Source organism: Pseudomonas sp. MF5691 (assembly GCF_016405645.1).
Lineage (GTDB): Bacteria > Pseudomonadota > Gammaproteobacteria > Pseudomonadales > Pseudomonadaceae > Aquipseudomonas > Aquipseudomonas shahriarae.
This window is the reverse complement of the sequence record NZ_JAEKDC010000019.1, coordinates 51,732-96,481: the sequence shown is the minus strand read 5'-3', so window position 1 is coordinate 96,481 and position 44,750 is coordinate 51,732. Positions and strand designations below refer to the sequence as shown.

General features: G+C 61.3%; 43 protein-coding genes and 1 tRNA gene (1 of these 44 only partly in view). 21 read left to right on the top strand and 23 right to left on the bottom strand.

Annotated features, from left to right (window positions below; all coding sequences use genetic code 11):
• Nucleotides 1-341: 341 nt before the first annotated feature.
• A complete protein-coding gene (locus tag JFT44_RS22630) occupies nt 342-809 on the bottom strand; it encodes a GNAT family N-acetyltransferase (RefSeq protein ID WP_057439736.1) in 468 nt (155 codons plus the stop codon).
• A gap of 224 nt (nt 810-1,033) precedes the next feature.
• Between JFT44_RS22630 and JFT44_RS22625 the strand changes: the two genes are divergently transcribed.
• Nucleotides 1,034-2,284, top strand: a complete 1,251-nt coding sequence (locus tag JFT44_RS22625) for a ribonucleotide-diphosphate reductase subunit beta (protein ID WP_170045163.1) — start codon at nt 1,034-1,036, stop codon at nt 2,282-2,284.
• A 52-nt stretch (nt 2,285-2,336) separates the two neighbouring features.
• Here the strand turns inward: JFT44_RS22625 and JFT44_RS22620 are convergent, their stop codons facing one another.
• Together JFT44_RS22620 and JFT44_RS22615 are read right to left on the bottom strand one after the other, a co-directional pair.
• A complete protein-coding gene (locus tag JFT44_RS22620; RefSeq protein ID WP_057441906.1) occupies nt 2,337-2,636 on the bottom strand; it encodes a putative quinol monooxygenase in 300 nt (99 codons plus the stop codon).
• An 83-nt stretch (nt 2,637-2,719) separates the two neighbouring features.
• Nucleotides 2,720-3,730, bottom strand: a complete 1,011-nt coding sequence (locus JFT44_RS22615) for a zinc-binding alcohol dehydrogenase family protein (RefSeq protein WP_057959540.1) — start codon at nt 3,728-3,730, stop codon at nt 2,720-2,722.
• A 112-nt stretch (nt 3,731-3,842) separates the two neighbouring features.
• Between JFT44_RS22615 and JFT44_RS22610 the strand changes: the two genes are divergently transcribed.
• Together JFT44_RS22610 and JFT44_RS22605 are read left to right on the top strand one after the other, a co-directional pair.
• Complete coding sequence (locus JFT44_RS22610; protein ID WP_115128078.1) at nt 3,843-4,733, top strand: LysR substrate-binding domain-containing protein; 891 nt, start codon at nt 3,843-3,845, stop codon at nt 4,731-4,733.
• Nucleotides 4,734-4,769: 36 nt separating this feature from the next.
• A complete protein-coding gene (locus tag JFT44_RS22605) occupies nt 4,770-5,258 on the top strand; it encodes a DUF1289 domain-containing protein (protein ID WP_057441896.1) in 489 nt (162 codons plus the stop codon).
• A gap of 148 nt (nt 5,259-5,406) precedes the next feature.
• Here JFT44_RS22605 and mdeB read toward each other — a convergent pair whose 3' ends face one another.
• Nucleotides 5,407-8,085: an alpha-ketoglutarate dehydrogenase gene (gene mdeB, locus JFT44_RS22600; protein ID WP_198831198.1), complete on the bottom strand. Its 2,679-nt coding sequence runs from the start codon at nt 8,083-8,085 to the stop codon at nt 5,407-5,409.
• A gap of 192 nt (nt 8,086-8,277) precedes the next feature.
• Here mdeB and JFT44_RS22595 point away from each other — a divergent pair, with 192 nt between their 5' ends.
• Nucleotides 8,278-9,216, top strand: coding sequence for a class I SAM-dependent methyltransferase (locus JFT44_RS22595; RefSeq protein ID WP_057959537.1), 939 nt, complete (start codon nt 8,278-8,280; stop codon nt 9,214-9,216).
• A gap of 150 nt (nt 9,217-9,366) precedes the next feature.
• Nucleotides 9,367-10,089, top strand: a complete 723-nt coding sequence (gene pcsA / locus JFT44_RS22590; protein ID WP_057441892.1) for a phosphatidylcholine synthase — start codon at nt 9,367-9,369, stop codon at nt 10,087-10,089.
• Nucleotides 10,090-10,147: 58 nt separating this feature from the next.
• Here the strand turns inward: pcsA and JFT44_RS22585 are convergent, their stop codons facing one another.
• Nucleotides 10,148-10,933, bottom strand: coding sequence for a sulfite exporter TauE/SafE family protein (locus JFT44_RS22585; protein ID WP_057441891.1), 786 nt, complete (start codon nt 10,931-10,933; stop codon nt 10,148-10,150).
• A gap of 203 nt (nt 10,934-11,136) precedes the next feature.
• Between JFT44_RS22585 and JFT44_RS22580 the strand changes: the two genes are divergently transcribed.
• The 6 genes from JFT44_RS22580 (at nt 11,137) to JFT44_RS22555 (ending at nt 15,413) form a co-directional block, all read left to right on the top strand.
• Nucleotides 11,137-11,658 carry a DUF3455 domain-containing protein gene (locus JFT44_RS22580; protein WP_057959536.1) on the top strand — a complete coding sequence of 174 codons (522 nt, stop codon included), beginning with the start codon at nt 11,137-11,139 and terminating at the stop codon, nt 11,656-11,658.
• Nucleotides 11,659-11,749: 91 nt separating this feature from the next.
• Complete coding sequence (locus JFT44_RS22575) at nt 11,750-12,289, top strand: sigma-70 family RNA polymerase sigma factor (RefSeq protein WP_057959535.1); 540 nt, start codon at nt 11,750-11,752, stop codon at nt 12,287-12,289.
• Nucleotides 12,286-12,978: an anti-sigma factor domain-containing protein gene (locus tag JFT44_RS22570; protein WP_057959534.1), complete on the top strand. Its 693-nt coding sequence runs from the start codon at nt 12,286-12,288 to the stop codon at nt 12,976-12,978. The genes JFT44_RS22575 and JFT44_RS22570 overlap by 4 nt, the downstream gene beginning before the upstream one ends.
• 84 nt (nt 12,979-13,062) lie before the next feature.
• Entirely contained in the window at nt 13,063-13,620 is a 558-nt protein-coding gene (locus JFT44_RS22565) for a UPF0149 family protein (protein WP_057441885.1), read from the top strand.
• 102 nt (nt 13,621-13,722) lie between these two features.
• Nucleotides 13,723-14,979: a 3-phosphoshikimate 1-carboxyvinyltransferase gene (gene aroA / locus JFT44_RS22560; protein ID WP_186626177.1), complete on the top strand. Its 1,257-nt coding sequence runs from the start codon at nt 13,723-13,725 to the stop codon at nt 14,977-14,979.
• Between the two features lie 32 nt (nt 14,980-15,011).
• Nucleotides 15,012-15,413, top strand: a complete 402-nt coding sequence (locus JFT44_RS22555) for a hypothetical protein (RefSeq protein ID WP_057959531.1) — start codon at nt 15,012-15,014, stop codon at nt 15,411-15,413.
• A gap of 41 nt (nt 15,414-15,454) precedes the next feature.
• On the opposite strand, the gene JFT44_RS22550 is transcribed toward JFT44_RS22555, so the two are convergent.
• Nucleotides 15,455-16,135 (bottom strand): GNAT family N-acetyltransferase, encoded by a 681-nt coding sequence (locus JFT44_RS22550; protein ID WP_198831197.1) that lies wholly within the window; start codon nt 16,133-16,135, stop codon nt 15,455-15,457.
• A 27-nt stretch (nt 16,136-16,162) separates the two neighbouring features.
• Entirely contained in the window at nt 16,163-17,068 is a 906-nt protein-coding gene (locus JFT44_RS22545) for a LysR family transcriptional regulator (protein WP_057441905.1), read from the bottom strand.
• Nucleotides 17,069-17,187: 119 nt separating this feature from the next.
• Here JFT44_RS22545 and JFT44_RS22540 point away from each other — a divergent pair, with 119 nt between their 5' ends.
• From JFT44_RS22540 to JFT44_RS22515, 6 genes are all read left to right on the top strand, one after another.
• Complete coding sequence (locus tag JFT44_RS22540) at nt 17,188-18,408, top strand: MFS transporter (protein WP_057959529.1); 1,221 nt, start codon at nt 17,188-17,190, stop codon at nt 18,406-18,408.
• A gap of 54 nt (nt 18,409-18,462) precedes the next feature.
• Nucleotides 18,463-19,173, top strand: coding sequence for a FadR/GntR family transcriptional regulator (locus JFT44_RS22535; protein WP_057959528.1), 711 nt, complete (start codon nt 18,463-18,465; stop codon nt 19,171-19,173).
• Nucleotides 19,174-19,282: 109 nt separating this feature from the next.
• Nucleotides 19,283-20,476 (top strand): L-2-hydroxyglutarate oxidase, encoded by a 1,194-nt coding sequence (gene lhgO / locus JFT44_RS22530; RefSeq protein WP_128593569.1) that lies wholly within the window; start codon nt 19,283-19,285, stop codon nt 20,474-20,476.
• A 173-nt stretch (nt 20,477-20,649) separates the two neighbouring features.
• Complete coding sequence (locus JFT44_RS22525; protein WP_169990555.1) at nt 20,650-21,978, top strand: MFS transporter; 1,329 nt, start codon at nt 20,650-20,652, stop codon at nt 21,976-21,978.
• An 80-nt stretch (nt 21,979-22,058) separates the two neighbouring features.
• A complete protein-coding gene (locus JFT44_RS22520; RefSeq protein ID WP_198792765.1) occupies nt 22,059-22,910 on the top strand; it encodes a CAP domain-containing protein in 852 nt (283 codons plus the stop codon).
• Between the two features lie 27 nt (nt 22,911-22,937).
• Nucleotides 22,938-25,124: a response regulator gene (locus JFT44_RS22515; RefSeq protein WP_057959525.1), complete on the top strand. Its 2,187-nt coding sequence runs from the start codon at nt 22,938-22,940 to the stop codon at nt 25,122-25,124.
• Nucleotides 25,125-25,127: 3 nt separating this feature from the next.
• Here the strand turns inward: JFT44_RS22515 and JFT44_RS22510 are convergent, their stop codons facing one another.
• From JFT44_RS22510 to JFT44_RS22490, 5 genes are all read right to left on the bottom strand, one after another.
• The gene (locus JFT44_RS22510; protein WP_057959524.1) at nt 25,128-26,255 is read right to left on the bottom strand and encodes a GGDEF domain-containing protein; all 1,128 of its coding nucleotides are present in this window, start codon (nt 26,253-26,255) and stop codon (nt 25,128-25,130) included.
• Between the two features lie 191 nt (nt 26,256-26,446).
• A complete protein-coding gene (locus tag JFT44_RS22505; RefSeq protein ID WP_057441870.1) occupies nt 26,447-27,010 on the bottom strand; it encodes a nucleotidyltransferase family protein in 564 nt (187 codons plus the stop codon).
• A gap of 54 nt (nt 27,011-27,064) precedes the next feature.
• Entirely contained in the window at nt 27,065-27,544 is a 480-nt protein-coding gene (locus JFT44_RS22500; RefSeq protein WP_057441868.1) for a VOC family protein, read from the bottom strand.
• A gap of 71 nt (nt 27,545-27,615) precedes the next feature.
• A complete protein-coding gene (locus JFT44_RS22495) occupies nt 27,616-28,830 on the bottom strand; it encodes an EAL domain-containing protein (protein WP_057959523.1) in 1,215 nt (404 codons plus the stop codon).
• A gap of 168 nt (nt 28,831-28,998) precedes the next feature.
• A complete protein-coding gene (locus JFT44_RS22490; protein ID WP_057959522.1) occupies nt 28,999-31,053 on the bottom strand; it encodes a TonB-dependent receptor in 2,055 nt (684 codons plus the stop codon).
• Between the two features lie 252 nt (nt 31,054-31,305).
• Between JFT44_RS22490 and JFT44_RS22485 the strand changes: the two genes are divergently transcribed.
• The 4 genes from JFT44_RS22485 to JFT44_RS22470 all read left to right on the top strand — a co-directional run bounded on the left by JFT44_RS22485 (nt 31,306) and on the right by JFT44_RS22470 (nt 34,162).
• A complete protein-coding gene (locus JFT44_RS22485; RefSeq protein WP_186626182.1) occupies nt 31,306-32,526 on the top strand; it encodes a multidrug effflux MFS transporter in 1,221 nt (406 codons plus the stop codon).
• Nucleotides 32,527-32,541: 15 nt separating this feature from the next.
• Nucleotides 32,542-33,153 carry a TetR/AcrR family transcriptional regulator gene (locus JFT44_RS22480; protein WP_057959520.1) on the top strand — a complete coding sequence of 204 codons (612 nt, stop codon included), beginning with the start codon at nt 32,542-32,544 and terminating at the stop codon, nt 33,151-33,153.
• Between the two features lie 361 nt (nt 33,154-33,514).
• Nucleotides 33,515-33,601: transfer RNA gene (locus tag JFT44_RS22475), tRNA-Leu, on the top strand.
• 207 nt (nt 33,602-33,808) lie between these two features.
• A complete protein-coding gene (locus tag JFT44_RS22470) occupies nt 33,809-34,162 on the top strand; it encodes a hypothetical protein (RefSeq protein ID WP_198831196.1) in 354 nt (117 codons plus the stop codon).
• Here the strand turns inward: JFT44_RS22470 and JFT44_RS22465 are convergent.
• From JFT44_RS22465 to JFT44_RS22415, 11 genes are all read right to left on the bottom strand, one after another.
• Nucleotides 34,110-34,661 (bottom strand): lysis system i-spanin subunit Rz, encoded by a 552-nt coding sequence (locus JFT44_RS22465; protein WP_198831195.1) that lies wholly within the window; start codon nt 34,659-34,661, stop codon nt 34,110-34,112. The two genes, JFT44_RS22470 and JFT44_RS22465, sit on opposite strands and share 53 nt — an antisense overlap.
• The gene (locus tag JFT44_RS22460) at nt 34,658-35,191 is read right to left on the bottom strand and encodes a glycoside hydrolase family 19 protein (protein ID WP_198831194.1); all 534 of its coding nucleotides are present in this window, start codon (nt 35,189-35,191) and stop codon (nt 34,658-34,660) included. Before JFT44_RS22460 ends, JFT44_RS22465 begins: the two co-directional genes overlap by 4 nt.
• Before the next feature lie 63 nt (nt 35,192-35,254).
• Nucleotides 35,255-35,620 (bottom strand): phage tail protein, encoded by a 366-nt coding sequence (locus JFT44_RS22455; protein ID WP_198831193.1) that lies wholly within the window; start codon nt 35,618-35,620, stop codon nt 35,255-35,257.
• Nucleotides 35,621-35,622: 2 nt separating this feature from the next.
• Entirely contained in the window at nt 35,623-36,345 is a 723-nt protein-coding gene (locus JFT44_RS22450) for a phage tail protein (RefSeq protein WP_198831192.1), read from the bottom strand.
• Nucleotides 36,346-36,398: 53 nt separating this feature from the next.
• Nucleotides 36,399-37,262 carry a hypothetical protein gene (locus JFT44_RS22445; protein ID WP_233098408.1) on the bottom strand — a complete coding sequence of 288 codons (864 nt, stop codon included), beginning with the start codon at nt 37,260-37,262 and terminating at the stop codon, nt 36,399-36,401.
• A gap of 309 nt (nt 37,263-37,571) precedes the next feature.
• Complete coding sequence (locus JFT44_RS22440; protein ID WP_198831191.1) at nt 37,572-41,432, bottom strand: DUF1983 domain-containing protein; 3,861 nt, start codon at nt 41,430-41,432, stop codon at nt 37,572-37,574.
• Nucleotides 41,433-41,489: 57 nt separating this feature from the next.
• Nucleotides 41,490-42,068: a tail assembly protein gene (locus JFT44_RS22435; RefSeq protein ID WP_198831190.1), complete on the bottom strand. Its 579-nt coding sequence runs from the start codon at nt 42,066-42,068 to the stop codon at nt 41,490-41,492.
• The gene (locus tag JFT44_RS22430; RefSeq protein WP_198831189.1) at nt 42,065-42,820 is read right to left on the bottom strand and encodes a C40 family peptidase; all 756 of its coding nucleotides are present in this window, start codon (nt 42,818-42,820) and stop codon (nt 42,065-42,067) included. Before JFT44_RS22430 ends, JFT44_RS22435 begins: the two co-directional genes overlap by 4 nt.
• Nucleotides 42,821-42,823: 3 nt before the next feature.
• Complete coding sequence (locus JFT44_RS22425; protein WP_198831188.1) at nt 42,824-43,573, bottom strand: phage minor tail protein L; 750 nt, start codon at nt 43,571-43,573, stop codon at nt 42,824-42,826.
• Between the two features lie 10 nt (nt 43,574-43,583).
• Nucleotides 43,584-43,922, bottom strand: coding sequence for a phage tail protein (locus JFT44_RS22420; RefSeq protein WP_198831187.1), 339 nt, complete (start codon nt 43,920-43,922; stop codon nt 43,584-43,586).
• Nucleotides 43,923-43,924: 2 nt separating this feature from the next.
• Nucleotides 43,925-44,750: the 3' portion of a phage tail tape measure protein gene (locus JFT44_RS22415; protein ID WP_198831186.1), read on the bottom strand. Its footprint extends 2,105 nt past the window's final position; only the last 826 of its 2,931 coding nucleotides appear in the window; its start codon lies off the right edge, out of view; its stop codon occupies nt 43,925-43,927.

Here is a 44,750-nt window from a genome sequence, read left to right as displayed (position 1 = left end):
GCTCTTTGACGTCTACTTCTGCCACCATTTCCTACGAACGATCGACGTGAGCAAACCGGACTATGGTTCATAATGTGTCAACTATGTCCCCGCACATGTGTCCACTATGTGTCCGGTCCGTACAGGGCTCTTTTCCAAAAGTGACCCGCTGTAAAAGCGGAACCCTAAGTGGCCGTGACCGCAGCAACGGATATGTACCCAACCCCACCCCTGAAGAACCCCACATTACTGATAGCGAACGTTGCACACACTGGCCTTTGCCTGGATCACAACTCCCGTCTTCCAGAGCAGACGCAGGCAGTCTTGCAGGACCAGCAAGAAGCAACTGGTAGAGCACCGAACTACAAAGCCCGCTCCATCTTGATGATCTCAATGGACACCGGGCTATTGCCCCGGCTGAATGTTCCCTCGCCAATCTTGCGGAAGCCATGCGAGGCATAGAATTTTTCGGCGGTCAGGGTCGCCTCCAGATAGGCCCTGTCATGCCCAGCTGCGGCGATCCGCTGCAAAGCCTCGGCCAGCAGACGCGCACCAAGCCCCTGCCCGGCTGCCTCTCCACGAATAAACAACTTGCTGACTTCATGGCCGTCGATCTCCACGAAGCCCTGGAGCCTGTCGTTGCAAGCCAACCACAGGTTGCCCGCGTCGATGGCCGAGCGGTAGGTCTCAGGTGAGCGACCGTCGAGCCACATGGCGATCTGCTCGGGACCGTAGTCGGCATTGCACAGGTTTTCGACGGAGTTTTTATGCACCAGGAAGATGCTCTCGGCGTCTTCTGGGGTCGCTGGGCGGATCAGTAGATTTTTCATTCCCTTGAGATTCCGAGTGTGGCCAGTAAACCCAGGCGTTATAGCCGATCTTGCGCCGGGCAGCGACCGAAGACCGCACATGTTGTGCGTTGACCAACTTTCCGACACACCATATAGTGTGCCCACCCAGGCAGCCGACCACTACATAGTGTGCGAAGCCGGTAATCATCGAGTTTTCTGGACGGTTTCATACGCCGCCAGAACAGACCAGGAAGGAGTATTTCATGCTGAGTTGGGACGAAGTCGACAACGAAGACACCGGTGCAGCGGTCATCCGTGGCACCAACGCCGGCCACGCCACCGAAGCCAACATGGACCGCCTCGACGGTGCCGGCGCTGCCGCCGCCATCGAAGCCCGCGCCGTCACCGCCAACGACTCCGCCGCCATCGTGCGCGCCAAGGCTGCCCTGGACAAACTCGACGTCGCCGAAGGCCTCGCCGAACTCGAAGGCGCTTCCGCCCGTGTCGCCGTTGACGAAAAGCGCATGATCAACTGCCGCGCCGACCTCAACCAACTCGTACCCTTCAAGTACGACTGGGCCTGGCAGAAATACCTCGACGGCTGCGCCAACCACTGGATGCCGCAAGAGGTCAACATGACCGCCGACATCGCCCTGTGGAAAAACCCCGAAGGCCTGACCGACGACGAACGTCGCATCGTCATGCGCAACCTGGGCTTCTTCTCCACCGCCGATTCCCTGGTCGCGAACAACCTGGTGCTGGCCGTGTACCGCCTGATCACCAACCCGGAGTGCCGCCAGTACATCCTGCGCCAGGCCTTCGAAGAGGCGATCCACACCCACGCCTACCAGTACTGCATCGAATCGCTGGCCATGGATGAAGGCGAGATCTTCAACATGTACCACGAGATCCCATCGGTCGCCAAAAAGGCAGCCTGGGGCCTGAAGTACACCCGTTCGATCTCCGATCCGAAGTTCGAAACCGGCACCGTCGACACCGACAAAGAGCTGCTGCGCAACCTGGTCGCCTACTACTGCGTGCTGGAAGGCATCTTCTTCTACTGCGGTTTCACCCAGATCCTGTCCATGGGCCGCCGCAACAAAATGACCGGCGTGGCCGAGCAGTTCCAGTACATCCTGCGCGATGAGTCGATGCACCTGAACTTCGGCATCGACGTGATCAACCAGATCAAAATCGAAAACCCACACCTGTGGGATGCCGACATGAAGGAAGAAGCGACCCAGATGATCCTGCAAGGGACCCAGCTGGAGATCGAATACGCACGCGACACCATGCCGCGCGGCGTGTTGGGCATGAACGCGGCGATGATGGAGGACTACCTCAAGTTCATCGCCAACCGTCGCCTGTCGCAGATCGGCTTGAAGGAAGAATACCCAGGGACCACTAACCCGTTCCCGTGGATGAGCGAGATCATGGACTTGAAGAAAGAGAAGAACTTCTTTGAGACCCGAGTGATCGAGTATCAGACCGGTGGGGCGTTGAGCTGGGATTGATCCAACGCTATCGCCGGCTTGCCGGCGATAGCGATCTATCAGGCGCCACGCATCAGTTCGAGACTTGCTCAAGAAAGATCAGTTTCAGGGGTTCCTGGAGCAAGTCATCCGCCGTGGCGGCAAAGCGCTGGAAGTACGGCATTGCAAAATGCGCATCGAGGGCCGCCTGGTTTTTGAACGCTTCACGCATATAGAACGTGCCCGGCTCATCACGCAGTTCGAACAACACGTAATCCAGGTTGCCAGGCTCGGTGCGGGTTGGCTCGACCAAGGCCAGCAGGCCTGCCTTGAGTGCTTGTTCCTGGCCTGGCTTGGCCTTGAGTACGGCGATGGATATCAAAGGTTTGGTCATGCTGGCGACTCCGTTGGTAGGTTGGCTGGCACATGCAGCGAGCATCATACACAGCGATAAGCCCATGGCTTTGATCAGGGTGGTCATTGGAAATCCTCAAGCACAATCTTGCCCCGCGCCTTGCCGCTTTCGACCAGGGCATGGGCGCTGCGCATATTGGCCGCGTTGATCGCACCGAAATGTGCGCCCAGGGTGGTGTGCAACACGCCCTGGTCGATCAGTTGTGCAACCCGGTTGAGCAGGTGGTGTTGCTGGATCATATCCACCGTTTCAAACAACGAGCGGGTGAACATCAGTTCCCAGTGCAAGGACAAGGATTTGAGCTTGAGCGGCATCACATCCAGGCTGGCGGGATCGTCGATCAACCCCAGCCGCCCTTGTGGGCGCAGCACTTCGACCAGTTGCGGCAGGTACTCCTCGGTATGCGTGAGGCTGGCGACATGGCTGACCGCGTCAATCCCCAACGCTTGGAGCTGGGCCAGCATCGGCCGGCGATGGTCGATCACATGATGGGCCCCCATGCGCTGGACCCACCCAATGGTTTCCGGGCGCGAAGCCGTGCCGATCACCGTCATGTTGGTGAGTTGACGGGCCAGTTGCACCAGGATCGAACCCACGCCGCCGCCAGCCCCCACCACCAGCAGCACATCGCCCTCGCCGCCGCCTTCGGTCACGCCCAGGCGGTCGAACAGCAGCTCCCAGGCGGTGATCGAGGTCAGCGGCAAGGCGGCGGCGTGCGCCGCATCCAGTGTGCGCGGACGATGGCCGACGATGCGCTCATCAACCACCTGGAACTCGCTGTAGCTGCCGGAGCGGATCAGGGAGCCGGCGTAGTACACCGCGTCGCCCGGTTTGAACAGGGTCACGTCGGCGCCCACCTGGCGCACGATGCCCGCCGCGTCCCAGCCGAGGATTTTCGGCTCCTTGGCAAAGGTGCCGGAACGCACCTTGGTATCGACCGGGTTGACCGCCACGGCCTGCACTTCCACCAGCAGGTCCCGAGGGCCCGGCTGGGGGGCTTCGATATTCACATCAATCAGCGAGCGCGGGTCGTCGATGGGCAGGCCATGCTCGGTAAAGGTAATTGCTTTCATGGGAACTCACGAGTGATGAGGGGCGATGGCCCTCGATGGCTTGCATCTTTACCGTTCCCAGGGAGAAGAAAAATCGACAAAATGCAGCAACACTTTCATTGTTGGAGTGAAAATGATCCGCATCGATGATCTCGGGCTGTTTCTGCGCAGCGCCGCCCTGGGCAGTTTCACCGCCGCAGCCGTGGAGGCCAACCTGTTGCCGGGCCAGGTCGCGGCGGCGATCAAGCGCCTGGAGCGGGAGCTGGAGGTACGCCTGTTTACCCGCACCACCCGCAGCCTGCGCCTGAGCGCCGAGGGCGAACAGTACCTACCCACCGCCCGTGGCGTGCTGGAGCAATTGGAGCTGGGCCGCGAACGCTTGCGCGGCGATGACGCGCCACTGCGTGGCACCTTGCAGATCGCCGCGCCGTCGGACCTGGGGCGCAATATCCTGCTGCCGATGCTCACCGAGTTTCGCCGCCAGCATCCTGAGTTGAGCTTGCGCTTTCTGGTGTCGGACCAGGTCACCAACCTGTTTCGCGACCCGGTGGACGTGGCCCTGCGTTATGGCTGGAACGAGGACGCCAATTACATCGCCCTGCCCCTGGCACCCTGGAACCGCCGGGTGCTGGTGGCATCACCGGACTACGTGACGCGCCACGGCACACCGACATCCGTCGACGACCTGACCCGCCACCCGTGCCTGCTCTATCTGCAAAACGGCCGCCTGCATGACCGCTGGGAGCTAGGCGAAAAGACCGTGCAAGTCACCGGCCCCTTGTTCAGTGACGACGCCGATGTGGTGCGGCGCTGGGCCGTCGCCGGTGAAGGCATCGCCTACAAGACCTGGCTGGATGTGTATGCCGATGTGCAGGCCCAGCGCCTGGTGGTGCTGTTGCCGGAGATTCCCGGGGATGTGTACCCCTTGAGCTTCGCCTGCCCCCATCGCGGGCAGATGTCGCGGGCGGTCACCCAGTTGTATCAGTGGTTGAACCAGCAGTTCAGCGCTCTGCAGCGCCTTTGAACCCTTTTGTAGTGGATTAGGAAAGACACGGTTTTTATGCCCAATCAAACCATCAAGACGCCCTGCGTCGGCCTGTGTTCCACCGTGTATGGCGACCTGGTGTGCCGTGGCTGCAAGCGCTATCACCATGAAGTCATTCAGTGGAATGGCTACAGCGCCGAGGAAAAACAAGCGGTCTGGCTGCGCCTTGAGCAGTTGCTGGTGCAGGTCATGACCAGCAAGCTGGAGGTGTTTGACCCGGCGCGCCTGCGCCAGCAACTGGAAGAGCGCAAGATCCGTTTTATGCCGCACCAGTCGCCTTATTGCTGGGCTTATCAGCTGATTGCCCGGGGCGCGCGGGTGATTTCCAGGCTGGATGCGTATGGTTTGGCGTTGCTGCCGGAGTTTCGCGAGCGGCACCTGGCGGATTTGCGTGATGCGATTGATCGGGAGTTTTTCCTGCTGTCGCAGGCGCATTACCAACGCTACATCGCGCCGGATTTTTTGCGCGAGGCGTTTGGGCCGGCGTTGATTGCTACCCTCTAAAGCACACCCAACCCCCCCTGTGGGAACGGGCTTGTGTGGGAGCGGGCTTGCTCGCGAAGGCGGTGGATCAGTCACCTATGCACCAACCGACACTACGCCTTCGCGAGCAAGCCCGCTCCCACAATTGGTCCTCATTTACCTTAAGGTGTCAGTGAGTCCACGACGCCGCACGCTCGGTGTGCAGGCCGTATCGCTCAATCGCCCGCTGACACACCTGCGCCTCCAGGCTGCCCTGTTCCACCAGGGCGGCCAGCGCGGCGAGCACGATGTGGTGGCGGTCCACCTCGAAGAAATCGCGCAACGCCGCACGGGTGTCGCTGCGCCCGAAGCCATCGGTGCCGAGCACGGTGTAGTGGGCCCCCAGGTAGGAACCGATCATCTGCGGCACCGCCCGCACGTAGTCCGAGACGGCAATCACCGGCGCGCCGTCGGGCAGGCAGGTCGCCAGGTGGCTGCACTGTGGGCTTTGCAGTGGATGCAGGCGGTTCCAGCGCTCCACCTCACGCGCATCGCGGGCCAGTTCGCTGAAGCTGGTCACGCTGAATACCTCGCTGTCGATCTGCCAATCGTCCGCCAGTAACTGCGCGGCGGCCTGGGCCTCGCGCACCAGGGTGCCGGAGCCGAGCAGGCGCACCTTGGCCCCGGCACTGCCCTCAAGGCGGTACATGCCCTTGATAATCGCCGCCTCGACGCCTTCGGGCAGGGTCGGTTGCGGGTAGTTTTCGTTCATCAGGGTCACGTAGTAGAACTCGTCCACATCGTGCTCAAGCATCTGGCGCATGCCGTGGTCGAGAATCACCGCAAATTCGCCGGCAAACGCCGGGTCGTAAGCACGGCAGTTAGGCACGGTCGCGGCCATCAGGTGGCTGCTGCCGTCCTGGTGCTGCAGGCCCTCGCCGCCCAAGGTGGTGCGCCCCGCCGTGGCGCCGAGCAAAAAGCCGCGGGCGCGCTGGTCGGCGGCGGCCCAGATCAGGTCGCCCACGCGCTGGAAACCGAACATCGAGTAGTAGATGTAGAACGGCAGCATGCGCAAGCCATGCACCGAGTAGCTGGTGGCCGCCGCGACCCAGGAACTGATAGCGCTGGCTTCACTGATGCCTTCCTCAAGGATCTGCCCGTCGGTGGCTTCGCGATAGCTGAGGATCGAACCGATATCTTCCGGCTCGTAGCGCTGACCGACGCTGGAATAAATGCCGATCTGCTTGAACAGGTTGGCCATGCCGAAGGTGCGTGCCTCGTCGGCGACAATCGGCACGATGCGCGGGCCCAGGGCCTTGTCTTTGAGCAGGTTGCTGAGCATGCGCACAAAGGCCATGGTGGTGGACATTTCCTTGCCTTCGGCCTGGGTCGCAAAACCGCCGTAGCCACTCACTGGCGGCACAGGCACCGGTTCAGCGCTCTGGCTGCGGCTGGGCACATAACCGCCCAAGGCTGCGCGGCGCTGGTGCAGGTAGCGCATTTCGGCGCTGTCGGCGGCGGGTTTGTAGAAGCTCAGGGATTCGGTCTGCTCGTCGCTCAGGGGCAACTGGAAGCGGTTGCGAAAGCCGATCAGCGCGTCGCGATCGAGTTTTTTCTGCTGGTGGGTGGTCATCTTGCCCTGCCCGGCCTCGCCCATGCCAAAGCCTTTCTTGGTCTGGGCCAGGATTACCGTAGGGCGCCCCTTGACCCGCCGCGCGGCGTGATAGGCAGCATGGATTTTCAGCATGTCGTGGCCGCCGCGCTTGAGACGGTCGATCTGCTCATCGCTCAAGCCGGCCGCCAGCTTGGCCAGGGATTCATTTTGGCCAAAGAAGTGCTCGCGGTTATAGGCACCGTCCTTGGCGGCAAAGGTCTGGAACTGCCCGTCCACGGTCTGGGACAAGGTGCGCACCAACGCGCCGTCCTCATCCTTGGCCAGCAAGGCGTCCCAGTCCGACCCCCACACCAGCTTGATCACGTTCCAACCGGCACCGGCAAACAGTGCCTCCAGCTCGTCGATGATCCGCCCATTACCGCGCACCGGGCCATCGAGGCGTTGCAGGTTGCAGTTGACCACCCAGGTCAGGTTGTCCAGGCCTTCGCGGGCGGCCAGGGTCAGGGCTGACATGCTTTCCGGCTCGTCCATCTCGCCATCGCCGAACACACCCCAGACGTGCCGGTCGGTGGTGTCCTGCAAGCCGCGATGGTGCAGGTAACGCATAAAGCGCGCCTGGAAAATCGAGCTGATCGGGCCTATGCCCATGGAGCCGGTGGGGAACTGCCAGAAGTCCGGCATCAACCACGGGTGCGGATAGCTCGACAGGCCACGGGCGCCGGCCTTGACCGCGCCCAGCTCCTGGCGATAGTGGGCCAGGTCCTGCTCGCTCAGGCGCCCCTCAAGAAAGGCCCGCGCGTAAATACCGGGCGCGGAATGCGGCTGGTAGAACACCAGGTCGCCGCCGACGTTGTCGTGACGGGCACGGAAAAAATGGTTGAAACCCACCTCGAACAGGTCCGCCGCGCTGGCATAGCTGGCGATATGGCCGCCAAGTTCGCCATAGGCCTGGTTGGCACGCACCACCATGGCCAGGGCGTTCCAGCGCACCAGCGAGGCCAGGCGCTCTTCGGTCGCCAGGTCGCCGGGAAAGTGTGGCTGCTGGTCTACGGCGATGCTGTTGATGTAGGGCGTGCCGTGGCGCGGTTTCCAACCGATGGCTGGCGTATTGCCGGCATCGGCCAGCATATCGAGGATCTCCCGCGCGCGCTCCGAGCCGGCATGCCGTACCAGGGAGTCCAGGGCGTCGCGCCACTCGGTGAGCTCCTGCTGGTCAATGGCTGTTTGATTGACTGTCTTTACGAAACCGTTCATGGGCACCTCCGAGCTGTTTTTTCCAGTTTATGTCTGCCCAAAAGGATTTTTTGACTGTTCTGGGTAGGTCAAAGGGCGATTTGCAGCACAAAACGCTTAAACATGGCTGATTAAAAGCACGTTGTGCTTCCTTCACCTGAGTCAACGCAATTGTGTTTAAAATGCCGCCCGTTTAATGATCGACGCTGCCCGATGACCCCAGACGCCCTCGCCCTGCTCCACACTCACTTGCTGACCGCCCTGCGTGACGTGCCCGTGGAAACCCGTCGCCTGTTCCACGGCCGGGGTCGTTGCTGGCCGGGACTGGAGCAGTTGACCGTGGATTGGCTGCAAGGCGTGGTGCTGGTTTCGTTGTTCAAGGAGCCTGAGCCCGCGCAACTGCAAGCCTTGCAACACCAACTGCGCGAGCTCTGCGAAAGCCGCGAATGGCAACAGGCCGGCGCCCACACTCTGGCCCTGCAACATCGCTACTTGCCGCAAAGCACCACCGAATGGCTGTGGGGCGAGAGGGTCGAGGAATTGACCATCACCGAAGGCGGCCTGCGTTATCGCATCGACCTGGGCAAAAAGCAGAACAGTGGGCTGTTTCTGGATATGCGCTACGGCCGCAACTGGGTGCGCGAACACGCCCGTGGCTTGCGAGTGCTGAACCTGTTTGCCTATACCTGCGGGTTTTCCGTGGCCGCCATCGAGGGCGGGGCCGAGCATGTGGTCAACCTGGATATGGCCCGTGGCGCCCTGAGCCGGGGTCGCGACAATCACCGGCTCAATGGCCATGACCTGGGCAAGGTGAGCTTCCTGGGGCATGACTTGTTCAAGTCCTGGGCGAAAGTCACCAGCAGCGGCCCCTATGACCTGGTGATCATCGACCCGCCGTCGTTTCAGAAAGGCAGCTTCCTGCTGACCAAGGACTACCAGCGCGTGCTGCGTCGCCTGCCCGACCTGCTGACACCCCAAGGCACGGTCTTGGCCTGCATGAATGACCCGGCGCTGGGCGAAGACTTCCTGATCGAGGGCGTCACCCGCGAAGCGCCGGGGCTGCGTTTTGAGCAGCGCCTGGCAAACCCGCCGGAATTTCCCGACATTGATCCGCAAAGTGGTCTGAAGGCCCTGGTGTTCCGTCAGGGCTGATGCCGAATCCTTCTGCGCTTGCTACGCTCAACCCAAGGCCTTGGTGGTGAACCTTATCCCCTCCTTCCCGGTCGATACCTGCATCCCTTGGCCAGATTCGACGCTCAACCGCCGTCGGCTGCCCCGTTTCACCTTTTGGAGAACGCCCCTGTGATATCGACCCTGCATGTAGCCAGACTCAAAGCCTGGGGCGCCCATGGCTTTACCGCCACCGGCGTGGTGCTGGCCTTCCTTGCGACGCTGGCGCTGCTGGAGAACCAACCCAAGGCCTGCCTGCTGTGGCTGGGCCTGGCGTTGATTGTGGATGGCGTGGACGGGTCGCTGGCGCGGCGGGTCAATGTGCAGACCGTGCTGCCAAGCTTCGATGGCTCGGTACTGGACCTGGTGATTGACTACCTGACGTATGTGTTTATCCCGGCGCTGTTTATCTACCGCTATATCGACCTGCCGGACTTCACCCACCTGTTCACCGTCTCGGTGATCCTGGTGTCGTCGTTGTTCTGCTTCTGCAACGTCAATATGAAGAGCAAGGACAACTACTTCCAGGGCTTCCCCGCGGCCTGGAATGTGGTGGCGCTGTGTGTCTACATTATCGACCCGGACGCCTGGATAACCTTGGCCACGGTGATCGGCCTGGCGCTGCTGACGGTGACGCCGATGAAGTTCCTGCACCCGTTCCGGGTCAAGCGCTTTATGCCGATCAATATTGCGGTGACCACGGTGTGGCTGCTGTGCAGCCTGTTGCTGGTGATCGACCAGCCGTACACCAACAAGCTGACCATGGGCTTGTGGTTGTTGATGTCGGCGTATTTCCTGGGGATTTGTATCTGGCGTACGGCGATGGAGTGGTTGGATAAATCGCGCAAGGCATAACCCGTGAAGTGTTGTGGCGAGCCGCCCTCGCCACAGCAACCCAGCGCAAGACCGGCAGTCAGAACGCCAGCTTGAAACCAATCAACCCCAGCATCACCGCCAGGCACGGACGCAGCAGCTCATCCGGCACCCGGCCGGACATATGGCTGCCGAAGTAGATACCCGGCAGCGAGCCCATCAGCAAGAACCCCAGCAAATGCCAGTCCATATTACCCATGCTCGCATGCCCAAGGCCCGCGACCAGGGTCAGGGGGACTGCGTGGGCGATTTCGGTGCCCACCAGGCGCTTGGTGGCCAAAAACGGGTACAGGATAAACAGCGCCACGGTGCCCAGGGCGCCGGCACCGATGGAGGTCAGGGCAACCATGGTGCCGAGGATCGCCCCAGTGAATACCGTCAACCCATTCAGGTTGCGCGGGCTCATATGGTAGTTGTCGCCCGCATGGCGCTGGGCAAAAGCCAACAATCGCTTCTTGAACAGAATCGCCAGGGCCGTGAGCAACAGCACCACACCCAGGGCTTGCTTGATCACTTCGTTCATCGCGCTGGGATCGGTATGCAGGCTCTTGAGGAACCACAGCGTCAGCAACACCGCCGGCACACTGCCCAGGGTCAGCCAGCCGGTGATGGTCCAGTCGATGTTCTTGTTCTTGCCATGCACCAGCACCCCACCGGATTTGGTGATGGCGGCATACAGCAGGTCGGTACCCACGGCGGTCGCCGGGTTGATGCCGAACCACAGCAGGATCGGGGTCATCAACGACCCTCCACCGACGCCGGTCATGCCGACGATAAAACCAACAATCAGGCCCGCCACCACAAAACCAAAATTACCCACATCCATTACAGCTACCTGCGGCCTTATAAAATTCTGGCGGCAGCATAGCGATTTTTCTTATAACTACTTATATCAATACGATCTGACTTTATTCCTTTTGTGTTTTGCAGATTTATTTGCCGCACCGTGCATCCAATCGGCCACGCCGTGAGTAGTACAGGAAGCAGCCGCAGCGCTGCTCAGCTGTTCACCCTTACGGAGAGACACCGATGAACGCTAAACCCCTGCTCTGCCTGACCTGCCTGCTGATTGCCGCACCGGCGGCCTTTGCCCAGACCAGCCTGCCCGACAGCATCAAGGTGCCGGACGGGCACAAGCTGATCCTGGAAACCACCGGTGTCGGCGAAATCACCTACGAATGCCGCGACAAGGCCAACGCTGCCGGCCAGACCGAGTGGGTCTTTGTCGGCCCCAAGGCGGTGCTCAACGATCGTAGCGGTAAGCAAGTGGGTACCTACTTCGGCCCGCCTGCCACCTGGCAGGCCAAGGACGGTTCGAAAGTCACCGGCACCCAACTGGCCGTGGCGCCGTCCAGCGCCGGCAACCTGCCCTATCAGTTGGTCAAGGCCAATCCGGCTGAAGGCCAGGGTGCCATGACCGGCGTCAGCTATATCCAGCGCGTGGCGCTCAAGGGTGGCGTGGCGCCGAGTGCCGAATGCAGCACCGCCACCAAGGGCCAGCAGCAAGTGGTGAAGTACCAGGCGGACTACCTCTTCTGGGCGGCCAAATGATCCGCCCGGCCAGAAAACTCGTCTAAGCTGCTGCGATAGCACCCCGGCCACTCTGGGCCGGGGGTTGACCCTGAAATGGCGGCCCCAGTCCTTGCCCGAACTTCTCTTTGACTATGAAGCCTGCCTGTTGGCCTGCGCCCGTGGCGAACAGCAAGCCTTGCGTCAGTTGTATGAACACGATTGCGCCCGTCTGCTCGGCGTGGCCAAGCGCATCGCACGGAACACGGCCCTGGCAGAGGACATCGTGCATGAGGCATTTATCAACATCTGGAACGGCGCCAGCGGGTTCGACCCGCGCCGGGGTTCGGCCCGTGGCTGGGTGTACAGCGTGACCCGGCATATGGCGCTCAACGTTATGCGTAAAAGTCAGCGTGAGGTCGCGCTCAGTGATGAGCACGAACGCACACTGGTGGCTGAGCCCACGGCCGAGCACTTCGAGTACCGCGCCCGCAGCGGCAAGGTTTATCAGTGCCTGGAGCATCTGGAACCGTCGCGCCGCAGTTGCCTGTTGCATGCGTATGTCGATGGCCTGTCCCACAGTGAAATCGCACAGAAACTGGACACCCCGCTGGGGACTGTCAAAGCCTGGATCAAACGCAGCCTCGCGGCCTTGCGTGAGTGCATGGCATGACACCCGACGAATTGGACGAACTGGCCAGCGAATACGTGCTGGGGACCTTGGCCGCAGATCAACGTTTGCAGGTGCAGCAACGCCTGGAACACGACGCGCCCTTGCGCGCGGCGGTGGATGCCTGGGAACAGCGCCTGCTGCCCCTGACCGAACTGGCCGAGCCGCTGGCGCCGTCGCCCTACCTGTGGCGACGCATTGAACGCAGCCTGGGCCATCACACCCTGGGCGATGCGCGGTCAGTGCCGTGGTGGAACCTGCTCGCCCTGTGGCGTGGCCTGGCCGGTGCAGGCTTGTTGGCCAGTCTGGTGCTGGCCACACTGCTGCTGACCCGCCCCGCCGCCGTCAACCCGACCGCCTACGTGGTGGTGCTGATGGCGCCACAGAGCCAGGCGCCGGGCTGGGTGATCCAGGCCAGCAACGATCAGCAAATCCAGCTGATCCCCCTGGGCGTGGTGCAGATACCGGCAGACAAGGCGCTGGAGTTCTGGACCAAGGGTGATGACTGGCAAGGCCCGGTTTCGCTTGGGTTGGTCAAGCCGGGGCAAAGCCTGTCGATCCCCCTGGATAAACTGCCGCCGCTGGCGCCCAACCAACTGTTCGAGCTGACCCTGGAAGGCCCCAATGGCTCGCCGACCGGCAAGCCGACCGGGCCGATCCAGGCGATTGGCCGTGCGGTAAAGGTGATCTAGCACTGGATTAAAACGCTGACTCGCGCCATCCTCCGCGTTTTACGCCGCCTTATCTGCGGCGCTTGACGCTCAAAGGATATGTTCATGCACGACCACGCCCTCGCCCCTGCCGATTTCGAGTTCATCGAAGACATTCTGCTCAAATACGGCGACGACAACTCGGTGTTGAACCTGGCCGAGCTCGACGGCTACTTCACGGCCCTGGTGTCCGGCCCGGCGCCGGTGGACGTTGCCATCTGGTTCCCGGCCATCTGGGGTGGGCAGGTCCCGGCCTGGGAAAGCAAGGAAGAACTCGGGCAGTTTATCGACCTGTGCACGCGCCATCTCAACAGCCTTGCCCTGCAGTTGGCCAGCGATGCCCAGGGTTTTGAGGCACGCTTTGAACAAACCGAACACCAGGACCAGCCGCTGACCCTCGCCGAGGAATGGTGCTTTGGCTATATCCGTGGCGCCGCGATCAGCGAATGGCCGCCCCTGCCGAGCGAACAGGCGGCACAGTTGGAAGCCATCTCCTGGTGCGCCGAGCAGGACAACTTCGAATTGCCGGCCGACCTGGATGTCGCCGCCCATCAGCAGCAGGTGGCGCGCATCGAACCAGCCGCCAGGGCCTTGCATGCCTATTGGCTGAGCCAGCGCGGTTAAACCTGCGCCACGATTTGACCCTGCCGTGCCGGATGGTCGATTATTCGTCTCCGCCAGCCGGCCACTCCCAGCCACCGCGCCTTGAATCAGGAGCCTTGTACCTTGAGTTCGCAGAAAACCGTGACCGTGACACCGCCCAACTTTCCATTGCACGGCAAGGTAGCGCCTCCCGGCTCCAAATCCATTACCAACCGTGCCCTGTTGCTGGCGGCCCTGGCCAAGGGCACCAGCCGCCTGAGCGGCGCGCTGAAAAGCGACGACACCCGACATATGTCCGTGGCCTTGCGCCAGATGGGCGTAACCATTGATGAGCCGGATGACGTGACCTTTGTCGTCACCGGCCACGGCAAGCTGCAACTGCCGGCGCAACCCCTGTTCCTGGGCAACGCCGGCACCGCAATGCGCTTTCTTACGGCCGCCGTGGCGACCGTGGAAGGCAGCGTGGTACTGGATGGCGACGCGTACATGCAAAAGCGCCCGATCGGCCCGCTGCTGGCGACCCTGAACCAGAACGGCATCCAGGTTGAAAGCCCCACCGGCTGCCCGCCCGTGACCGTGCATGGGCGCAGCAAGGTGCAGGCCAAGCGCTTCGAGATCGACGGCGGCCTGTCCAGCCAGTACGTGTCGGCGCTGTTGATGCTCGCGGCGTGCGGCGAGGCCCCTATCGAGGTGGCCCTGACCGGCAAGGACATCGGCGCCCGTGGCTATGTCGACCTGACCCTGGATTGCATGCGCGCGTTCGGCGCCCAGGTGGACGTGGTCAACGACAGCACCTGGCGCGTGGCCCCCACCGGCTACACCGCCAACGATTATCTGATCGAACCCGACGCTTCGGCGGCCACCTACCTGTGGGCGGCTGAAGTACTCACGGGCGGCAGCATCGACCTGGGCGTCGCGGCCCAGGACTTCACCCAGCCCGACGCCAAGGCCCAGGCCGTGATCGCGCAATTCCCGCAGATGCCGGCCACAGTGGTCGGCTCGCAGATGCAGGACGCCATCCCGACCCTCGCAGTGCTGGCGGCGTTCAACAACACCCCGGTGCGTTTCACCGAACTGGCCAACCTGCGGGTCAAGGAATGCGACCGCGTCCAGGCCCTGCATGACGGCCTCAACGAGATCCGCCCGGGGCTGGCGACCATCATCGGTGACGACTTGCTGGTGGCCAGCGATCCGGCGTTGGCGGGCACTGCGTGCACCGCACTGATCGACACCCACGCCGACCACCGCATCGCCATGTGCTTTGCGCTGGCGGGCCTGAAAGTCTCGGGCATCAAGATTCAGGACCCGGACTGCGTGGGCAAGACCTATCCTGAGTACTGGAACGCCCTGGGCAGCCTGGGCGTGCAACTGACCTACTAAGCCGTCAGCACCAGCGTGGGGAGGGAGTGATCATGACAATTCGCCAACCCTGCCCACCGGCTGTGTGTGACTGCGAGCGCGAGCAACTGCTCGAGGCCCCCGGTGCCGACCAGCGCATCCTGCAACTGACCCGCCAGGAAGAAAAAAAGCTGCTCGAACGCCTGGAAAACCTGCAAAGCCTGGCCGACCTGGAACGCATGCAACACCTGATGCACCAGCAACTGGGCATCCGCGTGCATATCGCCCCGGGGCATACCGAAGTCAAAAGCATGCGCGGGATCCAGATCGTCATCGACGACCTGCCGGGGCTGTGTCGCAAGACGCGGCAGTCGATTCCGGCAGCCATTCGCAAAGGGATGGAGAAACGGCCGGAGATTGCTTATCGGTTGCTGGATGCCCATGACCTGTTTCGCGACAGCCCGCCGTTGTTGTGAGCAACGGGCTTGATCAGACCCGTTGCCACAACAGCCGCCGGTCAGGCCAAGCGGTTTTGCACAAACACCTGGGCCTTGCGCGCCATCTGATCGAAATGCCGGTCCCGCTGTTTCTCGGCGTCGATCATCGCGCGCTTGCCGTGTTTGTTTAGCAAATAGGTGTGAATCTGCCGCACTTCCAGGGAGCTGTAGATCGACGCCACATCCAACACGCCCATCAGGCCATCGGTGCTGTAGTCACGGGTATTCATCAATACCTGAGTGCCACGCACGCCGCGCACCTGAAAGCCCATGGCTTCGAACGCCGGGACTTTTTCCACCGCGCAGGTCAGTTCGCCGTGGGGGTAACGGCCGAGCATGTCATCCATCATCGCCCGCGCCACGCCCTGGCGGCGGTGGCTGGCATGCACGGCCATATAGGTCGCGCCACAGGCCTCGGGGTCATCCTTGACCGGCAGGTACAGCAGGAAGCCAATGACCTTGGCCGGATCCTGCTCATCCATCGCGACAATCAGCTCAACCGCAATGCCCTTGCCCCCGCCCAGCGCTTCCAGGTACAGGTGCACTTCGTAGCCGATTGCATATTGGTAGATGTTGTACAGCAGGTTGCTCGGCGGGATGGCGACCATGCTGATATCGGTCAGGTAGTCGACCACCATCTGCAGAATCTGGCTGTTGACCGGCTCGGGGCATGGGCTTGCGTAGTGGGTAAGGGTGAACATCGAATTCCTGTTTCCTGGTATTTCGCATCAAGGCTGGCGGGATTGTACCCGTTCTGCGCCACACACCTCGCGCAAACAGCCACGCAACCAACGATGCGCGAGGTCGGCATCCAGGCGTGGATGCCAGAGCATCGCCACGCTGAACTCCGGGACGTCGACCGGCAGGGCAAAGCTGAACAGACCATCGCGCAGGCCATGGGTATAACGCTCTGGGACGCTGGCGATCAGGTCGGTCCTTTGCGCCAGTGCCACGGCGGTGGAGAACCCGGTGACGATAGTCGCCACGTCACGCGTGAGGTGCAAGGCCTCAAGGGCATCGTCGATCTGCCCGCGCTCGCGCCCGCGCCGGGACACGTAGATATGCCGGCCGGCGGCGTAGCGCGCAGGGGTGATGGGCCCCTGGCTCAGTGGATGGCCGGCGCGGACCACGCCGATAAAACGGTCGCGAAACAGTAACTGGGTCAGCACTTCGGGGTTGGCCGTGCTATCGACCACGCCGGTTTCCAGGTCCACGCCGCTGTCGCGCAGCGGTGTGCCGGGCTTATGCACAAAGTGCAGGCGTACGCCGGGCGCCTGCGCGGCGATATGGGCCAGCAGCGCCGGGCCAAAACTCTCGACAAACCCTTCGCTGGTGCGCAGCACAAAGGTTCGCTGCAGGCTCTTGAGGTCCAGGACCTGCAGCGGACGCAGCAGTGCTTCGGCGTCCTGTACCAGTTGGCTGACCCGTTCGCGCAGTTCCAGGGCGCGTGGCGTCGGCACCAGGCCTCGGCCGGCGCGCACCAGCAACGGGTCACCGGTGGTTTCACGCAGCCGCGCCAACGCCCGGCTCATGGCCGAGGGGCTCAGGCCCAGGCGCTGGGCGGCACGGGCGACGCTGCCTTCGGCGAGCAGCACGTCCAGGGTGACCAGCAGATTGAAATCGGGAAGCGACACGGCAGCAATCCTCATCAGGCGTTTGACGCAGGTATAGAGTGCAACTGCTGCGTCTTCCGCCATGCTAGGCGAGACCATAGAGTGCAGGCAACGACTAGGTGCAGCACAAGGAAAATCCCATGACGTCCCCTACCCCACGCGGCGCGCTCGCCGGTTTATCGTTGTGCATGCTCCTGGCTGCACTGGGCACCAGCATTGCCAATGTCGGCCTGCCGCAGATGGCCGAGGGCTTTACGGCAGCCTTTGCAGCGGTGCAATGGGTGGTGCTGAGTTATCTGCTGGCGATCACGGCCGTGCTGGTGGGTGTGGGCCGCCTGGGGGATCGGTTCGGCCATCGACGCCTGCTGCTGGCGGGTGTGGCGGTCTTCGCCGTGGCATGCGCCCTGTGCAGCGCCGCGCCCTCCCTCGGTGCCTTGGTCGCGGCGCGGGCGCTGCAAGGGCTCGGCGCAGCGACCATGATGGCAATGACCATGGCGCTGGTCACCGCCACCGTGCCCAAGGAGCAGACCGGGCGCGTCATGGGTTTGCTGGGAACGATGTCGGCGGTGGGTACCGGCTTGGGGCCGGCCATCGGTGGCGCACTGATTGCGGCGTCGGGCTGGCGCGCGCTGTTCCTGGTGATGCTGCCGTTGGCCGCCCTGGCGTTCGTGCTGGTGCAGCGCACACAGGCCGACAGAGATCCGCCACCACCCGCTGGCGGCCGCGTCAGTGTCTTCTCGGCACTCCATGACCGAGCCCTGGGCGCCGGGCTTGGCATGAGTACGCTGGTGGCGGCCGTGATGATGACCACCCTGGTCGCCGGGCCGTTTTACCTGAGCCATGGCCTAGGGCTGGATCCCACGCCAATGGGCCTGGCCATGGCTGTCGGCCCTTGCGTCGCGGCGCTCGCGGGCATACCGGCCGGGCGCCTGACCGACCGCTGGGGCAGCTATGCCACGACGCTTGGCGGCCTGTTGTGCATGCTCGCCGGCTGCTTGATGTTGGTGTTGCTGCCCTTGGGCGCTGCAGGTTATATCGGCGCGCTGGTGATCCTCACCCTGGGCTACGCGCACTTTCAGGCGGCCAACAACACAGCGGTGATGAGCAATCTGTCGGCGGACCGACGCGGCGTGATCGCGGGCTGGCTGAACCTGTCGCGCAATCTGGGCCTGATTATCGGCGCCTGGGCCCTGGGCGCGGTGTTTGCCTGGGGCACTGGCGATCTCCAGTCAGCCCTCCCCGCAGCAGTCGGCCAAGGCTTGCGCGTGACCTTTGCGGTGGCCGCAGGGCTGGTTGTGCTGGCGCTGCTGCTGGCCTTGGGGCGCCAGGTAAAAACGCTGCAAGCCACAGCGGCGCCTTGACAAGGGAAAATCGTAACAGCTATTGTCTGACAACCTGATCACCTAGGTTTTGCCATGCTTGAGCTTCAGCGTCCAGATTCCCTCGTTGTGCGTGTTGTCAGCGCCATACGGGCCGAGATTGACTCCGGACAACTGGCGCCCGAGTCGCGCCTGCCCACCGAGCAGCAATTGGCGGAACAGTTGAATGTCAGCCGTTCGGTGGTGCGCGAGGCGATTGCCCAGCTCAAGGCCGATGGCGTGCTGACCGCCCGCCGTGGCCTGGGCTCGTTTATTTCGCAGACCCCGGCCGGTACGGTGTTCCGCTTTCCGGAAAAAAATGGCCGACGCCCTGACCTCGCGCAAATGTTCGAAGTGCGCCTGTGGATCGAAACCCAGGCGGCCTCCATTGCCGCCCAACGCCGCGACGCCGACGACCTGCAACGCATGAAACGTGCCCTGCAGGAAATGCACGACAAGCGCGCCGACTTTGAGGCCGCTGCACTGGCCGACGTGGAGTTTCACCGGGCCATCGCCGACGCCAGCAAAAACGAGTATTTCGTCGCCTTCCACGACTTTCTGCGCAGCCAGTTGGCCAGCGCACGCAAGACCGCCTGGGAAAACTCGGCGTCGCGCTTTGCCAGCGGCTCGGCGGACGCCACCCAGGAACACCAGGCGCTGTACCAGGCCATCGTCGACGCCGACCCCCAGGGTGCCGCCGCCGCCGCCGAGGCGCATTTGCGTGCCGCCGCCAAACGCTTGCAACTGGAGCTGCCGGCCACCCATTGATCCATCGAACACCTATAAAGCGTGCCCGCGGGCACGCTGTTTTTTTAACAAAAACATTAGTCTGACAACCTGATAAGCAGACTGAAATGTACTGATTTAGGTAGCCCACATGATTTATGACTTTTGCATCATCGGTGGCGGCATTGTCGGCCTGGCCACCGCGATGGAGTTGCTCAAGCGCCAGCCCAACGCGTCCCTGGTGATCCTGGAAAAGGAACCAGTGCTGGCCAAGCACCAGACCGGCCATAACAGCGGCGTGATCCATGCCGGCATCTACTACGCACCCGGCAGCCTCAAGGCCGAGTTGTGCAAGCGTGGCGCCGAGGCCACCAAACAGTTCTGCAGCGAGCACGGGATCAAGTTCGAGGTGTGCGGCAAATTGCTGGTGGCCTCCACGGCCCTGGAAGTGCAGCGCATGGAAGCGCTGTATGCGCGCTCGCAGCTCAACGGGATGAAGGTCGAGCGCCTGGACGCCGAGCAACTGCGGGCCCGCGAGCCGAACATTGTCGGCCTGGGCGGGTTGTTCCTCGATGCCACCGGGATAGTCGACTACCGCCAGGTCTGCGAAACCATGGCTACAGTGATTCGCCGCAACGGGGGTGAGATCTGCCTGGAAAAAACCGTCACGGCGATTGCCGAAGACACCGACAAAGTCACCGTCAGCACCCACGACGGCGCCTGGCAAGCGCGGCACCTGGTGGTGTGCGCAGGCCTGCAATCGGACCGCCTGGCGACCCTGGCCGGGATTGATATCGACCACCAGATCATCCCCTTCCGTGGCGAGTATTTCCGCTTGCCCGCGTCGAAGAACAACATCGTCAACCACTTGATCTACCCGATCCCGGATCCGGAGCTGCCGTTTCTGGGGGTGCACCTGACCCGCATGATTGATGGCAGCGTCACCGTCGGCCCCAATGCGGTGCTGGGCCTGGGCCGGGAGAACTACAAGAAGTTTTCCGTCAACTGGAAGGATGTGGCCGAGTACGCGCGCTTCCCCGGCTTCTGGAAAACCATCTGGCAGAACCTCGGCTCCGGCAGCGTGGAAATGAAGAATTCGTTGTTCAAGTCCGGCTACCTGGAGCAATGCCGCAAGTACTGCCCGTCCCTGGAACTCGAAGACCTGCTGCCCTACGAAGCCGGGATCCGCGCCCAGGCGGTGATGCGCGACGGCAGCCTGGTGCACGATTTCCTGTTCGCCCAGACGCCGCGCATGTTGCATGTGTGCAATGCGCCGTCACCGGCGGCCACCTCGGCGATTCCGATTGGCGAAATGATCGCCGACCGCATGTTCACCCCCAACTAAACACCCCCCTGCAGGAGCTGTCTCGCCCCGCGAGGCTGCGATGACGGCGGCGCAGGCAACCAATGTATCGCCTGCCCCAGCGCTATCGCAGCCTCGCCAAGGCTCGACAGCTCCCACATTTGATCGCGTTCGCAACACCCTAATAAATATAATGACTGAGAAGGAAGTACAGCATGACGGCAAAAGCCCACACCCCGGCCACGGTGGAAACCCCGGCACAAACCAAGAAGCGCCTGCGCAAGGTGGCTGCTGCCACCATCTTCGGTTCGATGCTGGAGTGGTATGACTTCTACCTCTACGCAACCATGGCGGCGATTGTCTTTTCGAAGATCTTCTTTGATAACAGTGACCCGAAAACCGCGACCCTGATGGCGTTCTCCACCTTTGCCATCGGCTTTATCGCCCGCCCCTTCGGCGGCATCCTGTTCGGCTACCTGGGCGACAAGTTCGGCCGCAAACATGTGCTGGTGTTGACCTTCTGCATGATGGGCGTGTGCACCACGCTGATCGGCCTGATCCCCAGCTATGCCTCGATTGGCATCTGGGCGCCGATCATTCTGGTGTTTATCCGCATCATCCAGGGCCTGGGCGCCGGTGCCGAGCTGTCGGGCGCAGCGGTCACTTCCTACGAGCATGCTTCAGAAGGCAAGCGCGGCAGCCAGGGGGCCTGGCCGGCGCTGGGCTTGAACCTGGGCCTGCTGCTGTCGTCGCTGACCGTGTACCTGCTGACCATCAATGGCAATGAGTTCCTGTTGGCCGGCGGCTGGCGCATCCCGTTTATCTGCAGTATCGCCCTGGTGGGTGTGGGCCTGTGGGTGCGTAACAGCATCCCGGAAACCCCCGAGTTCAAAGAACTGAGCCAGGAGCCGGCCAAGGCCAAGGTCTCGCCGCTCAAGGCCCTGTTCAAGAATGACCTCAAGGGCCTGGCGGTGGTGTTCTTCGTGGCCATTGGCTACAACGCCCTGAGCTACATCTTCAAGACCTTCTCCCTGGCCTATCTGACGCAGTTCAAGGGCGTTGATGTGCACGTCACTTCGCTGTCGGTGACCATCGCCAGCCTGGTGGCGATTGTCGCCGTGCCATGCTTCGGTTGGCTGTGTGACAAGTGGAGCAGCAAGTCGGTGCTGGTGCTGGGCGGCGTGCTGTCGCTGATGTTCGCCTACCCGTTCCTGGCGCTGTTGAACACCGGCGAAAGCCTGATGATCTACCTGGCCATCGGGATCGGCACCGGGATCCTCGCGCCGATGATGTTCGCGCCACAGGGCTCGTTCCTCAGCCGTCAGTTCCCGACCCAGACCCGTTCTTCGGGTTTCGGTACCGGCCGTGAAATCGGCACGGCCATCGCCGGTGGCCTGGCGCCTTTGGGGGCCTTGTCGATGGTGGCTGCCTCGGCCACTCACTCGACAGACGGCGTGGTGATCATTCTGGCCATCGCGTCAGTGCTGGTGGTGGTGTTTGCCCTGTGTGACCAGGGTCGCAAGCACTCGGCATTCAAGAACTAAGGGCAAAATATTGCCCAAGGGGTGCATCTGCGCCCCTTGATCGCGCATCATGGGCACTTTCATGCTCAAGGGAAACGTCCATGCGCGTTCTGTCATTGATGATGGGTGTTACCACGCTGGCCGCCAGTCTGGTGTTTTGCGCCACCGCGTCGGCGAGCGAAGAGAGTCAATTGATCGACTCGATCAACCAGTACCGCAGCCAGGTGCAGCGCTGTGGCGACCAGGGCTCCCAGGAGTTGCCGCCGCTGGCGGTCGACCCACGCCTGGTGTTGCCGGTCAATAATGTCGGCGATTTGCAGCAGGCCCTGGCCCAGGTGGCCTACCCGATGGTCAACGTGCAGGCGATCAGCCTGTCCGGGCCTCGCGACTCGCAATCGGCGATGAAAGCGGTACGCGAGAGCTTCTGCCGGGTGGTGCTCGACCCGCAATTCGTCGACATCGGCGTCAGCAACAATGGCCAGGACTGGCGCATTGTCCTCGCCCGCCCACTGTTGAGCCGTGGCTTGGCCAGCTCCCAGGACGCCGGCCCGCAGTTGCTGGAGATGGTCAACGCCGCCCGCAAACAACCGCGCCAGTGTGGCGAGCAAGCCTTCGCGGCCACCACGCCGCTGGCCTGGAACGCCCAGTTGGCCAGCGCCGCCGACAGTCATGCACGCAATATGGCCAACCACAACTTCTTCGACCACCTGGACCGCGACGGTCGGACCCCGGGCGACCGCGCGGAACTGGCCGGTTATGTGGCGCAACAGATCGGCGAGAACATCGCGGCCGGCCTGGACACGCCGCGCAAGGTGGTTGACGGCTGGCTCGCCAGCCCCGGGCATTGCGCCAACCTGATGAACCCACAATTTCGCGAATTGGGCGCCGCCTATGGGCTGGATCCGAAAAGCGATGCGGGGATTTACTGGACGGCATTGTTGGGCACGCAATAGCGTCGAAACGAACAAGGTATTGAGTCGATGACAGACTGGCTGCAAGGCGGCGGTGAGATGGCCGAACGGGTTCGCCGCCATGACTGGGCCAACTCCCCCCTGGGGCCAATAGAGCAATGGCCGGACGTGCTCAAGACCACGGTGTCCCTGAGCCTTGCTTCCCGTTTCCCTCAGGCGGTGGTGTGGGGGCCCGAATTGATCACGCTGTATAACGACGCGTTCATTCCGGTGCTGGGCAACAAACCAGAGGCACTGGGCCAACCCTTCAGCACGATCTGGCAGGAAGCCTGGAGCCAGATCCGCCCGATCGCCGATGCTGCATTCGACGGCCAGGCAACGTTTATCGAAGACTTCCCACTGATCGTCGAGCGTGGCGCGGCGCCGGAACAGGCTTATTTCACGTTCTGCTATAGCCCGATCCGCGACTCCACAGGCAAGGTGGTGGGGATGCTCGACACCGTGACCGAGACCACCAATACGGTGTTTATGACGCGCCGCCTGGCCGTGCTGGATGCCATCAGCCTCGGTGTGGCCAACGCCACCGATCCGGCGGCGATCATGGCGGCCACCACGCGGGTGCTGGCGACCCACCTGAACCTGTCCAACTGCGCCTATGCCGACATGGAGGCCGACGAAGACGGTTTTACCATCCGCGGCAACTGGGCCGCAGAAGGCTCGCCCAGCATCGTCGGGCATTATCGCCTGACGGACTTCGGCCAATTGGCGGTCGAGCGCCTGCAGGCCGGCGAGCCGTTGATCATCAATGACAACCTGACGGAGCTGACGCCCGAGGAGGCCGCGACCTTCCAGGCCATTGGCGTGACGGCGACGATTTGCATGCCGCTGATCAAGTCCGGGCGTCTGACCGCGCTGATGGCCATTCACGACCGCGTCCCGCGGCGCTGGTCTTCCTACGACCTGGCGCTGCTGGGTGAGGTCACGGAGCGCTCCTGGGCCCATATCGAACGGGTGCGGGCCGATGCCATTGTGCGTGAGGGCCTGTCGGCGCTGGCCGATTTGAATGCGACCCTGGAGCAACGGGTCATGGAGCGCACCACCCTGCTCAACCAGACTGAAGCGGCGTTGCGCCAGTCGCAGAAGCTCGAAGCCATTGGCCAGTTGACCGGCGGCGTTGCCCACGACTTCAACAACCTGCTGACAATCATCCGCTCGTCGGTGGACTTCCTGCGCATGCCCAACCTGCCCGAAGAGCGCCGCGAGCGATACATGAGTGCGGTGACCGATACCGTAGAACGCGCCAGCAAGCTGACCAGCCAATTGCTCGCCTTCGCCCGGCGCCAGCCGCTCAACCCACAAGTGTTCAATGTGGGCCAGCGCGTGCAAAACATCGGCGACATGCTGGAGACGCTTACCGGTGCGCGGATTCACGTCCGCGTCCAATTGCCGGAACAGGCGTGTTACGTCTGCGCGGATTCCAGCCAGTTTGAAACCGCGCTGATCAACATCGCCCTCAACGCGCGGGATGCAATGAATGGCCAGGGTACGCTGGTGTTACGCCTGGACCGGGACCAGCCGTTGCCATGCATTCGCGGGCATGGCGGCTCCGGCAAACCCTTCGTCGCGATCTCCCTGGCGGACACCGGCAGCGGGATTGCCTCGAGTACCTTTGAACGCATCTTCGAACCGTTCTTCACCACCAAGGAAGTCGGCAAAGGCACCGGGCTTGGGCTGTCGCAGGTATTCGGGTTCGCCAAGCAGTCGGGAGGCAATGTCGATGTCGCCAGTGTGCTCGGCCAGGGCACCGTGTTTACCCTGTACCTGCCGCAAGTGGAGCCGGAGACGATCCTCGACAACGTGGTCGAGACGCCGCTTGAACTGGCCCCGGACGCCGGGCGACGGCGCATCTTGATCGTGGAGGACAACCTCGAAGTGGGCCGCTTCGCCAACCAGATTCTGCAGGACCTGGGCTACCAGACAGTGTGGGCCACCCATGCCGAAGAAGCCCTGGAAATGATCGGCCCGGATGCCCGGGCATTCGATGGGGTGTTCTCCGACGTGGTGATGCCCGGCATCGGTGGCGTGGCGCTGGCCCGGGAGTTGCGCCGGCGCCGGCCCGATCTGCCGGTGATCCTCACCTCCGGCTACAGCGAGGAACTGGCCAAGTCCGGTTATGACGGCTTTGAGTTTCTCGCCAAACCCTACTCCGCCGACCAGGTCTCACGGGTGCTGGCCAAGGCTATGGGCAAGGACTGAAGCCTAGGACGCGACCACCACCTGGTTGCGCCCCAAGGCCTTGGCGCGGTACAGGGCTTTGTCGGCCGTGTTCATCAAGTGCTGCAAGTCGTCGCCCACGGCAAGCGTCGAGGCCACCCCCAGGCTCGCACTCAACACCTGCACCGGGTCAATGGTCAAATCGGCAATGGCGCGGATCAGTTGTTCGCCGATGTCCCGTGCTACCTCAAGCGTGGTGTCGGGCAACAACACCGCAAACTCCTCGCCCCCCAGGCGGCCATAGATATCCGTCTGGCGAAAGGAGGCGCTGATCACCTGGCCAATCTGCTGCAACACCCGGTCACCCGTCTGGTGGCCGTAGGTGTCGTTGATGGCCTTGAAGTGATCCATGTCCAGCATCAGCGCACACAGGGGCTGGCGAGTGCGTTTGCATTGGTCATACAGCACCTGGGCCTTTTCGAAAAACGCCCGGCGGTTCATCAGCCCGGTGAGTTCGTCGGTCTCGGCAGCGCGCGTGGAAATACTGTGGGCCCGCTCTATTTCGCGGGTCAGGCGAAAGGCCTTCTCCAGGGCCTCGGACAATTTCCGTGAGGCGCCTACGACAAAGGATGAGAACACCAGCACTGCGATAGCCATGCCCATTTGCATCTTGGAAGGTTGAAACAGCAACCACAGGGTGCACGGCAACAGCACCAGGGCCATGGACACCATGGTCATGTAGCGGTAGGCCGAGTAACACGACACCGCGCTGACGGACATCCCCACGGTAAAGAGGATGACCAGCGCCTGGGTCAAGCGGTCATCGGTGGGCATTATGGCAAGGGCACCGGCGCCCCAGATCCCCGCAGAAAGCACCAGCGTAAGCCAATAATGGAGCTCCCAGCGGCGCGGCGTGCGCTCACTTCTGGGGCTGCGAAAATACTGGAAAAACATCAAAAAGCGCAGGAGCGACGAGCCGGACAGCAAGATCAGCCAGCCGATCATCAGGTCGCGATCAAGGCGGTCCCAACACAACCAGCACAACATGCCGGCGGCCAGATAGCTGCCGAAAACCGCAGAAAAGGATTGGCGAAACAACTGATGCAGGCAATCAGTCCGCACCTGCGCTTCGATGAAAAAATCCTGGTCCTGCTCACGCCCAAGGCCATTCATTTGATTCGCCTGATCAGTAGTGCCGCGACAAAATGGCATTGTGGCACCCTGCCAGTATCCAGAACAGCGAAATCCGCTGTAGATACCGCGTAAACGCCCATGTTAAAGCCATCGCGCCTCTGTAGGAGCTAGCTTGCTGGCAATGGCGATATGACTGTGAGCTGCAACGCCACGTCGCCCAGCGTCGACAGCTACTGCGGGTTTTCAATCCTGAGCCACGACCAGCGGGCCTGATAGCTTCTGGCCTTCTGCTGAAACAGATCCGGCTGCGGGGTGATGGGGTTGAGCCGGAGTATTCCCTGTTCGATGTCGGCCAAACCGAAAGGTGCATAAATTTCGCCCGTGTCTACGGCCAAGGCGATGCAGGTGCCCGCCACCAAATAGCGATCCACCCCATCCATGGCCGAGTGCAACTGGGGATAAGGCATGCCGAACCGCTGCGGGTACCAGAGATGCACACGCGCCTGGTTCTTCACTTCAATGTTCGCATGCAGGTCGCGGAAAAGTTCGGCGGCGCGCTCAATCACCGCATTCTCGGCTTCCCAGGACAGATCGGGATCGAAGTAGAACACGTCGTAATCCTTCACGCCCCAATCGGCGCTCAAACCGGCCTGATGATTCCACACCGCCTGGAACAGGCAACCGGCCGTCAGCAGGCATTGATCCAGGCCAAGGGCTGGCAGGCGCGCGGTCATTTCAGCATTGATGGGGTTGGTCATCGCCAACTCAACCAGCCTCTGGGTCGTCAGTCTCATGTGCAGTCCGTTGCCATTGCTCGTGTTGAGGGCAAAGGTTATACCAGGGTTTCGTTACCCCTTGAACGCAGCCTCGATGGCCGCGATGTCGATTTTCACCATGCCCATCATCGCCTCGAACGCACGCTTGGCTGCGGCCGGATCGGGGTCGGTGATCGCCGCTGTGAGCACCCGCGGGGTGATTTGCCAGGAAAGCCCCCACTTGTCCCGGCACCAACCGCACGCAACCTCCTCGCCACCATTGCCGACAATCGCCTGCCACAGGCGATCCGTCTCGGCTTGGTCGTCAGTGGCGACCTGGAATGAAAACGCCTGGTTGTGCTGGATACCCGGCCCGCCATTGAGGCCCAGGCACGGGATGCCCATGACGGTGAATTCCACGGTCAGGACATCGCCCTGCTTACCCGCCGGATAGTCACCCGGGGCTGTATGTACGGCCTCTACGCTGCTGTCCGGGAATGTCGCGGCATAGAACCTGGCAGCGTCCAGGGCGGCGCCGTCGAACCAGAGGCAGATGGTGTTTTTGTGGGTCATCTGGATACTCCAAAAAAGGCCATTGACCGCTACAGTCTAGCCCTACCGTGAGCGGGCCCAGTGACGAGCAATCAAAGCGTACCGCACGACACCGACTTCATGCCCAGCCAGGCCAGCGCACGCGTGGCACTCATGGGCCGCGCGCAGAGGTAGCCCTGGCCCAGCTCGCAACCGAGCTTGAGCAAGCCCTGGCGCTGGCTTTCGTGCTCGACGCCCTCGACCACCACCGCCATATCCAGCGCTTGAGCCAATGCCAGGGTGCTGCTGATCACTGCACGGTTACGGCTGCTGGTTTCAAGGTCGCGGGCGAAACGGGCATCGAGTTTGATTTCGGTAAAAGGCAGTTGGCACAGGCGCTCCAACGACGAATAGCCGATACCAAAATCATCAATGGACAGGCCGGCGCCCATCATCCGCAAGCGAATCAAGGTTTGCAGCACCCCGGGCGAGACCTGCAGTAATCCGCTTTCAGTGATTTCGAAGGTCAGGCGCGAAGGATGGATGGCGTAGCGCTCCAGCGCTGCGCACAGACGCGGGAGCAAGGACTTACAAGCCAGTTGCCCGGCCTCCAGATTAAACGCCAGAGAGAGCACATGCCCCTGTTCCTGAGCCGTCTGCTGGAATGCCAACGCCTGTTCCAGCAGGCTGAAAAACAGTTCATCCATCAAACCGAAACGCCCTGCCGGGGCGAGGAAATCAGCCGGGGGTAACACGCCAAACTGAGGGTGTTCCCAGCGCGCCAGCACTTCAAGACTGTCGCTTTTACCGGTCATCAGATTGAACTTGGGCTGGAAAAAGGCCTTGAGCTCATCCCGTGCAATAGCGTGCTCCAAACGTGCTTTGCTCGCGCGGGTATGGCGCGCCTGCCGAGAGACGGGGTGCCCGGCAGCGACCGTGGTTTCCAGGTATCGGGTCAACAGCGCCGCAATCGCCACCGCTCGCACCGGAGCATCGACATACCCCAGGAAACTCACCCCCAGCAGGCCGAGCATCCGTTCGATGGCGTCATGCAGATCCTGGGCATGGCTACTGCAAATGATCATGGACCTGACCCACCGGGTGCGGCTGAGTGCTTCGAGGGTCGTCAGCCCTTGCAGTCCTTCCTCCTTAAGGGTGCACAGCACGATATCCACCGGCCCTGTGCGGTCGAGCAGTTCCAGGGCCGCGGCCACGTCGGCCACGCCCATCACCCACTCACACCCCGAGTCCTTGAAGACCTGAGTGGCAACGAGCTGCTTGAAGGGGTGCTCTTCGACGACCAGAACACGAATTGGTAGAAAGGACATGACAAATCACAGACGACAGGGAAGTACGGCCATTCTCGTCACGCTTCCTACCGGCGTATTTAGGAAAAGTCTTAAATGGAAAACGAAAACTCCATGGTTTGAATACGTCGCAAATCAACTGAGAGCGCTGGCTTACCTGCTCCCTCAGTTGATTTGCGCATCACTGCCCTACATCTCGTAACGCAACGCCAGGCCCACCGTGCGCGGTGCGCCTACATCGACGATATCGCCACTGCGGTTGTTGGTGATGTATTCCTTGTCAAAAGCGTTTTTCACGAAGCCGGAGACCGCGATATTTTTGCTGACTTTGTACTCGGTGTTGAAGTTCATCAGCCAGTAGTTGTCGCTCCGGCGCTCGCCCGTGACGTTGCCTGCGGTATCAAACCTGTATTCCGAGGGCGCGGTGCTTTGATACACCAGGTCGGTGTTCAGGGTCAGGCGATCATTCCAGCGGTAGGTACCGCCCAAGGACAGTTTGTACTTGGGCGAGTTGAGGAAGCTCTCGCCGCTCATATTGCGGCCGTCGCCGGTCACGAAGTCCTTGTACTTGCCCGCAGTGATCGAGCCGCCTGCCGTCAGGGTCAGTTGTTGGCCGAGGTCTTTCTCGACAAACACTTCCAAGCCCTTGATATCGCTGCTACCGGCGTTGAACACCTGGACGAAATCGGTGTGGCGCTCCAGCACACTGACCTGCTGGTCTTTCCAGTCGGTGTAGTACAGGTTGGCGCGGGTACGCAGAGTCTTGTCGAAGAACGAGCCACGGTAGGACAGCTCGTAATTGGTGGTGTATTCCGGGTCGTAGCCCTCGTGGCCGCCACCGGCGCGGACGTTGACGCCGCCACCGCGATAGCCCTTCTGCACCATCACGCCAAGGTATTGGTTGGCAGCCAACTCATAGTCGAGGCCCAGTTTCGGCAGGAGCGCATCAAACGATTTGCTGACTTTTCCAGGGCTGGAGAAATCGTCCTGCTTGATGTTGGTGTCGTTGGTTTCGTGGTCGTAGCGCAGCCCGGTGATCAAGGTCCACTGCGGGGCGAATGTCCAGTTGATTTCACCGAACACGGCCTTGCTTTCAACGGTGGTATCGCCCTTGGCGGTACCAAACAGGACGTTGTCGAACAACAGGCGGTCGTGGAAGTTGTTGGTGTTGTGGCCGTAGTAGGCGCCGACAAAACTCTTCAGCGTGTCGCCACTGTAGTTCAGGCGCAGTTCCTGGCTGAACAGGTCGCCGTCCTGGGTGCGCAACACTACCTCGTTGGCGTCGGCTGACTGGTCGAAATCCAGGCGTGCGTCGTAATCGGAGCGAGTATTGGCAGTCAGGCTGGTCAGCGACCAGTTGTCGTCCAGGCGATAGTCCACCTTGGCGCTGAGCGTGTCCTGCTCAAGCTTGTCGTAGGCCCTGGTGTTGGACGTGATCTTGTAATAACGGATCTTGTCGTTCTGGCGCATGGCAGCGTTGTCGCCCTTGCGGCTTTCGCCATGGGCGTAGGTCAGCAACACATCCAGATCGTCGTTGGGCAGGATCAGTAGCTTGCCCCGGGCATTGCCGGTACGGGTCGGGTTGGCGTCGTCATGCAGGGCAACGTTGTCGATGTAGCCGTCGCCGTCCTGGTAATCCACGGCGATACGCGCGGCGATCTTGTCATCGACCAACGCGCCCCCACCGGCCACCGCTGCACCGCGCTCGCCATAAGTGCCCATGTTGGTGCGCGCGGAAAAACTCGGCTCGAACGTTGGGTTGCGGGTCTGGATCACCACTGCGCCGGCCAGCGAGTTGCGGCCCTGGGTGGTGGATTGCGGGCCGAGGAACACTTCGACCTGGTCGACGTCCCACAGCGGCATCGGGCTGAGGGTCAGGGCACGATTCGGTTGCACGGCGCCATCGACGAAGACCGACACCGCACCGTTGAGCGTGGCAGGGCCCTGATCATCGAAACCGGATACGGGCACGCCGCGAATCCCCCAGTTTTCATTGCCGGACTGGTTGTACACACCTGGCGTACGCGCAAATACGTCCACCAGATCACGGTCCTGCTTTTCACGCAGTTGCTGGTCGGTCACCACCACCACGCTCGACTGGGTCTGTTCCAAGCTGCGGTTGATCTTTTCACCGGTGACGGTGATCGGCGCGATCTCCAGAGCGCTTGCCGGTTCCGCGGCCCACGCACCGTTGCACAGGCAGATAGCCGAACCCACCGCCATTGTCGTTTTCTTTAAATTCACGCCCTGCTCCCCTACGCCTGTTTTTTGTTTTTTCTCGTGCCCGGAACGCTGTTTGTGCCCAGCCGGCGGGAGTCTAATTCAATCTTGATGTTAAAGAAATACAATTGATAACACATCTCATTCGTGGAATTTAGTGTCATGTAACGATGCTGATATCCCCGAACGTTTGCCGTACGTTGACCATTTCTGGAGCAGTGGTTATTATTCGAAAACCTACCGACCGGTAGGCAGTTTTTTTACGTTGGAGGCTGTATGAATTCGCAACCCACCCACAGGGTTCCCCTGAGGCTGGCTATTGGTCTGGGACTGATCGGCGCCCTCGGCCCGTCGGCGGTCGATATGTACTTGTCGAGCCTCCCGCAGATTGCCCACGAGTATCAGAGCAGCTTCGCCAGCGTGCAGTTGACCTTGACGTTCTTCCTCCTGGCCATGGGTGCAGGCCAGTTGATCTTCGGGCCCATCGTCGATGCCTATGGCCGGCGCCGCCCCCTGCTGGCCGGCCTGCTGTTGTTTACCCTGTGCTCATTAGGCGCGGCGTGGGCACCGACCCTTGAGACATTGATCGCTCTGCGTTTCGTCCAGGGACTTGGCAGCGCACTGACGCTGGTGGTGATCATGAGCATGGTCCGGGATGTCAGCGAAGGCGTGGCCGCAACCAAGCTCTTTGCGTTGCTGATGACCATCGAAGGGGTTGCGCCCATCTTCGCCCCGGCACTGGGTGGGATTATCGACACCCATTACGGATGGCGCGCGGTGATGCTGGTCCTCGCCGGGTTTGGCCTGGCCGTGCTCGGCAACAGTTGGCTGTCGCTGCCGGAAACCCTGGCCCCCAGCCAACGGGAACCGCTGCGCCTGGGCGCGGCGTGCCGGACTTACCTGACCATCGCCAGGGACCCGCACTTCCTGCGCCCGACCCTCGCCGTGGCCGCGGTGTTCTTCTTTCTGTTTGCCTACATCGGCGGTGCAACCCTGGTGTATCAGCAAACCTATGGCCTGAGCCCGCAAGCGTTTGGCATGCTGTTCGGCGTCACGGGCGTGGCCATCCTGATCGGGGCCATGAGCGCCGGGAAACTGGTCAGCCGCCTTGGCTTGAACCGTCTTTCCTTGATTGGCGTGTCGTGCATGGCGGGTGGCTCGGCAATCGCCCTGGTTTCCAGCGTTACCCTCCTGAGCCTGCCCGGTATAGTGGCGGGCATGGCGGTTGCCCTGTTTGGCCTGGGCATCGCGGAGTCCACGCTAATGTCGCTGGTAATGTCCTCGCGAAAACGCGCGCTGGGCTCCACCGCCGCACTGTTGGGGGCATTTCAACTGTCGATCTCCGCCAGTGCGACGCCGATCTCGGCCTTGGCGCTGACCTATGGACCAGTAGCTTGGGCCGCGTTGCTGCTGGCCAGCGCGTTGCTGACTTGCCTGCTGACCACCACCAGCCTCCCCCGGGGTGCTGGGCAAACCTATGACCTGACCGGGCACTGATCAAGGAGCAGCACCATGACATCCACCATCCTGACCTCGGCCGCCGAACGCATCGCACAACTGGCCGTGGAGCAATTTGCCGAGCATGGTTACGACGCCGCCTCACTGAATGACATCGCCGTTCGCGCAGGCATCAAGAAGGCTTCGCTATACGCCCACTTTGCGAGCAAGGACGCGCTCTACGTGGTCGCACTCGAACTCGCCCTACGGGCCGAGCTCGATTACGTGCAAAGCCAATTTGCCAGGAACTCGCGGTCGATCAAGGCCCCCGGCGAGGTCTATATCAACAACCTGCAACGCCGCCACAGCGCCAATCAATCCCTGCGGTTCTTGTTACGGGCCGCGTTCTACCCGCCGACGCCGCTGAGGGACGTGGTCATGTCCGGGTTCAATGACTATATGGCGACGATCCGCGGCCATTTCCAACAGGCGCTGCTTAAGGCCTATCCGGACGTAGACGAACAGGCCATGCAAGTGTTGGCAGAGGCTTACCTGGTGATGATCGACAGCCTGCATGTAGAACTGACCTACGGTGATGCGCCGGCCTACGCACGCCGTCTGGAGGCGCTGCAACGGTTGTCGCGGGCGGTGGGTTACGATGAGATTATTCTTCGGCTACGGGGGTAAATACCTGAACGGCCTTGGCAGATTCAAGTTCCGTTTTGGTTCTCATCGGAATGACGCCCAGGCCACTTCCCGAATCGAATGTTCTAAACATAGGTGATCGCAATGCCATGTGTTAAACAGCGACTACAAGGCCGGTGGAGTGCCCGCCGTGGTGACGTGCCGCCGAGTCGCATGCCCGCCCAGGAAAATGTAGATCACTGATATGGCGGGCTTTTTTTCAAAGCTGGCGCACGCATTCCAGCAGAAAAAGAGCGCATGCAAACTTGCGCCAAGGTGCCTGGATCTATATATTCCCTAGCCTGCTGTACCGCTCAAGCGCGTTGTTCGACAACGCCCCCTTGAGCAGCTTCATCGCGCTGCCGCCCGAATGGCGAAACTGGTAGACGCATGGGACTTAAAATCCCCCGCTCGTAAGGGCGTCCCGGTTCGATTCCGGGTTCGGGCACCATAGATATCAAGGGCTTGCATGATGAACTTCATGCAGGCCCTTATCTTTTCTGTTCCGCAATTTTATAAGCTGTTCCGCAATTATCCTTTCCCCGGCGTCCTGCCGACCGAACACCAAACCAAAATCCCCTACAGCTCGTCGCCTCACATCGCACAACCTGCAAACCTCGATTACTGTATGCACATACAGCATTCGGATTGACCCACCATGAACATCGATGAAAACACCTGCGAGTGGCTGGGATGCCCCACGCCTCTCGAAATGCACAAGCACCACTGCTCTCTGCTGGAGGATGAGATCAGCACCCTCTACCACCAGTTGCGCAAGGCCCGGGCGAATGTGCACGGCCTGGTCCAACTGAGCGACGATCTGGCCACCGGCAAAGCTCAGGCGGAGGAATCGCTAAGGAAGGCGCTCGAGGAGATAGCCAGGCTGCAAGAGGAAACAACGGTGCTAGGGACCAAGGTGCGCAGCTTGTCGCTTGTTTCCAGCCAGTGCGACTACCTGTTCAGGGAGAACCAGCGCCTGCTGCAGGAGCGGAAGCAGGAGCAATTGCCCTGACATACGCCTGGCAAGCCCGAAGCGCGATCAATCCTTGGTCGCCGGCATCGGTGATGGCGACAATTCGTTGAGCATGCGCTGGGTTAAGTTGGGCTCTCTGGTCTCCATGAACCACGCCGACGGCGCCGGAGGTGGCAGGCACGTTGCAGCCACTGGCTGAATCCGTGGCGTCGAGAAGGACTGACAGCCGCACATCAGCAGTAGCAAGGCGGTCGCGCAGCAGGACCTGGTTACGTTGAGCATCGGAAAGTTCTCGGGTGTGTTGTTGGTCTTGGGTGGCGAGCTGCTGCTCGGTGGCCAGGCGCTTGCCCTGCTCTGTACGGGCCTGCGCAGCCGCTGCATTGCTGATTGTGTCCAGGTCCGCCTGGTGCAGCCCGGCCTGCTCGGCGAGCTTATTGCCCATGCGCCAGTCTTGGACCTGCCACGCCGCCCCGGCGGCACCGGCCATCAGCACCAGGATCAGCACCGCTAACCCGACCAGCTTTTGAACCGACGTCATGCCAGCACCTGCAGCGCTTTGTCATACAGCGCCTGGCGGTCAGCCTGGCCATTGAGCCCACCATTGATGCGCCGGGTGATCTTCGTGAAGCCCTTCTGGTCCGCCAGGGTGTTCAGCCCACGGGTCGACCAGAACCAAGCCGCCGACATCGCGGCGTTCTGCGGCAGTTCCAGCAGCGCTGGCTGGTTGATCAGGTCCAGGCCCAAGGCCTCGCCGCACGCCGCGTAATTGGCCCGACCCGTGATCTGGATCAGGCCCCGTCCACGGAACTTGAAGCCATCACCCGCCACGGTGTTGCCCAGATCGGCGCGGCCTTCGTAGCCGGCCTGCTGCGCCGTGGGCCCCCAAATCTCACGCACCCACCGCAACTGGCCCGACTCATGCCCGAGCTGAGCGATGAAGGCGGCAACACGCAGCGCGCCGATAATGGCATGGCGATTCATCGCCGTGTTTAACGCAGAAACGAAAACGCCGGCTTGGCGGCCGGCGTTCGGGAGGATCTGCAGCAACTGCTGCTCTGTGATCGGCATGCTTTTCTCCAGGCGAAAAAAAACCGCTCAAGGCGGCCAGGTGTTGCGGGCATTTGGGCTGATCTACTGCTCGGTGACCGGCTCAACCTCGGCAGCCAGGCTTTCTGGCATCTCAACCGTGAGCGCGTCGGGCACCAGGATGTGCAGCGTGATCATGTGCTTCAGGTCGTACGGCTTGCCGTCTTTGGTAACCGTCACGGTCAGCAGGCCGTCGGCAAAATCAGTTTCTACATCGGCCCTGGCGTCAACCTGGTTCACTGTGTAGCCCCAGCCTTCATCAGCCGGCGGAAATGGAACCATGCCCAGGCAGCCGGTGATGCGATAGACGCCGGTCGCCTCACGGGATGACGCCACGGCGCCCGAGCCATTCGTCACAAAGTCATAGGTCGCGCCGGTGGCGCCGAGTACGTTGATTGCTGCTCTTGCCATGGTCAGATCGCCTTCAATGTGCCGTCGGCGGCACGGGTGGTATTGCCGGTGTGGTAGACCTCACGTATCGGGGCGGTAGCGTAGTCCCCAGCCCGGAACCACATACGACCGGTTACGGACATAAAGATCTGTGTGCCATAAGTCCCGCCGGGCCACGCACTATTGATAATGGTGCCGAACGATCCGGCCTCTGGCGCGCCATAGGTCTCGGTGGAGTTCCAGATCTGGAACGAGTTGCCGTATGTGTTGGTATTGTTCACAAGGGGCGAGGCGCGATCCCCTATCAGCATCAGATTTCCTGTTACAGAACCAGCATTCAGAGTTGCAGCTGTACCCAGGCCGAGCGTAGTACGCGCGCCAGGTGCAGAGGTTGCGCCTGTTCCGCCCATGGTCACCGGCACGATGTCCTGGGCAGATACATCACCCAACCCGGCGAGAGTCGCGCCCCACTGCTGAACCATCTGATTCACTGCGTCGGCCAGGGCTTTAGGGTAGCCATTGACGGGCACGATCCCATAACCGGCGCCGCCAACAGCCGCCCCACGGTACGCCGGCGAAATGGAAAGAGACGTATCGCTCGCAGGGTTGATCACTTGATAGATGCCCTGATCAGGACCAACAAACATATCCCCGGAACGGCAGTTCGAGAACTTGGTACCGACGCCCGTTACTGTCGGGCTCCCGTTCTGCACGCTCACCGTCCCTTCTGAAAACCAAGAAGCCATAGGTTTCTCCGCTAAAATACCCGCCCAAGGCGGATTAATTAAGTTCGTAAAAATCAATTAAATGGAAATGGGAGGCCGCCAGTTTTTATAACAAGTGCAGACGGTCGCCGATCAACAGGAAGAGAGTGATAGCCAATAGACGCAGTGCCATCGGGCGGCCAGTCCTGACTCGTAGTTCTACCCGGCGGGGCAAACATAAATGAGATACCACCAGACCTCCCGAAAGCCCCTTCAGCCATACCGTAAGTGGTTGTATAGGCACCTGGGATTGTGTCCGGATCAACGATGCCGCACGACCTACTCCACGGGAGGAAGGCCGCGTACTCAACGCCACTGCCGATATTGATATCGACAAGGCTGTGTACAGAGGCCGAGCCCGATGTGGACTGGTAGGAAATCCGCTCATTTCTTCCACCAAGATAGGTGGTGACCGGTCGCCCGTATCTGTCCAGAACCCCTCGTTCTGGTGCAATGATCGAAGAAACAACGTTCAGCGGTATTTGGTTGGAGTTAAAGGTAAAGACATTGCTCACCTCCCTAGTTTTTAAATAGGGACCCGGCAGACCGTCATCCCTCATCAAATCAAAACAGTAGTATTTGGTCGATGCACTGGCTCCAGCGAACAGGTAGGTCCAGGTATTCCCGTTGATCTTTAAACCAGTAACTACTCCTCGACCACTCAAGAAAACTATCGGAGCGACCGGACTGACAATTGAAAACCCAAACTGGTCGTCACCCGGAATCCCTTGCTCGACCCAGCTACTACCAATATTTGGATCGACGTTTACCCCTCTCAACGTTAGCCGCCGCCAGTTCTCCACGTATGACAAATATCCACTTTTGACCAATCCGTAACTTATGTTGTTTGTGTCATACAGAAGGCTGGAGTCACTTAGCTTAACAACAAGGCCGGCCATTTCTAGTAGTACCCGTAAGAGATACGGCAATTGGCCGAGAAGAACCCCCAGCCCGCCGTGTTGTATGAATAGACCCAAGACAGAGTAGTTCCAACAAGAGTGACGCCGGGCCTCTTCCCTTTTTCCACCTGCAAATCAACGAGCGGACAAACGGAAAAGAACAAGTGCCGACCTGGCGGCGCAGCCGGGATCTGAATAGACCCATTCTGCCCGCCAGTCTCAACGCTGCCTGTCTCCTGACTGATGAAGCTGGTCATATCAACCTTGATGAGACCCGTGTCTTTGTCCCGTATTACTAATCCCACCATGTCAAAGACTCAGGTCGATGCCATCAACACCATTGGCATAGGTGAATTTAAGTCCGTCACTGGTCAGCAGCGAAGAATTACCATTCTTGCTCCCACGGAAAACGAACTTGCCTGTTTCCATATTCAGTTCGATTAGCGGCTGACCATTGGCATCGACAGCAGCTGAACGCAGCACCATGCCTAGAATGATCTCCTGAATGAACGCCTTACTGATGATGGCCTGGTTCAGCACTACCTGATTACCTTCCACCACAAACATCGGAACAAGTTGGCCGCTTACCTCATCCACCACCGCAAATCGCTGAGCAAAGATCAGGAATTCCGCTTGCTCTCCGTCAGAACCAAAAGCAAAACCAGAAGTAACCCTCTTGCCACCCACAATGGTCTGCGCCTTAAGCGTAACCATTGACGAAACACGCCCATCGAGACCTACCACAGTCTGGCTCACTTGCTGAACCGAGGCGCTGGTCTCGCCAATGTTCGATTGCAGGGTTTCTGTAGTCCTGGCCAACGCCTCATTCGCCGAGGCCTGCACCTTCTTCTCGACCTCAAAGCTGGCTGTCGACTCCCAGGCCTTGATCGCGCCAGCAAGATCGCCGGAACCATCATCGCCGCGAACGGAAGCCCGCAGCGCTTCATTGCTGGACGCTTGAGACGTGACCTTGCCGTCGAGGTTGTTGACCTTGGTGTCGAGGCCAGTAATGGCCTGGGCATTGCCGGCTACCTTCTCTTCGGTCAGCTCCAGGTCGCTTTTGAGCTGCGTCAGTTGGGTGGCTGACGTCTGCTTGTTGGTGGCCACCACCTCCTGTAGCACGGTCAGCCCGGACTGGTTCGCCCCCACCCGCGCCTCCATCGTGGTGAGTTGCCGCGCCATTGCGTCGCTTTCCGACGCCCGCGTGCGCTTCTCAATCCCGAGATCAGCGGTCGATTGCCACCCTTTCACCGCGTCAGCCAGGTCGCCCGCGCCATCATCACCACGGGCGGCCGAGCGCAACGCCTCAACCGATGTCGCAGTGGACACCACCTGGCCCTCGATCTCCTCGATCATGCTGGTGACCAGTTGAACCTGCTGGGCCAGCGCGTTGGTGGTTTGCAGGATCGTGCCGATGTCCTTCCAGTACAGCGGGTTTGGCGGCGCTTCGCCGGCCGGTACCGCGCCAGTCGCCTGGTACAGGTGCCCATCCTTTTGCGTGAATGCGCCAGTGGCGTAGGGCTTCGTGGGGTCGTATGGCTCTGCCCCGGTGATCTGGCCTAGCAGCCCCTCCAGCTCTGCCTTGGCCTCCTTCAACCGTTCATTGACCGAATCAGGCCCATCGCCCGTAATAAGCTCGATCTCTTCGCGCAAGTCCTGGTACAGCGCCCCCTTACCGATCTTGTCGGCGAAGTACTTGTCGTACTCGGTCTGGTCCGAACTGGCCTGGCCATTTACCGCGCCAGGGATCGGGAAGAACGGCCCGACGTTGCCGGTACGGTCCACCAGGCGCGCCCAGAAAAACAGGCTCGCTCCCGCCAGCAGGCTGTGCATCTCATGCTTGGCCTGCGGGTAGCTGAAGTCGCTCAGCTTGATCGCCGTCGTCAGGTCCGGCGACTCGCTATACCAGACCTCAGTCCGCTGGGTGTCCTCAGCACCTGGTGGAAAGCCCCACTGGATGCCGATGCCGTAGACCAGACTGGTGGTGGTCAGGAACGCCACTGCCGGCGGCAACCCGACCTTCCCTTCCAGATTGGTCAGGTTGGAGCTTTTCCAGATCGAAGAAATCTCGAACGCACTGACCGAACGCACCCGGGCCAGGTACGCACCCGAATAAATCCCCGCAACGTCAACGCTTGTCGCGCCAGTGCGCTGCAGCTTGATCCAGTTGCCGCTGTCCTTGCGCCATTCAACGTCATACGCGACCGCGCCAGTCACGGCGGGCCACGAGATGTTCATGGTGCTGATGGCCAGGCCCTGGTCGATCGCGACGTTCGACGTGATGTCTACGCTCGCCGGTGCCGGTACTACTGTGATCGGGATCACGCTAACCGGGCGCTCTTCTAGGCGCGCACCGGTATCGATGCTAGGGAACTTGCTTGGCTCATACTGCAAGGCGCTGATGTCGTAATCACCCTCAGGCGTCCGTGCGGCTCTCATCACCCTATATAGAGGAATTGCCAGGTCGTCAGCGTCGATTGCCCACTGAAGCTGGGCTGCGGGTGGCTCGCTGTAGGCGACGGTCACGGTTACATTGCGGCCGCTCACGCTTTCTACGGTGCGCCCTTCTGCCCGCCCGCCCGGAAGGTTGATCACCAGTCGGTCGCCGGCCTTGGCCAGGGTGTCGCGGTCCAAGGTGATGACCTTCCCCGCCGCCGCCGCAATGCGCCCGCCTATCTCCCGGCCCGCCAACAGCGAGTCGGCCACGGGGATAATGAACCCAGGCAGCGGGATACGGCCTTCCATGCCGGTCCTGAAGCTGATGGTGCGGTCCTGGTTGTTGCTCAGCACCAGCCACTTAGCGCGGCGCTGGGCCTCAGATGCCCGAGTGCAGCCGATGGCACTGATCTCCGTCGGCTTGTCGCCCAGGCGGCGCTGCAGCGGCAAATCGGAATAGACCGTGACATCGGTGTCGTAGTTGTTCAGCGGGTTGTCGTAGCTGACAAGGCAGCGCGTAAAGCGAGTCTTCGCCGATGCGCTGCCATAGGAGATCTTGCCGTCGATGACATTCGACCGGGTGAAGACGTAGTCCATGTCCTGCGAGCGAGGCATATCGGCCTGCATGACCAGTTGGCCCTGAGCCCAGTACGTCATGCCGCGATAGATGCCGGCGATGTCCCGCAGCAATGACCAGGCATCGGCCTTGCCCTGCAGGTTCATGTCGCACAGGAACCGCGGCTCAACGCCTGCGGCACCGTCCGGCACCGACTGGTCGCAGTACTGAGAAATGCGGTACAACTCCCACTTGTCGACCATCCACGGCTTGATACGGCGGCCCAGGCCAAAACGATCCTGGGTGCAGATCCCGTAGGTGACCCAGGCTGGGTTATTGGTCCAGGCCTCCTTCATGGTGCCGTCCCAGGCGCCAGAGTAGGTGCGGGCCACCGGATCGTAATTGCTCGGAACCTGCCAGCGGCGGGCCTTGCACTTCACGGTGACGGCCGGAATGTTGGTGAACTGCTCGGCGTCGAACTCGATGAACAGTAGCGCCGTGTTCGGATAGCGCAGCTTTGCGTCGATCACCTGGGTGTAGCCTGCGATAAACAGGCTGTCTGCGATCTTGTCGGTGTTCTGATTTGGAGTGATGCGGCGAACTCGAATCAGCCATCCGCTGGTGGCCGGTGGAAGATCGATACGCATGGACTTTTCGTAACGAGTGGTGGCTTTGCCTGTCATGGCACCAACCAATACCTCCTGATACGCACCTCCATCGGTAGCCACATCTACCGCGTATTCGATGCTGTAACCACCTATGTTCCCTTCACTGTCCTGGCTCGCCAGTCGCGGCGTGGCCAGGCGAATACGCGCTGCCGACAGCTGAAGATTGGTCAGCGACTGAACCCACGGCGTGCCGCTGCGCAGCTCTATATTCAGCGAGGTTTCGTTGTCGACGGACGGGATACCTGGGATGTAGGTCTGCTCTACAGACCCGGGGCGCCAGTCCCACTTCACGTTGGTAAAGTTGAAATTGCCGCTGGCATCCTGAATAGGGGTGTTATCGAGGAAGATATCGCGCGCGGTGGGCGTCCCGTCGAATTCACCCTCGCCCACGGCGATCAGGATCTTGGCCACGTTGGTTGAGCGCAAGCTGTCGGGCGCCTCTACTGGTGCTTTTGGCTTGCTCTTGCCACCTTTGGCACCATGAACATCCAGATTCTGTGCTGCGCCCATGCTTTCCTCCAGGCAATAAAAAACCGCCTCTTGGGCGGCCTGTTCGCTTCGGTTCGTCTATGTCTTGTCTTCGGCGTAGATCGAAGCCGAAATGATTGCGCCGCCCCACCGGCGCTCACCAATGCAGATGGGGACAGGGTTGCCGCTGGCCGTGGTGTTCTTTGCGCTGCCGAATGCATAGCTGGGCATGTTTTCCGGTGAGGCGCTCTGCTTGAGGCCGGCGGCCTGCGGGCTGAGCATCTGGATCACGCCGCCGGCCAGCAGCGCAATGCCTGCTGGCGCCGTCGGAGCGCCGAAGTAGCTGGCGGCGATCAGCACCACGCCCAGCACGATCTGCAGGATGCCGCCGCGCTTGCTGCCCTCTACGACCGGTACGATGCGTATCTCCCTAGCACCGCCCATGCCGAACTCATCGGCACCGACGTTTTTTCGGTTGCGGAATATGGCAAAGCGCATCCCAAGGCGGCCAAGGCGGCGGATCTCTTCCTCGAATCCGTCGATGGTTGCCTTCAGCGCCCGGAAACTCTCCCAGGTGTCGCCCGAGCCAACCTGGCGCCGGTGCAGCCTGCCGAACTTCTGAGCCAGCGAGCCGGACAGTTTGATGGTGGTCATTGGCGAATAAACGATGGCGCTCATCGTGCCTCCTTGTGTCGAAGAATTAAGCGTGTGCGCTGAAGCCATGGCCCGCCGTAGACAATCACCTCTGATGGCCGGCCATAGAGGTGGTGCAGGACGAAGGGCCCAGGGCCGAACACGCCCGACTCTTCGCCTGGCAGCGCTGGGTCAGTTCCCAGGTAGATCCCCGCGTGGTTCGGATGCGCCGTGCGCCCGACCTCCATCACGATCATGTCGCCGCGCTGTGGGCTGTCGACTTGCTCGAAGCCGGCAGCGATATAGTTCGCCTCGTACAGACTGGTGCTATCTGCACTCTCCCACCAGCCATCGGTGCGATTGAAGGCTTCGAACTCAAGGCCCCACTCACGCTGGTACCACTGGGCGCATACTGACCAACAGTCCCACACACCATGTACAAACGGTCGCTTGAGCAGCGGCGTGCTGCCGCTCGGGGCAACAGTGCGTAGGTCGCCCTCGGGCCAACTCAAGATATGCCAGGGCAAGGCCGTGGCCTCGCACATGGCCAGGTCGCGCGATGACGGGCGGCTGGTGGCGTCCGGGTGAGAATGGACGATGCCGATCACCTGGCCCTGGTCTTCCGCCGCGGCGTAATCCTCTGGATCAAGCCGAAACTCTTCGTTCGGCTCCGTGGCGATGTTCCGGCACGGGAAATACATCTGCGCCCGGCCCACGGCCAGTACCAGCCCGCAGCACTCTTTCGGGTACTCGGCCGCTGCATGCGACTGGATGGCCGCAATGATGTGTTTGCGCATTTTTCAGCTCCGGGCAATGAGTGACACAGCGGGAAATCCACCGAATGGGTAGGGGTTTCCCTCGCCGAAGCGAGGAATGCAGCAGCGGCCCAGCGTTCCGTCAGGTATGTCGTTCTCAGGGTTATCTGTCAGATTCCCATCCTTGTCCCGGTACGGCCCTGTGTAGCCGCAGTCGGGACCTCTGTACCCGCCGGTTAGCGCCCAGTGGCACAGGGTTGTCATCTGTCTACCGATAGTTTCTCCGCCCACATCGCCCGGGCTGGCCAAGTCCCAACTGACCGTCTCGCCGTCCTCGTTGGTTTTCTGGTCGACATACCAGACCTCGATCGATTCCTGGGTGGGGTCCGCCGTGGGGTTGCCGCCTTCGAAGTTCACGGCGTCGAGAAACTCGGCCAGCGTATTGCGAATGGTCAGCTTGAACTCGAGGAGATCCTCGAAGGCCAGGCATAGAGCGGTGATCCGCCCATTGACGTTGCCAACCGAAAGCTTCGGCCGTACTGCGGTGCCGTCGCCGTTCGCCTCGCTGCCCTCGTACTGCATGGGCCAGGCGCCGTACTCTTCGCCCTTCCACCAAATCGACTTGGCGGGCAACTGGTCAGCATTGCCGCCGGCGGCGATCAGTTCTGCAGGCGTATGCGGGATAGCGTGACCATGGAAGCGCAGAACATCGGCGCCGTAATCGCTGCCATCCAGTTCAAACAGCATGATTTCGTTGCCAGGCTCAAGAGTCTGGATAGCATTGATCAGCGACATGGATTGACCTTTACGGGTGGAAGGCGCGCTCAAATGTCGCCGTCACTTTGAATACGCCCCCACCCATAGGGGTCGGGGTTGGGTTCTTGCATGTGAATAAGCCCAACTCTCCCAGCGGTGTAGTCCAGAGAAAGGCCTTTGCGCCCTTGTGGCGGTCGAAGAAGGCCATCATGGCCTTTGCCGCCGAGGTGGTGCCGGTGTGGGTTATCGGGTATGCATCTTCTTTATTGTTTGGACCATCGCCGACAACTTGCTTATAGCCCCCGCCAAAGCGCGATTCCCTGGTCCTATATTCAAGAGTCGGCGCCTCCCCGTGCTGGGTGGCCCAGGTGAACGTTTCAATCGCCATGGTTACCTCCCGTTGATGACGCGCCAGATTGATCCGCCAGGCTGTAAGCCTTTGGCGATAGCAGTTTCTGCCTCAGTTTTGGCTGCCTGCTGAATGCCCTTGCCAAGCTGAGTGGTGTCTTCCTGCGTCGGCGCGCTGCCGTCACCAGCCGTTTGCACGGAAACCGATACTGGGAAGTTGAAGGTATTGCCACCGCCTCCTCCGCCACCACCGGCCAGCGCCCGAACCCCAAGCTCGCCACCGGCCGTCCTGGTCAGCGGCATGATTGCTTCCGGCCCGGCCTCGGCGAAGATGCCCGCGCCCTTTGCGAAGGCGAACATCTGCGGCTTGTCGTGTACCTGGTTGCTGAAGCTGGAAAGGCTCGGCGAGTCGTAGACACCACCCTTCGCGTTGGCCGTGATGGCGCTGCCGATGCTGGAGCCGAAGCTGGTAGCGCCACCACCTCCGCCCCCGCCAAGCCATGCGCCAAGGGCTGTACCAGCGATGCTCGAAAGCAATCCCGATGCCGCTTGCCTGGTAGCGATCCTCGCCATATCGGCGATGATTGACTTGGTGAAGTCAGAGAACGAAAGCTTGCCATTGACGGCAAAATTCGCGACTGCGTCCTCCATGCCGGAAAAAGCATTGGTGAACAGGCTGCGAGTTTGCCCTGCGACATCTCGCGCAGACTCGAGATAGTTGTGGTAGGCAGAGGTTGCCCCCTTCCTCCAATCACCTTGAGCCTCAGACATCTTTCCGTAATTTTCGACGACAGTGTCCCGATACTTGACCTCGGCGTCCTGAAGACTGGCGAGGTCGCTCTCATAGTCTTGCTGGCTGTACTTGTCT

Excerpts from the sequence above, each read along its gene's own strand:
- JFT44_RS22430 (WP_198831189.1), bottom strand. The coding sequence starts at position 42,820 with ATGCGCAAACACATCATTGCGGCCATCCAGTCGCATGCAGCGGCCGAG.
- JFT44_RS22440 (WP_198831191.1), bottom strand. The coding sequence starts at position 41,432 with ATGGGCGCAGCACAGAATCTGGATGTTCATGGTGCCAAAGGTGGCAAG.
- JFT44_RS22605 (WP_057441896.1), top strand. The coding sequence starts at position 4,770 with ATGCCCAATCAAACCATCAAGACGCCCTGCGTCGGCCTGTGTTCCACC.
- JFT44_RS22445 (WP_233098408.1), bottom strand. The coding sequence starts at position 37,262 with ATGGCCGGCCTTGTTGTTAAGCTAAGTGACTCCAGCCTTCTGTATGAC.
- JFT44_RS22450 (WP_198831192.1), bottom strand. The coding sequence starts at position 36,345 with ATGGCTTCTTGGTTTTCAGAAGGGACGGTGAGCGTGCAGAACGGGAGC.
- mdeB (WP_198831198.1), bottom strand. The coding sequence starts at position 8,085 with ATGAACGGTTTCGTAAAGACAGTCAATCAAACAGCCATTGACCAGCAG.
- JFT44_RS22630 (WP_057439736.1), bottom strand. The coding sequence starts at position 809 with ATGAAAAATCTACTGATCCGCCCAGCGACCCCAGAAGACGCCGAGAGC.
- JFT44_RS22470 (WP_198831196.1), top strand. The coding sequence starts at position 33,809 with ATGAACATCGATGAAAACACCTGCGAGTGGCTGGGATGCCCCACGCCT.
- lhgO (WP_128593569.1), top strand. The coding sequence starts at position 19,283 with ATGATTTATGACTTTTGCATCATCGGTGGCGGCATTGTCGGCCTGGCC.
- JFT44_RS22540 (WP_057959529.1), top strand. The coding sequence starts at position 17,188 with ATGACGTCCCCTACCCCACGCGGCGCGCTCGCCGGTTTATCGTTGTGC.
- JFT44_RS22455 (WP_198831193.1), bottom strand. The coding sequence starts at position 35,620 with ATGGCAAGAGCAGCAATCAACGTACTCGGCGCCACCGGCGCGACCTAT.
- JFT44_RS22570 (WP_057959534.1), top strand. The coding sequence starts at position 12,286 with ATGACACCCGACGAATTGGACGAACTGGCCAGCGAATACGTGCTGGGG.
- JFT44_RS22580 (WP_057959536.1), top strand. The coding sequence starts at position 11,137 with ATGAACGCTAAACCCCTGCTCTGCCTGACCTGCCTGCTGATTGCCGCA.
- JFT44_RS22520 (WP_198792765.1), top strand. The coding sequence starts at position 22,059 with ATGCGCGTTCTGTCATTGATGATGGGTGTTACCACGCTGGCCGCCAGT.
- JFT44_RS22420 (WP_198831187.1), bottom strand. The coding sequence starts at position 43,922 with ATGGCGATTGAAACGTTCACCTGGGCCACCCAGCACGGGGAGGCGCCG.
- JFT44_RS22435 (WP_198831190.1), bottom strand. The coding sequence starts at position 42,068 with ATGAGCGCCATCGTTTATTCGCCAATGACCACCATCAAACTGTCCGGC.
- JFT44_RS22505 (WP_057441870.1), bottom strand. The coding sequence starts at position 27,010 with ATGAGACTGACGACCCAGAGGCTGGTTGAGTTGGCGATGACCAACCCC.
- JFT44_RS22485 (WP_186626182.1), top strand. The coding sequence starts at position 31,306 with ATGAATTCGCAACCCACCCACAGGGTTCCCCTGAGGCTGGCTATTGGT.
- JFT44_RS22550 (WP_198831197.1), bottom strand. The coding sequence starts at position 16,135 with ATGTTCACCCTTACCCACTACGCAAGCCCATGCCCCGAGCCGGTCAAC.
- JFT44_RS22535 (WP_057959528.1), top strand. The coding sequence starts at position 18,463 with ATGCTTGAGCTTCAGCGTCCAGATTCCCTCGTTGTGCGTGTTGTCAGC.
- JFT44_RS22615 (WP_057959540.1), bottom strand. The coding sequence starts at position 3,730 with ATGAAAGCAATTACCTTTACCGAGCATGGCCTGCCCATCGACGACCCG.
- JFT44_RS22495 (WP_057959523.1), bottom strand. The coding sequence starts at position 28,830 with ATGTCCTTTCTACCAATTCGTGTTCTGGTCGTCGAAGAGCACCCCTTC.
- JFT44_RS22460 (WP_198831194.1), bottom strand. The coding sequence starts at position 35,191 with ATGCCGATCACAGAGCAGCAGTTGCTGCAGATCCTCCCGAACGCCGGC.
- JFT44_RS22425 (WP_198831188.1), bottom strand. The coding sequence starts at position 43,573 with ATGTCGCTGATCAATGCTATCCAGACTCTTGAGCCTGGCAACGAAATC.
- JFT44_RS22565 (WP_057441885.1), top strand. The coding sequence starts at position 13,063 with ATGCACGACCACGCCCTCGCCCCTGCCGATTTCGAGTTCATCGAAGAC.
- JFT44_RS22465 (WP_198831195.1), bottom strand. The coding sequence starts at position 34,661 with ATGACGTCGGTTCAAAAGCTGGTCGGGTTAGCGGTGCTGATCCTGGTG.
- JFT44_RS22585 (WP_057441891.1), bottom strand. The coding sequence starts at position 10,933 with ATGGATGTGGGTAATTTTGGTTTTGTGGTGGCGGGCCTGATTGTTGGT.
- JFT44_RS22510 (WP_057959524.1), bottom strand. The coding sequence starts at position 26,255 with ATGAATGGCCTTGGGCGTGAGCAGGACCAGGATTTTTTCATCGAAGCG.
- JFT44_RS22500 (WP_057441868.1), bottom strand. The coding sequence starts at position 27,544 with ATGACCCACAAAAACACCATCTGCCTCTGGTTCGACGGCGCCGCCCTG.
- JFT44_RS22480 (WP_057959520.1), top strand. The coding sequence starts at position 32,542 with ATGACATCCACCATCCTGACCTCGGCCGCCGAACGCATCGCACAACTG.
- JFT44_RS22610 (WP_115128078.1), top strand. The coding sequence starts at position 3,843 with ATGATCCGCATCGATGATCTCGGGCTGTTTCTGCGCAGCGCCGCCCTG.
- JFT44_RS22625 (WP_170045163.1), top strand. The coding sequence starts at position 1,034 with ATGCTGAGTTGGGACGAAGTCGACAACGAAGACACCGGTGCAGCGGTC.
- JFT44_RS22525 (WP_169990555.1), top strand. The coding sequence starts at position 20,650 with ATGACGGCAAAAGCCCACACCCCGGCCACGGTGGAAACCCCGGCACAA.
- JFT44_RS22620 (WP_057441906.1), bottom strand. The coding sequence starts at position 2,636 with ATGACCAAACCTTTGATATCCATCGCCGTACTCAAGGCCAAGCCAGGC.
- JFT44_RS22555 (WP_057959531.1), top strand. The coding sequence starts at position 15,012 with ATGACAATTCGCCAACCCTGCCCACCGGCTGTGTGTGACTGCGAGCGC.
- JFT44_RS22595 (WP_057959537.1), top strand. The coding sequence starts at position 8,278 with ATGACCCCAGACGCCCTCGCCCTGCTCCACACTCACTTGCTGACCGCC.
- JFT44_RS22515 (WP_057959525.1), top strand. The coding sequence starts at position 22,938 with ATGACAGACTGGCTGCAAGGCGGCGGTGAGATGGCCGAACGGGTTCGC.